At 63.1% G+C, this 45,209-nt stretch carries 49 protein-coding genes and 1 pseudogene; 26 read left to right on the top strand and 24 right to left on the bottom strand.

Features of this window, described 5'->3' with window-relative positions:
• Positions 1-7: 7 nt before the first annotated feature.
• On the bottom strand, positions 8-460 hold the full coding sequence (locus FE811_RS12295; protein WP_255469727.1) for a hypothetical protein: 453 nt from the start codon (positions 458-460) through the stop codon (positions 8-10).
• 114 nt (positions 461-574) lie between these two features.
• On the opposite strand from FE811_RS12295, the gene mntR reads away from it, so the two are divergent.
• Complete coding sequence (gene mntR / locus FE811_RS12290; RefSeq protein WP_126976356.1) at positions 575-1,030, top strand: manganese-binding transcriptional regulator MntR; 456 nt, start codon at positions 575-577, stop codon at positions 1,028-1,030.
• 6 nt (positions 1,031-1,036) lie between these two features.
• Here mntR and FE811_RS12285 read toward each other — a convergent pair whose 3' ends face one another.
• The 5 genes and pseudogenes from FE811_RS12285 to FE811_RS12265 all read right to left on the bottom strand — a co-directional run bounded on the left by FE811_RS12285 (position 1,037) and on the right by FE811_RS12265 (position 5,540).
• The gene (locus FE811_RS12285) at positions 1,037-1,696 is read right to left on the bottom strand and encodes a thioredoxin domain-containing protein (protein WP_126976257.1); all 660 of its coding nucleotides are present in this window, start codon (positions 1,694-1,696) and stop codon (positions 1,037-1,039) included.
• Positions 1,693-2,107: pseudogene (locus FE811_RS12280) on the bottom strand (disulfide bond formation protein B). The gene FE811_RS12285 and the pseudogene FE811_RS12280 overlap by 4 nt, the downstream one beginning before the upstream one ends.
• Before the next feature lie 10 nt (positions 2,108-2,117).
• Positions 2,118-2,591: a signal peptidase II gene (gene lspA, locus FE811_RS12275; RefSeq protein ID WP_255469726.1), complete on the bottom strand. Its 474-nt coding sequence runs from the start codon at positions 2,589-2,591 to the stop codon at positions 2,118-2,120.
• A gap of 8 nt (positions 2,592-2,599) precedes the next feature.
• Entirely contained in the window at positions 2,600-3,223 is a 624-nt protein-coding gene (locus tag FE811_RS12270; RefSeq protein ID WP_126976259.1) for an isoprenylcysteine carboxylmethyltransferase family protein, read from the bottom strand.
• Between the two features lie 4 nt (positions 3,224-3,227).
• On the bottom strand, positions 3,228-5,540 hold the full coding sequence (locus FE811_RS12265) for a heavy metal translocating P-type ATPase (protein WP_370362677.1): 2,313 nt from the start codon (positions 5,538-5,540) through the stop codon (positions 3,228-3,230).
• Between the two features lie 89 nt (positions 5,541-5,629).
• Between FE811_RS12265 and FE811_RS12260 the strand changes: the two genes are divergently transcribed.
• From FE811_RS12260 to FE811_RS12245, 4 genes are all read left to right on the top strand, one after another.
• Entirely contained in the window at positions 5,630-6,070 is a 441-nt protein-coding gene (locus tag FE811_RS12260; RefSeq protein WP_126976261.1) for a helix-turn-helix domain-containing protein, read from the top strand.
• 556 nt (positions 6,071-6,626) lie between these two features.
• Positions 6,627-7,022: a FixH family protein gene (locus tag FE811_RS12255; protein ID WP_126976262.1), complete on the top strand. Its 396-nt coding sequence runs from the start codon at positions 6,627-6,629 to the stop codon at positions 7,020-7,022.
• Positions 7,019-8,482 (top strand): efflux RND transporter periplasmic adaptor subunit, encoded by a 1,464-nt coding sequence (locus FE811_RS12250; protein ID WP_108437568.1) that lies wholly within the window; start codon positions 7,019-7,021, stop codon positions 8,480-8,482. Before FE811_RS12255 ends, FE811_RS12250 begins: the two co-directional genes overlap by 4 nt.
• On the top strand, positions 8,479-11,649 hold the full coding sequence (locus tag FE811_RS12245) for an efflux RND transporter permease subunit (protein ID WP_126976263.1): 3,171 nt from the start codon (positions 8,479-8,481) through the stop codon (positions 11,647-11,649). The genes FE811_RS12250 and FE811_RS12245 overlap by 4 nt, the downstream gene beginning before the upstream one ends.
• 74 nt (positions 11,650-11,723) lie before the next feature.
• On the opposite strand, the gene FE811_RS12240 is transcribed toward FE811_RS12245, so the two are convergent.
• From FE811_RS12240 to FE811_RS12230, 3 genes are all read right to left on the bottom strand, one after another.
• Positions 11,724-12,569: a hypothetical protein gene (locus FE811_RS12240; protein WP_126976264.1), complete on the bottom strand. Its 846-nt coding sequence runs from the start codon at positions 12,567-12,569 to the stop codon at positions 11,724-11,726.
• 216 nt (positions 12,570-12,785) lie between these two features.
• Entirely contained in the window at positions 12,786-13,427 is a 642-nt protein-coding gene (locus FE811_RS12235) for a hypothetical protein (RefSeq protein WP_164517409.1), read from the bottom strand.
• A gap of 59 nt (positions 13,428-13,486) precedes the next feature.
• Positions 13,487-13,789 (bottom strand): hypothetical protein, encoded by a 303-nt coding sequence (locus FE811_RS12230; RefSeq protein WP_125327829.1) that lies wholly within the window; start codon positions 13,787-13,789, stop codon positions 13,487-13,489.
• 167 nt (positions 13,790-13,956) lie between these two features.
• Between FE811_RS12230 and FE811_RS12225 the strand changes: the two genes are divergently transcribed.
• The 14 genes from FE811_RS12225 to FE811_RS12160 all read left to right on the top strand — a co-directional run bounded on the left by FE811_RS12225 (position 13,957) and on the right by FE811_RS12160 (position 25,372).
• Complete coding sequence (locus FE811_RS12225) at positions 13,957-14,277, top strand: hypothetical protein (RefSeq protein ID WP_125327830.1); 321 nt, start codon at positions 13,957-13,959, stop codon at positions 14,275-14,277.
• On the top strand, positions 14,249-14,959 hold the full coding sequence (locus FE811_RS12220; RefSeq protein ID WP_125327831.1) for a lytic transglycosylase domain-containing protein: 711 nt from the start codon (positions 14,249-14,251) through the stop codon (positions 14,957-14,959). The genes FE811_RS12225 and FE811_RS12220 overlap by 29 nt, the downstream gene beginning before the upstream one ends.
• Positions 14,960-14,964: 5 nt before the next feature.
• Positions 14,965-15,279: a TrbC/VirB2 family protein gene (locus tag FE811_RS12215; protein ID WP_125327832.1), complete on the top strand. Its 315-nt coding sequence runs from the start codon at positions 14,965-14,967 to the stop codon at positions 15,277-15,279.
• Positions 15,280-15,345: 66 nt separating this feature from the next.
• Entirely contained in the window at positions 15,346-15,621 is a 276-nt protein-coding gene (locus tag FE811_RS12210) for a type IV secretion system protein VirB3 (protein ID WP_125327833.1), read from the top strand.
• Entirely contained in the window at positions 15,611-17,989 is a 2,379-nt protein-coding gene (locus tag FE811_RS12205) for a type IV secretion system protein B4 (RefSeq protein WP_126976266.1), read from the top strand. Before FE811_RS12210 ends, FE811_RS12205 begins: the two co-directional genes overlap by 11 nt.
• Positions 17,986-18,192, top strand: a complete 207-nt coding sequence (locus tag FE811_RS12200; RefSeq protein ID WP_126976267.1) for a hypothetical protein — start codon at positions 17,986-17,988, stop codon at positions 18,190-18,192. Before FE811_RS12205 ends, FE811_RS12200 begins: the two co-directional genes overlap by 4 nt.
• Positions 18,193-18,200: 8 nt before the next feature.
• On the top strand, positions 18,201-19,304 hold the full coding sequence (locus FE811_RS12195) for a lytic transglycosylase domain-containing protein (protein WP_125327836.1): 1,104 nt from the start codon (positions 18,201-18,203) through the stop codon (positions 19,302-19,304).
• Positions 19,301-20,110, top strand: a complete 810-nt coding sequence (locus FE811_RS12190) for a type IV secretion system protein (RefSeq protein WP_164738207.1) — start codon at positions 19,301-19,303, stop codon at positions 20,108-20,110. The genes FE811_RS12195 and FE811_RS12190 overlap by 4 nt, the downstream gene beginning before the upstream one ends.
• Entirely contained in the window at positions 20,107-20,613 is a 507-nt protein-coding gene (locus FE811_RS12185) for a hypothetical protein (protein ID WP_126976269.1), read from the top strand. Before FE811_RS12190 ends, FE811_RS12185 begins: the two co-directional genes overlap by 4 nt.
• A 3-nt stretch (positions 20,614-20,616) precedes the next feature.
• A complete protein-coding gene (locus tag FE811_RS12180) occupies positions 20,617-21,636 on the top strand; it encodes a type IV secretion system protein (RefSeq protein ID WP_126976270.1) in 1,020 nt (339 codons plus the stop codon).
• Between the two features lie 32 nt (positions 21,637-21,668).
• Positions 21,669-22,328, top strand: a complete 660-nt coding sequence (locus FE811_RS12175; protein ID WP_164738208.1) for a virB8 family protein — start codon at positions 21,669-21,671, stop codon at positions 22,326-22,328.
• The gene (locus FE811_RS12170) at positions 22,325-23,074 is read left to right on the top strand and encodes a TrbG/VirB9 family P-type conjugative transfer protein (RefSeq protein ID WP_126976272.1); all 750 of its coding nucleotides are present in this window, start codon (positions 22,325-22,327) and stop codon (positions 23,072-23,074) included. The genes FE811_RS12175 and FE811_RS12170 overlap by 4 nt, the downstream gene beginning before the upstream one ends.
• Before the next feature lies 1 nt (position 23,075).
• Entirely contained in the window at positions 23,076-24,398 is a 1,323-nt protein-coding gene (locus FE811_RS12165) for a TrbI/VirB10 family protein (RefSeq protein WP_126976273.1), read from the top strand.
• Entirely contained in the window at positions 24,398-25,372 is a 975-nt protein-coding gene (locus tag FE811_RS12160; RefSeq protein ID WP_126976274.1) for an ATPase, T2SS/T4P/T4SS family, read from the top strand. Before FE811_RS12165 ends, FE811_RS12160 begins: the two co-directional genes overlap by 1 nt.
• Positions 25,373-25,653: 281 nt before the next feature.
• Here FE811_RS12160 and merA read toward each other — a convergent pair whose 3' ends face one another.
• Genes merA through FE811_RS12135 form a run of 5 tightly spaced genes read right to left on the bottom strand, consistent with a single transcriptional unit; the run spans position 25,654 to position 28,293 of the window.
• Positions 25,654-27,084: a mercury(II) reductase gene (merA, locus tag FE811_RS12155; RefSeq protein WP_140847798.1), complete on the bottom strand. Its 1,431-nt coding sequence runs from the start codon at positions 27,082-27,084 to the stop codon at positions 25,654-25,656.
• Between the two features lie 12 nt (positions 27,085-27,096).
• Positions 27,097-27,324, bottom strand: a complete 228-nt coding sequence (gene merF, locus FE811_RS12150) for a mercury resistance system transport protein MerF (RefSeq protein ID WP_140847796.1) — start codon at positions 27,322-27,324, stop codon at positions 27,097-27,099.
• The gene (locus tag FE811_RS12145) at positions 27,321-27,569 is read right to left on the bottom strand and encodes a hypothetical protein (protein WP_126976277.1); all 249 of its coding nucleotides are present in this window, start codon (positions 27,567-27,569) and stop codon (positions 27,321-27,323) included. Before FE811_RS12145 ends, merF begins: the two co-directional genes overlap by 4 nt.
• Positions 27,570-27,574: 5 nt before the next feature.
• Positions 27,575-27,892 carry a heavy-metal-associated domain-containing protein gene (locus FE811_RS12140; protein ID WP_126976278.1) on the bottom strand — a complete coding sequence of 106 codons (318 nt, stop codon included), beginning with the start codon at positions 27,890-27,892 and terminating at the stop codon, positions 27,575-27,577.
• Positions 27,893-27,909: 17 nt separating this feature from the next.
• Positions 27,910-28,293 carry a mercuric transporter MerT family protein gene (locus tag FE811_RS12135; RefSeq protein ID WP_140847793.1) on the bottom strand — a complete coding sequence of 128 codons (384 nt, stop codon included), beginning with the start codon at positions 28,291-28,293 and terminating at the stop codon, positions 27,910-27,912.
• Positions 28,294-28,365: 72 nt separating this feature from the next.
• Between FE811_RS12135 and FE811_RS12130 the strand changes: the two genes are divergently transcribed.
• The gene (locus FE811_RS12130; protein WP_126976280.1) at positions 28,366-28,806 is read left to right on the top strand and encodes a helix-turn-helix domain-containing protein; all 441 of its coding nucleotides are present in this window, start codon (positions 28,366-28,368) and stop codon (positions 28,804-28,806) included.
• Between the two features lie 316 nt (positions 28,807-29,122).
• Here the strand turns inward: FE811_RS12130 and FE811_RS12125 are convergent, their stop codons facing one another.
• Genes FE811_RS12125 through FE811_RS12115 form a run of 3 tightly spaced genes read right to left on the bottom strand, consistent with a single transcriptional unit; the run spans position 29,123 to position 33,325 of the window.
• Positions 29,123-30,967 carry a type IV secretory system conjugative DNA transfer family protein gene (locus FE811_RS12125; RefSeq protein ID WP_140847790.1) on the bottom strand — a complete coding sequence of 615 codons (1,845 nt, stop codon included), beginning with the start codon at positions 30,965-30,967 and terminating at the stop codon, positions 29,123-29,125.
• A 10-nt stretch (positions 30,968-30,977) separates the two neighbouring features.
• Positions 30,978-32,855: a relaxase/mobilization nuclease domain-containing protein gene (locus tag FE811_RS12120; RefSeq protein WP_140847788.1), complete on the bottom strand. Its 1,878-nt coding sequence runs from the start codon at positions 32,853-32,855 to the stop codon at positions 30,978-30,980.
• On the bottom strand, positions 32,852-33,325 hold the full coding sequence (locus tag FE811_RS12115) for a hypothetical protein (protein ID WP_164738210.1): 474 nt from the start codon (positions 33,323-33,325) through the stop codon (positions 32,852-32,854). The genes FE811_RS12120 and FE811_RS12115 overlap by 4 nt, the downstream gene beginning before the upstream one ends.
• Before the next feature lie 1,057 nt (positions 33,326-34,382).
• On the opposite strand from FE811_RS12115, the gene FE811_RS12110 reads away from it, so the two are divergent.
• Entirely contained in the window at positions 34,383-35,147 is a 765-nt protein-coding gene (locus tag FE811_RS12110) for a ParA family protein (protein WP_161763816.1), read from the top strand.
• Positions 35,144-35,818, top strand: coding sequence for a hypothetical protein (locus tag FE811_RS12105; RefSeq protein WP_126976285.1), 675 nt, complete (start codon positions 35,144-35,146; stop codon positions 35,816-35,818). Before FE811_RS12110 ends, FE811_RS12105 begins: the two co-directional genes overlap by 4 nt.
• Before the next feature lie 39 nt (positions 35,819-35,857).
• On the opposite strand, the gene FE811_RS12100 is transcribed toward FE811_RS12105, so the two are convergent.
• Positions 35,858-36,283: a hypothetical protein gene (locus FE811_RS12100; protein WP_112312862.1), complete on the bottom strand. Its 426-nt coding sequence runs from the start codon at positions 36,281-36,283 to the stop codon at positions 35,858-35,860.
• 124 nt (positions 36,284-36,407) lie between these two features.
• On the opposite strand from FE811_RS12100, the gene FE811_RS12095 reads away from it, so the two are divergent.
• Positions 36,408-36,617: a hypothetical protein gene (locus tag FE811_RS12095; RefSeq protein WP_126976287.1), complete on the top strand. Its 210-nt coding sequence runs from the start codon at positions 36,408-36,410 to the stop codon at positions 36,615-36,617.
• Positions 36,618-36,659: 42 nt separating this feature from the next.
• On the top strand, positions 36,660-36,974 hold the full coding sequence (locus tag FE811_RS12090; RefSeq protein ID WP_112312860.1) for a WGR domain-containing protein: 315 nt from the start codon (positions 36,660-36,662) through the stop codon (positions 36,972-36,974).
• A 6-nt stretch (positions 36,975-36,980) separates the two neighbouring features.
• Here the strand turns inward: FE811_RS12090 and FE811_RS12085 are convergent, their stop codons facing one another.
• Positions 36,981-37,343, bottom strand: coding sequence for a polymer-forming cytoskeletal protein (locus FE811_RS12085; protein ID WP_112312858.1), 363 nt, complete (start codon positions 37,341-37,343; stop codon positions 36,981-36,983).
• A 271-nt stretch (positions 37,344-37,614) separates the two neighbouring features.
• Between FE811_RS12085 and FE811_RS12080 the strand changes: the two genes are divergently transcribed.
• Both FE811_RS12080 and FE811_RS12075 read left to right on the top strand, forming a co-directional pair.
• Complete coding sequence (locus tag FE811_RS12080) at positions 37,615-37,908, top strand: hypothetical protein (protein ID WP_255469725.1); 294 nt, start codon at positions 37,615-37,617, stop codon at positions 37,906-37,908.
• Entirely contained in the window at positions 37,908-38,240 is a 333-nt protein-coding gene (locus FE811_RS12075) for a type II toxin-antitoxin system RelE/ParE family toxin (protein ID WP_140847785.1), read from the top strand. Before FE811_RS12080 ends, FE811_RS12075 begins: the two co-directional genes overlap by 1 nt.
• 217 nt (positions 38,241-38,457) lie before the next feature.
• Here the strand turns inward: FE811_RS12075 and FE811_RS12070 are convergent, their stop codons facing one another.
• The 5 genes from FE811_RS12070 to FE811_RS12050 form a co-directional block, all read right to left on the bottom strand.
• Positions 38,458-40,476, bottom strand: coding sequence for an AAA family ATPase (locus FE811_RS12070; RefSeq protein ID WP_140847782.1), 2,019 nt, complete (start codon positions 40,474-40,476; stop codon positions 38,458-38,460).
• Positions 40,477-40,526: 50 nt separating this feature from the next.
• Positions 40,527-40,694: a PaeR7I family type II restriction endonuclease gene (locus FE811_RS28725; protein WP_370362676.1), complete on the bottom strand. Its 168-nt coding sequence runs from the start codon at positions 40,692-40,694 to the stop codon at positions 40,527-40,529.
• Between the two features lie 373 nt (positions 40,695-41,067).
• Positions 41,068-42,000, bottom strand: coding sequence for a DUF2493 domain-containing protein (locus tag FE811_RS12060; protein WP_140847779.1), 933 nt, complete (start codon positions 41,998-42,000; stop codon positions 41,068-41,070).
• 364 nt (positions 42,001-42,364) lie between these two features.
• Positions 42,365-43,396, bottom strand: coding sequence for a toprim domain-containing protein (locus FE811_RS12055; protein ID WP_140847776.1), 1,032 nt, complete (start codon positions 43,394-43,396; stop codon positions 42,365-42,367).
• 3 nt (positions 43,397-43,399) lie between these two features.
• Positions 43,400-45,209: strawberry notch C-terminal domain-containing protein (locus tag FE811_RS12050; protein ID WP_181180860.1), on the bottom strand; the 1,810-nt coding region annotated here is incomplete at its 5' end.

Genomic DNA, 45,209 nt, shown 5'->3' with positions numbered 1-45,209 from the left:
CCGGGTTTTACTCCGCCGTTGACAGCCGCTCACCTTCCTTGGCTCGCAGGGCCGGGCCAGGGACGCGGCCGTTGAACGTCCATGCCGGAAAGAGAACACCGGGGGCGATCTCGATCTCCCGGTCGATGGCAGTGACTTCGAATGTGCGCAGGGTTCGGCCATCGGGCAGAAGCTCGGTTGTTCCAGTATCCCAGTCCGTCAACATTGTCGAAGGATCGAAACCGTTCGCGTCGTGGTCGACGCGCCCGACCGTTGTCATGTTGCCATGCGCCATGCCGGACATCGGTGCTGCGTAGGGATCGGCCGACATCGCAGACATGTCGTGTCCAGCCATCGGGTCAGGTGCTGTTTGCGACCGTGCCGTGCCGACGGCAACGGCTGCGCCACCGGCGGCGGCCAAGCCCCCAACGAGCAAGGCGCGCCGTGACGGATCAACCGATGTGTTCTCGTCGGCAGGCATGGATGGGACTTCCCGAACTGGGCACCAAAGTCTTGGCGCGAAATGTTAGACAAGGCTAACAATCTGCCCGCAGGGTTTACCTGTCAACCCAGATCGTGCGAGACTGTGACCACGATGCACGATGATCCTCATGAAGTTCTCCATGCTGCCAGTGACGACCGCTCTCCCGACTTGCGCGCGGAGGCATTTCAGGGCGTGCGCGCAGCGCGGCGAAACGAGCTGGCAGAAGATTACGTGGAGCTGATTGCCGAACTGATCCACAGCCACGGCGAGGCGAGGCCGGTCGACATCGCTACCCGAATGGGTGTCACGGCGCCGACGGTGGCCAAGACGCTGGACCGTCTCGCCCGCGACGGCCTGATCACCCGGGCCAAGTATCGTTCAATCTTCCTGACGGAACAGGGCAGGGCGCTGGCCAAGGAATGTAGGCACCGGCACGAGATCGTGCTGCGGTTCCTGCTTAGCCTCGGGCTTGACGCCGAGACGGCGGAACGCGATGCCGAAGGCATCGAGCACCATGTCAGCGAACGGACACTGGCTCTGTTTTCGGCTTTCGCCAACCGGTCCTGACGGTCGTCAGCTATTCTCGACTGCGAACCGCACATCGGCCATCAAGCTATCGGCACTGAAATTCTCCAGCCGTTTGCCATTAAGGAAGAAGGTTGGCGTTTGGCGGATAGCCAAGGCTTCCACGTCGGCCGCATCCTGATTCAGGATACCAGTGATCCCCGGGAAGAACTGGTCCGTCTCGGCCTTTTCGGGATCAAGGCCCGCAGCCCCGGCAATCTCCCATGCCACATCCATCTCAGGCGAGCCATGAACAGCCCAGCCAGGCTGCTGCTCAAGAAGTGCATCGAGGACAGGCTCGAACTTGTCTTGCATCCGCGCAGCCTCGAGGATGCGCACAGCCTCGTCCGAGCCTTCGTGGAAAACGGTGTAGCGCAGCACGACGCGGACCTGCGTCGGAAACTGCCGCCGGATTTCCTGCACCACGGGGTGGTATGCACGGCAGGCCTCGCAAGAAGGGTCAAAGAACTCGACAAGAGTGAATGGTGCGTCGGCGGGGCCGAAGCTGGGGGAGTAGTCACGGACCAAGAGGGCCTGATCCTCGGTTGGCGTGGCGGCGGCCACCGCTTCTGCCTCGGCGTCGCGGCGCTGTTTCAGCACGAAGGCGCCACCCGCGAAGGCAGCAACACCAAGTGCGGAGGCTCCAAGGATAAGGGTGCGGCGGTTCATGGGCGGTGTCCTTTCGGCAGGATGAGACAGGCAAGGATCGCCGCGAAGGCGACCGCAGAAAGATAGGGGATCGGCAGGCCAAGGATCATCTGCGCCTCGCCGGTGCAGGATGGGCCATTTTCAGTGCAGGGCACGATCGGCGCGGGCAGGATCCCTGCGTACAGGCCCGAATGCCATGCCGCAAGTGCGAGCCCGGCGAGGGTCAACGGCAAGCCGTAGGTGCGCGCCATCGCGTCCCCCCGGCCAGAGCGACAGGCCAAGGATCGGCACCAAGGGGAACATGGCGATACGCTGATACCAGCAGAGCGTGCAGGGCATCTGACCCAGCACCTCTCCGATGAAGAGCGCACCAAGCGTGGCCGCCAGAGCGATCAGGAAGGCCGCAGTCAAGGAAAGGTCGTCGCGCGACATGGATTGCGGATCAGCTTTGGTCAAGAACCGGCTCCTTGCGGCGGCGAAGGGGAAGCGAGGCGAAAAGGATCAGGACCGCGCCCAAGGTGATGCAGATATCCGCAACGTTGAACGTGGGCCAGTGCCAGTCACGCCAATAGAAATCAAGGAAATCAGTCACGGCACCCTGCCGAAGCCGGTCGATGATGTTGCCAAGCGCCCCGCCCACGACCAATGCAAAGCCTGCCCTTTCCAAAGCATTTTGCGCCCGGAATGCCATGACGGCGAAGGCGAAGGTCAGCGCGCCCGTCAGCGCCGCCATCAGGAGGGGCTTACCTGCCATGAACCCGCCCATCATGCCAAAGCTCGCGCCCGTATTGAACCCGAGGGAAAGGTTGAAGCCCGGCAAGACCGGGACCGCAGTCCCCTGCGACAGCAGCGACAGCGCTGCGGTCTTGGTCAACTGGTCTCCCACCACTGCGGCAGCAATCAGAGAAATCAGCATCACCCTTGTCATTCTGCTGCCTTGCTCTTCCTGCCGATCCAGCGTGGGACCGACGCGGCGTAACGATCATAGTCCGGCCCGATTGCCATGCGCAGGGCGGCCTCTTCGGACCGCACTTGTGTGCTGGCCGACCAGAGAAACAGGACCGGGGCGAGTACTGTAGGGAGAGAGGGAACCGCCATCGCAACACCTGCCAGCAGTGCCGCTTGTCCCACAAAGGTCGGGTTGCGGCTGAACCGGTAAAGCCCGCCGGAGACCAGATCGCCGGTTTCGCCGCCGACCACGCCGACGCGCCAGGATGATCCCATCGACATCTGAGCGGCAAAGGCCACCATCGCGCCAAGCCCTGCGACAAAGACCCCGACCAAGCCTAGAAGGACAGCACGCCCCTCGGTCCAGAGCGGGTCAACCTTGTGGAGCGCGGGAACGGCGAGCCAGAGGAGCGGCCCGAAGAAGGCGAATGCAAAGGCCGCGCGGAAACCGATTGCCGCCAGCCGGTCGCGCCCGGTGGCACGGGCAAACAGCCAGACCGGACGCCCCGCCGCTTGTGCGGCCAGGGCGCTGCCCCAGAAGAACAGCGCCAGATAACCGAAAAGAAGGGCCAGCGCGGCCCAGCCAAAACCGGAGATCATCTGCTCAGCCCTCGCGTTCCGGGTTAAACCGCAGCAGACGCAGGGCGTTTAGCGTCACAAGCACGGTTGCACCCGTGTCGGCGAGGATCGCGATCCAGAGGCCGGTCAGACCAAAGACCGAGGTCACGAGGAAGACGGCTTTCAGCCCGAGCGCTATGGTCACATTCTGGCGGATGTTGGCCATTGCTGCGCGCGACAGACGGATCGTGGCGGGAATGTCGGTCACCCGGTCACGAAGAATGGCCGCATCGGCCGTTTCCAGCGCCACATCAGTGCCCGATCCCATCGCCACGCCAACGCTTGCCTGTTTGAGCGCGGGGGCGTCGTTGATGCCGTCGCCGATCATCATCACGCCACCTTTACTTCCGATCTCGCGGATGTAGGCAAGCTTGTCCTCCGGCATCATGTCTGCCTCGAACTTCAGGCCGAGGCCTCCGCCGATGGCAGCGGCCGTGCGCGGGTTGTCGCCGGTCAGGATGACCGCAGTCACCCCCATGGCCGTCAACTGGCGCACCGCGTCTTTCGCATCCGCACGCGGCTCGTCCCGCATGGCGATCAGTCCGAGCGGGGCCTTTTCGCGAAACACGGCGACCGCGGTCTTGCCGTCCTCCTCAAAAATCGTCGCCTGCCGAAGGCCAAGGCCATCCAGCCCGCCATGCTCCATCGCGTAGCGGGGCGAGGCCACATAGGCCGCAGCGCCGCCCACGGTTGCAACAACGCCCTTGCCCATCAGCGCCTTTGCGTCTTGCGAGGGCAGCGCAGAAACGCCAGCGTCCTTGGCCTTGTTCAGGATCGCAATCGCCAGCGGGTGGCTCGAGCCGGTCTCGACGCCTGCCGCCACGGCCAGAAGTTCAGCTTCGGTGGTCGTCCCGAACGGCACCAGATCCGTCACCTGCGGGCGACCATGCGTCAGCGTCCCGGTCTTGTCGAAGGTCACAACATCCACCTTCGCCGCCGCTTCGATCACGGCACCGCCCTTCATCAACAGCCCACGCCGCGCCCCGGTGGACATGGCCGAAGCGATGGAGGCGGGGACCGAGATGACCAGCGCACAAGGGCAGCCGATCAGCAGGAGGGCAAGGCCGCGGTAAACCCAAGTGTCCCAGGGCTGGCCGAAGACCAGCGGTGGCACCACGATGACCAGCGCCGCGACGGCGACGATGGCAGGCATGTACCAGCGGCTGAACCGGTCGATGAAGCGTTCGGTCGGGGCACGCGCCTCTTCGGCCTCTTCAACCAGACGGATGATGCGGGCGATGGTGTTGTCCTCGCGACCTTTGGTCACTTTGACCCGCAGGGCCGCCTCGGTGTTGATTGCGCCTGCAAAAACCGCGTCCCCGGGGCCGCGCGTCTTGGGCACGCTTTCCCCGGTGACCGGGCTTTCGTCCACGCCCGAAGTGCCATCCACGATCTCGCCATCGGCCGGAATCCGGTCACCGGGGCGGACAAGGACTGTCTGGCCCACAGACAGGCTTGCGGCTGGAACCTCGCGCGTGCTGTCACCTGTAACGAGTTGCGCCGTCTTCGGCACAAGATTGGCCAGCGCCCGGATCCCGTCTCGCGCCTTGCCGGCGGCCACGCCTTCCAACACCTCGCCCACGGCGAACAGAAACACCACCAGTGCCGCCTCTTCCGCTGCGTTGATGAACAGCGCGCCGACGGCGGCAATCGTCATCAGGCTTTCGATGGTGAAGGGCTGTCCCATCCGCAGCGCCGCAAAGGCGCGCTGCGCTACCGGGGCCACGCCGATCAAGCAAGCGGCAACGAAGGCCCACTTACCGATCTCGGGGGCAAGATACTCGATGACCCAGGCGGCACCCAGCAGCAGGGCGGTAAAGATGACCAGCTTGCCCTTGGCGGTCTGATACCAGCGCTTGCCCCGGTCGGCGGGGTCGTCATGAACGTGGCCGGGGCTGCCGTGACCGCTATCGTCGCGCTTGGTGCTGGCCGCCTTAGGGCCTTGGTCGTGACCAGAATGATCGTGGCCAGCGGGAGCGTGGGCGGAGTGATCATGATCTTGATGCATGTCGCTCTGCTCAGGTGCGGATTGAGCCCCCGGCAAAACGAAGTCCTTCTTCGCACCGGCGGCGCGCGGCGCAATCTCATAGCCAAGCGCACGGACGGTCTTCTCGATCTTGTCCCGCCCGGTTTGTCCCTCATCCAGCGTCAAGCGCAGGCGTTCCGACATGATGCCAACCTCGACGCCGCTTACCCCCGGCAGGCGCGTCACCGCATCCTTGATCTTGGTCGCGCAGGACCCGCAGTCCATGCCCGTCACCGTCCAGTCACAGGATGTTTCGCGTGCAGCTTCCGACATCGTCATTCCTCCTGCCGCTGAGCGGGCAGTTGCTTTCATCGAATCAGCAACCTAATGTCTCTAGCAACTATAGCTTCAAGGGGAATCTGATGCTGACTATCGGAAAGTTGGGCGAGGCCGCCGGGGTGAAGGTACCGACGATCCGCTATTACGAGCAGATCGGCCTGCTTCCCGAAGCCGAGCGCAGCGCGGGCAACCAGAGACTCTACAGCCGCAAAGCGATGGAGCGTCTGGCCTTCATCCGGCACGCCCGCGATCTGGGCTTCACGCTCGAAGCGATCCGCGACCTGCTGAGCCTGTCGGACCGACCGGATCAGTCCTGCGCTGCTGCCGATGCCATCGCGAAGGCTCAGCTGGCAGAGGTTGAAAGCCGCCTTGCGCGATTGACAGCGCTGAAGGCCGAACTTGAACGAATGGTCGTGCAATGTGCAGGCGGCAAGATCGCCGATTGCCGCGTTATCGAAGTTCTGGGCGACCATTCGCTTTGCGCGACCGATCATCGGCATCCGGAGATAGAGGCGACGCAATAACCGCACCCGCAACACTCGCCATTTAAGCCAGCACCGCCTTTTCCGAAAACGCCGCCCCGGGCCGCTCGAGCATCAACGGTACTCCGTTCAACCGGATGTGCGTTGCCGAATTTTTCTTCTCATGTCATGCATTCTGGATGTCGTGGATGGTCCGACCCTTTTTAGCAGTGCTTTTGGCTGTGTCCCTGTTCGCGGCCACAGTCAGTGAGGTATCGGCCGGACTTGCAGCGGAGATCGCGGCAGCAGCCGATCCGTGCTGCGAAGGCGATTGCCCTGATGACCAGGCATGCAGCGTCGCCTGCGAAATGATGGCGCGTGGCGGGATGACATTGCTCGCCCTGGTACAAGTCCCCGGGCTTTCTGTTACCGAGGAGGCATCTGCTGCAGTCCTGATGCTTCCTGACCTGCATCCACCATCCGGGCTTCCGCCGGATGGCTTGAGACGACCTCCCCGCATTTGACCCCGCCGCGTGCGTCAGCGCGCGGATGATGCCGTTTGCACCTGCGCCAATTGGCTTCGCGGGTGCGCTGTCGCTGCAATCAAAGGGTCTTCCTCATGACAAACATGTTCCGCCGCATTTGCGGCTCCGTTCTGGCACTTCTCATCGGCGTATCTGCCCTCTGGGCAGGTGCAGACGACTACCGTTTCGAGATCGTCTCGACCGACCATCGTGTCGGTTCTGGGGTAACGATTGAACTTCGTCTGACCGATCTTCGCACCGGCCAGCCGGTCGAGGGCGCGGTCATTTATGCCACGCGCATGGACATGGCCCCCGACGGGATGGAGGCGATGACCTCCGCTGTCACCGCATTGCCGGCCGAAGGCCCGGGCACTTACCTGTTCAGCACGGATCTCACCATGGCGGGGGGATGGCGGTTTTCGGTGGCGGCCAAGGTGCAGGGTGAACCGGAAACCGTGAAGGCAGAACTGGAATTGCGAGCCGAGCCATGAGCGCGGTTGGCAAGCTGACTGCCGCAGTCCTTGTTGCAGGCAGTGCCGGATGGATCGGGCTGACCGCAGGCGAAAAGGGAATCACCGTGGCCAGCCTGATAGGCATGGCTGAGATGCAGCTTGCCGTCTTGATGGGCAATGACGCAGTCGCCATGCCGGGTGCTGACGCCCCTGAAGCAGAGCCGACCGGCCCGGTGATCTACTGGAGGCACCCGGATGGGTTGCCCGAATGGTCGGTATCCGAGCGGCAAACGGCAGATGGGCGCGCCTTCCTGCCTGTTCTCGCCAGCGAGGATCTCTCGCTGGGCCCTGCGCCCGAGCCCAGTTCAGAAATGGCAATGGCTGAAACAGGTGAGCGGACCATCCTCTACTACCGCAACCCGATGGGCCTGCCAGACACCTCGCCAGTGCCGAAGCAGGACTCAATGGGGATGGATTACATCCCCGTCTATGACGGTGAAAACAGTGATGACGGCTCGGTCACTGTCAGCCCTGGCAAGTTGCAGCGCACCGGGGTGCGGACGGCCGAAGCAGTGTTGGCACCTCTGGCGGCCACATTACGGGCGCCGGGCATCGTGGAACTGGACGAACGCCGGATCAGCGTAATTTCGTTGCGCGCCGACGCCTTCATAGAAACCGTTGCCGATGTGACCACGGGCAGCACGATCGCCGAAGGCGCACCGCTCGTGACGCTTTATTCACCCGAGATCGCTGCCGCTCTTGCACAGTTCCTGACCGACGTGCGGTCGGAAGGGCGGTTGAGGGAGGGCGCGCGGCAACGATTGGAAAACCTCGGCGTGCCGGGAGAGGTGATCGACCGCATCGCGACCGAGGGCCAGACGACAGTGAGTATTCCGATCATGGCCCCGCGCAGCGGCGTGGTGCTGGAGCGGATGGCGGTCGAAGGCATGATGTCGGAAGCGGGCGATACCCTGTTCCGCATCGCTGACACCTCGACCGTCTGGGTCATCGCCGAAGTGCCTGAAGCGGCGCTGATGGAGATTGCAGTAGGAACAGAGGTTCGGGTGAGCTTTCGTGGCCTCACGGATGGCCCGATTCCGGGCCGTATCGACACCATTTACCCCGAGATCGATATGATGACCCGCACTGGAAAGCTGCGGATTGAATTGCCGAACCCGGACGGGCGCCTACGCGCCAACATGTTCGCCGAGGTCGAAATCATGCTCGGCGGTGCACCCGTGGTGCAGGTACCAGAGGGTGCTGTGATCGACACCGGCGACAGGCAGGTGGTGATCCTTGATCTGGGTGAAGGGCGGTTCCGGCCCGAACCTGTGACCGTGGGGCGCAAGGGCGACGGCATGATCGAGATCGTCAGCGGCGTGGGCGCGGGCGACATAGTGGTCAGCTCTGCCACCTTCTTGATCGACGCCGAAAGCAACCTCAATGCGGCTTTGGCTGCCCTTGCAGCGCCCGGATCCACCCCGGAGGCCAACCCATGATCGCCCGCATTATCGAATGGTCGGCCCGCAACGTGCTGCTTGTGCTCTTTGCCACCGTCTTTACCGTGGCTGCGGGCCTTTGGTCCCTGCGCACACTGCCGATCGACGCCATCCCCGATCTGTCGGATGTGCAGGTGATCGTGCTGACCGAATATCCTGGGCAAGCGCCGCAGGTGGTCGAAGATCAGGTGACCTATCCCCTCACTTCGGCCATGCTGACCGTGCCACAGTCACGCGTGGTGCGCGGGTTCTCGTTCTTCGGCATCTCTTTCGTCTACATCATCTTCGAAGATGGCGTGGACCCCTACTGGGCCCGCTCGCGCGTGCTGGAATACCTCAACGCCGCCGCAGCACGTTTGCCGGATGGAGTGACGCCCGCGCTTGGGCCAGATGCGACGGGCGTGGGCTGGGTCTATCAATACGCGCTGAAGGGCGAGAACCTGAGCCTGGCCGAGCTGCGGTCCTTGCAAGATTGGGTAATGCGTTTTGCCATCAGCGGTGCCGACGGCGTGTCGGAAGTCGCCAGCGTCGGCGGGTTTGTGAAACAATACTCGATCACCGTCGATCCGGTGCGGATGCGGGCGCTTGGCATCACCCTGTCCGAGATCGGTGAGGCAGTTGCGGCCAGCAACATGGACACCGGCGGGCGCACGGTCGAGCTGTCGGAATTCGAGTTCATGGTGCGCGGGCGCGGCTATCTGGACGGCATAGCCGATCTGGAAATGGTCCCGATCCGTGCTGAGGGGGGCGTGCCGGTTCTGCTGCGCGACGTAGCGCGGGTCGAGATCGTGCCCGATGAGCGTCGGGGCATCGCAGAGCTTGATGGCGAGGGAGAGGTCGCCAGCGGCATCGTGCTACAACGAGTGGGGGCCAATGCACTCGACGTGATCGATAACGCCAAGGTCGAGATCGAGACCATCGCGCGAAGCCTGCCCGAGGGGGTGGAGATCGTCACCGTCTATGACCGGTCCAACTTGATCCTGTCAGCCATTGAAACCTTGCGGACGACACTTCTTGAGGAAAGCATCGTCGTGGCGCTGGTCACATTTGTCTTCCTGCTGCATGTCCGCTCGTCGCTGGTCGCCATCATCATGCTGCCGGTGGGCCTCTTGATGGCCTTCACCGCCATGCGCGCGCTTGGCATCGGGGCCAATATCATGAGCCTTGGCGGCATCGCTATCGCCATTGGCGCGATGATCGACGCCGCCATCGTGATGATTGAAAACGCCCACAAGCATCTGGAACGGGCGGAACCCGGCAAGCCACGGGTGGAAGTGCTGATCGAAGCCGCGTCCGAGGTTGGCCCGGCGCTGTTCTTCAGCCTGCTGATTATCACCGTCTCCTTCCTGCCGATCTTCGCGCTGGAAGGGCAAGAGGGCCGCCTATTCGGCCCCTTGGCTGCAACCAAAACTTTCGCCATGGCGGCCGCAGCGCTCTTGTCAGTGACGCTGGTGCCCGCGCTGATGGTGATCTTCGTGCGCGGGCGGATCGTGCCGGAACACCGCAACCCGGTGAACCGCGCCCTGATCGCGATCTACCGACCCGTCATCCAATGGGTGCTGCGGGCGCGGGTGTTCACAATCACGCTCGCGCTGGTGGCACTGGTCGCCACAATCTGGCCCGCGCGGCAGTTGGGGTCCGAATTCATGCCCGCTCTGGACGAGGGCACGATGATGTACATGCCCACCACCCTGCCGGGCTTGTCCGTCACCAAAGCAGCGGAGTTGATTCAGATGCAGGACCGCATCATCCGCAGCTTCCCGGAAGTCGAGACCGTCTTCGGCAAGGCGGGACGTGCGCTGACGGCAACCGACCCGGCCCCTACCGAGATGTTCGAGACGATCATTCAGCTGAAGCCGAAGGATGAGTGGCGCGAGGGCGTCACGATGGAAAGTCTGCGGCTGGAAATGGACGCCGCCCTGCAATTCCCCGGCGTCTCGAACGCCTGGACCCAGCCGATCCGCGCCCGCATCGATATGCTGGCCACCGGCATCCGCACTCCTGTGGGGGTGAAAGTCTTCGGCACTGACCTTACAGAAATGGAGGCAGTCGCGCGGCAGGTCGAGGCGGTGCTGCGGAATGTTCCCGGCACCACCAGCGCCTATGCCGAACGGGTGATCGGCGGCTATTACCTCGACATCGTGCCCGACCGGGAACGGCTGGCGCGTTACGGCCTGTCGATCCAGGACGTGCAGGAGGTTATCGCCATGGCGCTTGGGGCCGAGGCGATCACTCAGACCGTCGAGGGACGCGAGCGCTACAACGTGGCACTGCGCTATCCCGCAGCGCTGCGCCAGGATCCCGAGGCCATCGCGCAAGAGGTTCAGGTCGCGCTTCCGGGTGGTGGCACTGTGCCCCTGGGCGAGGTCGCCGCTGTCGAGCGTACACGGGGTGCGACGTCGATCCGCACTGAGAACGGTCAGCTTGCCGTCTACATCTTCGTGGACATCGCGGGCCGCGATCTGGGCGGCTATGTCGCCGAGGCACAAGCGGCAGTGGCTGGCGAAGTGATCCTGCCGCCCGGCTATTCGCTGGGCTGGAGCGGTCAGTTCGAATACCTCGAACGTGCCAAGGCTCGGCTGGCAATCGTCGTGCCGATCACACTGGCGGTGATCTTCCTGTTGCTGTTTCTCAACTTCCGCCGCCTGACCGAAACCCTGATCGTGATGCTGTCCCTGCCCTTCGCGCTGGTTGGCGGCGTCTGGCTGATGTGGTGGATGGGCTTTAACACGTCGGTGGCTGTCGCGGTCGGGTTCATCGCGTTGGCCGGTGTCGCCGCAGAAACCGGGGTAATCATGCTGATCTACCTCGACCATGCATTGGCGGAACGCAGGGCCGAGGTCGCCCGCGCAGGACGCCCATTCACCCGCGCCGATCTGGATGCCGCGATCATGGTCGGCGCTGTCGAACGGGTGCGGCCCAAGATGATGACGGTGGTGGCGATCATGGCGGGCCTGATGCCGATCCTTTGGGCGCATGGCACCGGGTCTGAGGTTATGAGCCGTATCGCCGTGCCGATGATCGGTGGGATGGTGTCGTCCACCATCCTGACGTTGGTCGTGATTCCGGCTGTCTACGCACTGATCAAGGGGCGCGGGCTGGCGAAGGCAGGAGACCTTGCCAACGGTGGTGCCGTCGTGAAGCCAATGGGTCAATCCCTGGTTTGAAAGTGGTCGGAGAAACCCCGGCAGAAATGATTGGAGCAAGCATGTCCGAGGTCTCTCTTCCGCATCAAGCCATCTCATCGCGAGATTTCTCCTGCCAAAACGGCGCGTCCGTGCACGGCAAGGATTGCAGTGAACCTTGGACAGCCGAACTGTCGGACGACATCTAGGACACGAGCATCGTAGGCGGCTTGGCCAATCAGGCTGCACAAATCCGATGCGTGAAACTGTCGGTTGGCACTAGGAGCAGCCCGAATCTGCTGATGGAGCTCGAGCGTTTTCGGATCTTCTTTGGCCAGCAGCTCCGGCTCCGATGAAAACGTTGGAGCCCGGCTTGACGAACTGGTCCGCCAGCGCCGCATGAAGCCGAGCAAGTAGCCAGCCGGGACATGGGCATTGCCGCGCGACTGGTTGAAAGTCAGGAAACGTTCCCAGATGATCTGCGTATCGACGTTCCAGCAGGCAAGCGACACCTTCGCTGACTTGATCAATTCTGCCCAAGGCGTGTGGTAGACGCTGGCTACTGCGCCGATCTCGATCTTTCCTGCAAAGATAGTTTTGTTCTTAGAGTCTCCAGATAGTGATGTGTCGCCTGCAGATGACACGACATCTGGCGCTGTTCCAGTTGCGATATGCCCCCCGAACCGGAACAGCCAGGGCGCAAACTTGCCATTGGGCTTCCACCGGGCCAGCGCCAAGCCGGACGCCGCGAGCTCGACCAGGAGCGCCGTCAGATGCTGCCGGGAAACCCCCATCTTTTCGGCGAGGTGCGCCAGCGTGAACGCGGCCGTTCCGCGTTCAAGCCCGTTGTAGCCATCCTTCCAGGCGATGCCGTCGAGGATGATCGTCGCGAGCTTATGGGCCGCAGTGGAGAGTGGTGTTTCGGTGATGCGGCGCAGGATGGCGCCGGTCGTGAGTTCCATGATGTGTCGTTCCGTCTTGGGGCGACACCAGACCGTGAGCCGTGCAAAATTTCGTTCCGGCAAAGGCATTTGCCGGTTGAACGGACCCAAAGCTCGCGCTAGATTTCCATCACCACGAGGAAATCAGTGCGGCGTCGGGCCTATGGTCTGGCGTCGTTTCTGTTTCTGGGGATCCGGTCACTCGATCGTTTCGTGGGAGGGCGGTCGTTCATGTTCTCAGTAATGAACCTCTTCGTGTCCGTAGCTCCCTTCATAGTCGCGCCATTCGACGAAAACAGACCGGTGCCAATAGCTGCGACAGTCTGCCGGCACGGTGAGGTCTGAGGCGGTCGGCACCGCAGAAATGCTGCTCCGACGACGGCTGTAGTCGCCCTGAGCGCCATAGGTGCCCATGTACACGGCGCCCCAGCTGTTGCAGTCGCCGTCAGAGTTGCGTCTCTGCTGGTAGGTGATCTCGAACACGCGGATCGAGCGGACAAAGTCAAACGCCGGATCGGAGATATCGACATCTGCCCGATCCTGGACGAGCTGAGGTGCCCACGGCGTTTTCGGGACAGAGATGAGCGGGGCAGTCTCTCCGCGAACGGCGATGTCGAACAGGCGCTCGATCGGTTTGGCCTCGCCGCGGAAACTCGCCCGCATCGGGCAGTTCCAGATTTGCAGCGGTGGCTCGACCGGCCATGGCGTGATCCGGGCAATGAAGACGGTGCGGGCATGGGCGCATTCGGTCGAGGCTGGCCAGCCGCCTGCGAGGCAGAGAAGGATCGCGCAATCGACGGGGTAGGCTTGTGCCGGAGCCGCAACAGAAAGTGACATGGCGGTCGCTGCCAGGGCGGCCGCAGCTCGTAGTCTTGTCATGGGAGTTTCCTTGTGAAGATGCCGGGAGGGGAAGGGTAGGGGGACCTGATCTCACGCGGTCATCCGTCCGGGTCCTCGCCAAGAGCCTGGTAGTCGTGGATCGCGCGGTTGATCTCTTCGGACACCTGGGCTCGCGCGGCATCCAGACAGCGCAGATAGGTCTGCGCCTCATCGAAATAGGCCGTGAACTCCTGCCCGATCTCCACGCGATATTCCGCGCGCGTGGCAGCATCGGTCACCGGTGCAGGCGGGACCGGCGGCAAGCAGTCCAACGCCGTCGCACCTTGAGCGACGCCGCAGACAGGCATCGTGAACAGGGCGGCGGCGGCGAGGCAAGCGTGTCTGGAGCGGAGAAGGGGCATGCACGGTCCGCGGTTTCAAAACATGTGCATGAATTGCAAAACACCGCTATTGACGCAATAGGATTCTACCGCTAGGTGAGCGCCATGTTGTGCGACGACATGTTTCTCATCAGCGCAACATGCACTATGTTCTGCCGAAAGCGTGTTGCTTCGGAAGGTGCCAACCCATGAGGAACTTGACCCCGGTGATCTTGCAGGCCGGACTTAAGGAGGCCCTGACCGAAGGCGGCATCGTCGAAGCCCTCTGTGTCGAGGACGCAAAGAAGGTTCTCAATGTCTGGCAAGGCACCTGGCGCATCCAGTTGCGCCTTGGCGACCAGACGGCCCTTCTGGTGATCTCGCGCGGGCTCGAACCACGGGAGTTCAAGACCGTCACCGGTCTGATCTCTTTCGCGGTCGAGTTGGGTCTGACCACGGTCCCCGTTCCTTTGAAGAAGGGCGAGAAGGCGACCTGGACCCATGACGCAGCGGTGGAGCCCATTCCCTGATCTGACCCTCGGCGCAGGGCTGGCGCTTTGGCTCATTGCCGCACAAGGTGCCCTGGCCGAGGTCATTGATCTGGGGACAGGGGCAGAGGACTTGCGGGTTCGGGCCAGCGTTCTCGATCTTGGCAAAAAGCTTCCCAAACGCGGCGATCCGAACAACGCCGAGTTCACAGATGATGCTAAGACCGATGCAGCTGATGATGGTCTCGTTGTGCTCGCGTCCTATGGCACAACCCCGAAGGGCAGGGGTCCGCGTGGCACAGCCGAAATCGAGGATCTCGTACTCGACGTCGGCGACGACTACCTCCGCCATCCTGCGCTGAATGCGGCGGGGCTCTCCGGGACGGAATGGCTCGCACTCTTTCGGGCCAACATCGCCGTGGAATCTGCCTTCAATCCAGATGCGCGGTCGTCTGTCGGTGCCATCGGCTTGGGTCAGCTGATGCCAGGAACCGCCGATCTCCTCGGGGTCGATCCCCATGATCCGGAAGACAATCTGCACGGCTCAGCCCGCTATCTCCTCGCCCAGCTTGAAGACTTCGGCGCTGCAGATCTTGCTCTGGCCGCCTACAATGCCGGACCCGAAGCGGTCCGCGACTATGGCGGCATTCCCCCTTATGCCGAGACCGAGGGCCATGTGGCCAAGGTTTTGCGGCTGACCAACGCAACCCTCAGTTCGGAGTAACCCCCATGTTCCGCAATCTTTTTGGCGTGCGATTGCCGCGCCTGGCTTTGCACACCCTTTTGCTGGCGCTGCCCTTCGCGGCAATCCTCGCGGAGCCCGCTCTCGCGCAGAACCTCGACCCCTTGGAGAACATGCTGCAGGTCGTGGTGGACGGGCTGACCGGCCCGATCGGACGGCTGATCGCCATCCTCGCTGTCGTGGCGGCGGGCTACATGATGTTCACCGGCCGCCTGAACTGGCCCCTCTTCCTTGCGATCTTCTTCGGTGTGGTCCTCGTCTTCTCGGCCGCGACCATCATCGACGGCTTTGCGGCCCCCTAAGGCGGGATCGGCGACAGGCCGGGTGGCATCGCCCACTCGGCTTGGCCGCTCCCTCGGATGTTCCCCATGCATGACGCGCCCCTGTTTCTCGGCCTCACCCGGCCGCCGAAGATCTTCGGCCTTCCCATCGGCTACTTCGTGAGCCTGATGCTGGGCTCGGTCATCCCCTTCGTTGGGGCGAACGACTGGCGGTTTCTGCTGATCGGCGTCATCGGATATCCGGTCTTGTGGTTCGTCGCGGATCGCAACCCGAACCTCTTCGAGACCGTTGCGGTGGTCTTTTCCCGCACCCCGCGCACACGGGGCAAGTCGGCCTTTGGCGGAGATCGCCATGTCAGCTGACCTCAAATCCCTCTTCCCGGCCACCCCGGCGCTTCGATCTGTCTTGCGGCCTGAGGATCTCGCAGCCGAGACCTTCGCCCGGCACTTGCCCTGGCTGTCCGCACCTGCGGACAATCTGATCCTGACCCGGCAGGGTGACCTGATCGCCTCTGCCGTGGTCGAGGGGCAGGACAGTTTCACGACGGAAGAAGGGGACCTCTCACTCGCGACCACTTCGCTTGCGCGGCTGATCGGCCAGTTGGGCGAAGGCTTCGGGTTCCATGTCTCCAAGCTGACCCTGCCGGACGCACCCCAGCTGAAGCCCTTCGATGGTGAGGGCATCGGGGCCGAATTCGCGGCAATGGTCGATGCCCGATGGCAGGGACATCTTCGCGCCCGCACCCTGAAGCGGCGAGTGCTGGTGGTCTCGCTCATCCTTCGCCCCACAGTACTAAAACGTGTCCCTTTGATCGGCGCACTCTTCAAGGCAGCCTTCACAGGCGACCTCGGCCAGAGGATCGAGCGCCTGAATGAAGCGATGGGTCTTTTGGCCGGGGCCTGCCAGGGTCTGGGCTTCCGGCGGCTGACCGTTTCCTCCGGGGAATGGCTGGGTCTCCTTGGCGTCCTTCTTGGGCAGCCGATGGCCAAGGTGCTTCCGATGCGCGGCCAATTTCTTGCCGAGGCTGTCGCGTCATCGCAGATGATCTTTGCTGGCAAACGGGTGGAAATCGAAACCAGCGAAGGGATGCGTTTCGGGACGATTTTCGGCGTGAAATCCTATCCGGCCCGCACCTGGGCGCGGATGCTCGACGCGCTGGAACTGCCCTACGACATCGTCATCACCAACAGCTTCACCCCCGCGCGCAACAACGAAATCGAAGAGCGCATCAAGCGCACGGCACGCCAGATGCGTGCCTCTGAGGATGCCGCTGAAACCCTGCGTCAGGAACTGTATGAGGCCGCCGACAATGTCGCCTCGGGCCGACAAGTCTTCGGCAAACATCACCTGACGGTCATGGTCACGGCCGAGACCCCGGAACAGCTGGAGGAAGCCGCCTCCGAAGTCTGGCGCGCCGGACAGGATTGCGGGGCGACCCTCGTTCGTGAGAGTTTCGCCGCCCGCGCGGCCTGGTTCGCCCAGGCCCCGGGCAACTGGGCCTACCGCCCGCGCACCGCACTTCTGTCAGCCCAGAACTTCGCCCACCTCGCAGCGCTGCACCGGGTGACGGAAGGTCGCTCCAAGGCACAGTCGCCCTGGGGCGAGACGATCACGGCGCTGCCGACGGTGACCTCGAGCCTCTACCGCTTCAATTTCCACGATAAGGGCGAGCGCGGTGCCGAGCCGAGCGCCGGCCACACGCTGGTCTTGGGCCGCACCGGATCGGGCAAGACCCTTGGCACGGCCTTTCTGATGGCGCAGGCGCGGCGAGTGCATGCCCGCATCCTCGTCATCGACAAGGACCGGGGCCTCGAGATGGCCGTGCGCGCCTTGGGTGGCAGCTATTCTGCGATCCGGATCGGCGAGGCGACAGGCTTCAATCCGTTTCAGACCGAGGTCGACGAGCGCGGGGCGGCCTGGCTCACCGACTGGCTTGGTGACATCCTTGCAGGGTCGCGCCCCTTCGAGACCGCTCAAACCGTCAGCCTGAACGCCGCCGTCCGTCAGATCGTTTCGGCCGATCCGCGGCTCAGGACTTTCGACGGCCTCGCAACCCTCGTCGCCTCGACAGACGACGAGGGCGATCTGGTGGGAAGGGTCCGGGAATGGGGGCAGGGGGGTCGGCATGGCTGGCTCTTCGGGCCCGGGGCCACATCCCAGATCAGCCTGTCCGAAGATGTGGTCGGCATCGACATGTCGGAGATCCTCGATCTCGGGACCGAGCGCTCAGCGCTTCTGGCCTACCTCTTCCGGCGCATCGAACGGGTGATCGAGGATCGCCGTCCGACCCTCATCGTCATCGATGAAGCCTGGAAGATGCTCGACGATCCGATCTTCGAGAAGCGCCTGCACGATTGGCTCGTCACGATGCGGAAGAAGAATGCCGTGGTGATGATGCTGACCCAGACTCCGACCCATCTGACACGGGTCAAGGTCGGACAAATCATCGCGGAAAGCGTGGTGACGCAACTGCTCTACCCGAACCCGCGCGCAAACCCCGAGGATTACCGGATCCTGCGGCTGAACGAGAAAGAGGCCGAGTTCCTCTGCACGCCCACGGGCGGCCTGCGCCTCGCCCTCCTGCGCTCGGCCGGAGACTCGGTCTTCGTGAACATGGATCTCGCGGCCCTCGGACCCGCGCTCGCCGTGCTTGGCGGCGGCCGATCCGGTGAAGACCGCGCGCCCTATAGCTGGCGCGACAACCCCGACTTCTGGAAGGACATGACGTGACCAGACGCAACCGCTTGATCCCCGCTTCCCTTGTCGGGCTCACCCTCCTCTCCGCCTGCGCCGGTGTCGAGACGGGGGCCGTCTCCCCCTGCCACGGTCAGTTCCGGGCCGAGGGCAAATACTTCGCAGCGCACGAGCAAAGTGACGGCACGACGGTCGTCGTCTCGACGATGAACGCACCCGACACGACTTGCGCGAACTGAGACACCGCATGAGTCGCGCACCGCTCCTTCTCGGGCTTCTTCTCGGCACTGCGGTGCCTATGGGCCTCCTGGCCCAGGGCGTGCCGATCATCGATGGCTCGCGCTTGTCGAACTTCATCTCGCGTCTTGTCGAACAGGCTGAGGATGCGGTGAAGCAGGGGGAGAAACTCGCCACGCGCACGGAACTCAGCGAGATCGAAGACGACCAGCTGGCCGCCTATGAGCGTTTCCTCGCGGATACGACCGGCGTGACCGACCTCAGCGGCTTCGAGATGGGGACGGGAACCTTCCCTCCTGCCGACGAGGTATATCCCCTTGAGGAGACAAGCCCGGAAAGCCAGCGGCTCTTCGGGGAAGGTGAGACGGTTGAGGCGATGATCATCGCGACGGCGGCGCGCTATGAGACGCATCCCGGCGTCGTGAAGGTTGGGCTCACTCCGACGACCTGGCGCATTCTTTTCCAGTCGCTGGTGAAGCAGGAAAGCGGGTTTTCCAACGCGGCGATCAGCCCGGTCGGGGCCATGGGATTCTGCCAGTTGATGCCGGGCACTGCCGCCGATCTCGGCGTTGATCCGACCGACCCGCTGCAGAACCTCGATGGTGGCGCCCGCTATCTCGCGACCCAGCTCAACAGCTTCGGCCGGATCGACTTCGCGCTTGCGGCCTACAACGCAGGGCCCGGCAACGTCCAGAAATACGGTGGCATCCCTCCTTTCGAGGAAACCCAGAACTACGTCCGCCGGATCTCGGGCTACTATGACGCCTATCTTTCGGTGATCACCGGCGCGGACGTGACGGGCACGTTGGCGGGGGTGGAGGGTGCGAGTGCCGAATGGGGCAACATGTCCTCAGCCTTCATCGGCTATTCCGGCCAGCAGTCGGGGCAGATCGAGGCGGCCATGGCGCGGATCAAGGGGTTCCTTGAAGAGGCCAAGCCCCAGACCCCGAAAGAAGCGGTCGATCAGAACACCTACATGCTCGCCGAACGCGCGCGCCTTACGGCCCTGACGCTGCGGCTGCGCGCGGGTGCCGTCAAAGTCGAGGCGGCCCGTGGGCTCTCGGACGCCGCGCAATCCCTGCAATACACCACCTTCTGGGAGTACACTCCGTGAGACCTGCCGTCCTTCGAACGAGGGCGCGCCTCGCGCTCGCCGTCTGTGCATCGATCCTGGCATCACCTCTTCTGGCCCAAGGCGTGCCCGTCATCGACGGCACCAACCTTGCCAAGAACATCGAGCAGCTGCAGGCGGCACTTCGCGATGCCGAAAACCAGATCGCGCAGATCGAAGAATTGAAGAAGCAGGTCGAGACCGGTCTCGAGCAGCTGACCAACCTCGAAGGCATCCTCGGATCAATCTCGGGCCTGAACGAGATCGCAAGCCTCTACAATTCGGTGGAGGACCTGCGCTCGCGCGCGGCCAAAATCACTGACCTTTCCGGCTTCCAGGATGCGCTCACCATCGGGGATTTCGACGGGCTTTTTGAAAGCCTTCTCGATGGCGATGTGACCATGGGCGACAAGATGGCCGCCGAGTATATGCGCGACACGCTGGAAAGGGCCGGCCTGACCTCGGAAACCCTGGCCGGGTTGTCGTCATCGGAGAACCCGCAGGACAAGCTCATCGCGACGACCGCTGCTACGAGCGCCACGGCCATGGGCGTGGCGCAGCTTTCCTACGAGGAAGCTGCCCAAAGCCTCGCGCGGATCGACGGGCTCGTTGACGAGATCGCGAACCAGGAAACTCTCAAGGAAAGCATAGATCTCAACACCCGTATGGCCGCCGAGACCAACTACATGCTCGGCCAGATGTGGCGCCTGAACGCGGCTGCCGGGCTCGCTGCCGGGCAGACGGGTGTGAACTGGGCCGCAGAACAGGCCAAGGAAAAGAGCTTCTTCGACTATTCGGGGGCCGAATGATGCGGCGGGCGTCTCACCAGATCGCGGCGGTTGCTGTCCTCGTCTGCCTTGCCAACTTCGCCGCAGCGGAGGACCTCGCCTCATTGAGCGATGTCCAGCTGGCCGAAAGAACCCGGGAAGCGGTGGTGGCGCAGGATGCAGACGCCGCTCTGGACCTCCTGACCGAAATGCAGCGGCGCGGGACCGGGATCTTTGCCGCCGCAGACAGGCCTGCCTGCGAAGAGGTGATCGATCTGCCCGATGGGATCACCGATTGGAAGTTCCGCGCAGTGGCTCGGCAAGCCTATTTCCGCGTGGCCATGTCGCGGCGGCTTGAAGAAGGCTCCTGCGCTTGCCTCTTCGAGGGCTTCACCTTCGACGCCTTCGTCGCGGCCGAGTTGGGAAAGTCAGCATCGGAACTGACCGATGCTGACCGTCCAACGCTGGAAAGCATACGAGATCAAGATCGGCGCGCGACCGAAGCGCGATTTCGAGACCTCGAACAAAGCTGCCGGGCCAAGTGATCCATGGCAATCATTGCCGACATCCTGACCCAGGTCGATGCCGCCGCAACAGCGGTTGGCGCTACGGCATTTGATGCCGTGGCCGCCGAGATCGTGCCGGTCTTCCGGGTCGGGTCTGTTCTGGTGGTGGCGCTGGTCGGGATCAACCTGATGGCACAAGCCGTGCCAATGACACTTCGCAACGGGCTCGGTCTGATGGTGCGGATCGCAGTCGCGTCGGCCTTCTTGTCGTCCTGGACGAACTTCAATTCGGTCTACGGTGTCCTGACCAATGCCCCGAGTGAGATCGGGGCTGTCGTGATGAACGCGTTTGGAGATGGATCGGGCAATCTCTACGAGGGTTTGGATGCCCTCTACCTTCAAGCCCTCGATGTAGGTCAGGCGATCAGCCAGAATGGCAGCTACATCACTGGTGCCCTTGCGGGCCTCCTGATGTTCTTGGTCGCGGCCCTGATGGCGACGGTGTCGATCATCGTGATCTCGGCCGCGAAGATCATGATCGGCGTTCTCGTCATCTTCGCACCCGTCGCAATCGGCTGCACACTTTTCAAGGTCACCGCCCCGCTCTTTGACCGGTGGGTGAACCTTGCCCTCGGCTTTGCTCTTTATCCGATGCTGACGTCCGGCATGGCGGCCTTCACGATCTACATCGCGGAGGACCTCACCCCGGCCTCGCTCGCCTCGGTCGAAACCATCGGCGATGTCCTGAGCTTCGTGGTCGTCATGATGCTCGGAACTGGCCTCATGGCCATGGTGCCGACGATCGCGCAGTCGCTCGCGTCGACCGCGACCGGTCTTGGCAGCGTCGCAGCCTCGACCTTCCGTACCGCCGACAGCGTCAAGGGTTACGGACGCACCGGCATCGCGTCCGGGATCGGCGCAGGGCGGGGAGCGGCTGGATTGGATGCCGGCGGCCGCCGACCATCGGATGCACGTCTGAACGGCAATACCGCCGGACAGATCGGCAGGTCCGCCGTGCAGACGGCGATGCGGCTCGCCAGCCGGACATCGGACAAAAGCTGATGCCCCAGAATTCGAGAAGTGGAGGACCGCCCATGGAGGCGCATGGATTTGATGTCGATCTCGTGCTGGAGCCCCGCCTCTCGGCCCGGCGCGCCTGGATTGTCGCGAGTGCCGCGGGCGGGCTGAGCCTGATCCTTGCAACCGCACTGGTCCTCGTCCTGCCTTTGCGGGAAACCCAGGTCTTCACCGTCCTCGTCGATCGGCAGACGGGTGACGCCGAAAACATCCTGCAGGTCGCCCCGACCGGGATCGAGGACCAGGAAGCGCTGAAGCAAAGCCTCCTCGTGGCTTACGTCTCAGATCGCGAAGGCTATTTCCTCGCGGGCATTCAAGCCCGGCTTGAAAGTGTCCAGCGGCGCTCGACGGGGCGTGCCGAGGAAAGTCTGCGGCTTCTCTGGTCGAAGGGCGGCGGCAACACGGCCTATCCGCCCGATGTCTACGGCCCCGGTGCGGAAGTCACGGTGACCGTGCGCCGGATCACCTTCCTTTCGCCGAACGTCGCCCAGATCCGCTTCCTGAAAACCCTGCGCAAGACGAAACAGGAGCCGGTGACCCAGCCCTTCGTCGCGACGGTCGAGTTCGCCTTCGAGCCCAAGACCGAGCGCTCCCTCGCCCATGTCTGGGAAAACCCGCTCGGCTTCACCGTCTCGGCCTACCGCGTTGACGCCGAAACCCTGGAGACCAATCCATGACCCGTTCTCTTCTCCTCCCGGGACTTGCCTTCGCCTGCGCCCTCGGCTTTGGAGCCGTTGCCAGCGCCGAAGTCGCCCCCGCGTCGATGGGCGCGGATGCCCGTGTCCGGTCGGTCCTTTACAACCCCGTCGACGTCATCCGGCTCGACACGCATCTGCGCGTGAACACCGCCATCGAACTCGGTGCCGGCGAGCGGATCGATTCCGTCCTTCTCGGCGACAGCGAAGCCTTCGAGGTCGAGGTGCTCTCCAACCGGACCACGGTCTCCGTGAAACCCCTGATCGCCGGGGCGGAGACCAACATGACGATCTACACCGGGCGGCGCACGATCTCACTTTCGATCAGCGAGGGTCGGTCCCGCAATCCGACCTATCGGCTGGTCCTGCGCTATCCCGAGACCGGCACGGGCAGGACGGCCCGCAGTACCGTGGCCGCAGGGTCGCGCGACATCGGCTATGCCTGGTCGGGCGACGAGACCTTGAAACCCGTCCATATCTGGAATGATGGGCAAGCGACCTACTTTGCCTTCGCACCGGGTGTCCGACCCTCGATCTTCGGCGTCGATGCGACGGGCCGCGAAGTGACGCTGAACTCCGGCACGCGCGGCAGCATCGTCCGCGTCTCGGGCCTGCGCTCCGCCTATTCGATCCGGATCGGGACGCAGGTTCTGTGCATCGAGCGGGTAGATGGCGGCGTGACCACCGATCCGGCCCTGCTCGCCAAGCTTCAGGGTTGGGAGTTCTGACATGGCTGATCCTGAGATGACCGATCCGCAGAAGGGCGCCGAGCCAGAATACAAGGTCGAGCGACCCAAGCCGAAAATGACCCGGCAGCAGCGACTTGGCATGGGCGCACTCTTGGCCGGAGCCAGCCTTGCCGCGCTCTGGACGGTCTGGCCTTCCAGCCGCACAATCCCCGATGTGGAAACCTCCGCCGTAGAGGAATTCCAGGATCAGGCTGGTGGCTCGCCCTTCGGAGCGATTGAGCCCAAACCGGAAGCGAAACCCGCCGGAGATGGCTTTTCCGACATCGAAGGCGAACTGGCCTCACAGCGGGAAGACCTCGAAGCGCGGAACGCCACACTCCAGTCTGAGGTCGAACGGTTGCAGCGCGAGTTGGGTGATCTTGCCGACAGGGCCGATGCCGAGAAGGGCCAGACAGCCAAGGAACTGGCGCTTGCGCTCGAAGAGGCACAGTCCCAGAACCTTGCTCTCATGGAGGATATGCGGCGGCAGTTCGATCAGGAGATCGCCGTCCTGAAGGCAAGCGCCGACACCGCGGGTGCCGCCGATGCCGCGCGAGAAGCCGAACTGGCCGCCAAACGTGCCGAGCGCGAGGCGCAGCTTGCGGCGCGTGTGGCCTCGCCTTCGGTCGTGTTCGATGATGGTCAAAAGGGTGGGGCAGGGGATGTCGGTATGGGGATGCCCGAGGCCCCTGCCGAGGGCCGAGATGCGACAGGTCGGGATTTTGTGCAGTCGGGACGGGAAGCCACCGCCACCGAAGTGAGCCAGGTGATCGCCAATCCTTCGAACACCGTCCTTCAGGGTACGATGATCGAAGCGACCCTGGAGAATGCGGTCGACTCGAGCTTGCCTGGCCAGATCACAGCGATCGTGACCCGACCGGTTTGGTCCTTCGATCAGGCCCAGATCCTGATCCCCGCCGGCGCGCGCCTCTTCGGCGATTATTCTTCGGACGTGGCCATCGGCCAAGGTCGCATTCTTGTCGCCTGGACGCGGCTCGTCACCCCGGATGGGCAATCCGTGCAGATGGAGGCCTTCGGTGGCGACGCCCAAGGTCGTTCCGGCATCACCGGCAAGGTCAACACGCGCTTCGGCGCACGGTTCGGGTCGGCTGCGCTGATCTCTCTTCTCGGGGCCGCCCCAGCCGTTGCCGCCGCGAAATACACTGACGAGATCAGTTCCGACACGGCCGAGAGCATGGGCGAGGACCTGAGCGCTGCCACGGGCTCAGCGGTCGAGGCCTATACGAGCCTGCCGCAGATCATCACCGTCGCCCCCGGAGCCGCAATCACGGTCATGGTCGATCGCGACTTGGAAATCTGGTGATGGATGATCGGCCGAGCTTCCTCGGGTCCTACCTGACGCCAATTGCGCCGCTGTTCTTACGGGACGATCTGGTCGAGGTGGCGATCAACCCGGATGGAAAAGTCTGGATCGAGCGAAAGGGTGCAACCCACATGGAGCGGGTCTCGCATCTGTCCATCGATCGGGTCCTGTCTAACAACCTTGGGCAGGCAATAGCTTCTGCCGTTGGTGTGCAGTTCTCCGACAAGAAGCCGACCGTTTCGGGAAAGATCGTCTTGGGCGATATGGCGATCCGGGCGCAGGTTGTGGCGCCGCCCATAGTGGAAGGCGGGATGGCTATCACGTTCCGGCCATTCAAGGTTTCGGCCGATCAGCTGATCGAGCCGCGCCTCCTACACGGTGGTCTTGTCGATCTCGACGCCAAGCGTCGGGCAAGGGCAGGGGAGGCAATGAAGCTTGCTGAGGCGGGGCAGGTCGTCGAGGCCATGCGGCTTTGCGTCGAGGAGCGCATGAACATCCTGATCTCTGGCGGCACCTCGACCGGCAAGACGACATTTGCTCGGTCTTTGTTGTCGATGGTGGACCCGGGCGAGAGGATCCTGACCATCGAGGATGCCTATGAGCTGTTCCCCCGTCAGGAGAACGCGGTATCGCTTAAGGCTGATCGCAGTGCCCAAGGCGAACGGACGCCTGCGCGGCTACTGGAAGCCTCGCTTCGGATGCGTCCAGACCGGATCATTCTTGGTGAGTTGCGGGGTGAGGAAAGCCGGACCTTCCTGGAAGCGATCAACACCGGGCACGGTGGTTCGTTCACAACCATCCATGCCGACACCGCCCGGAAAGCCATAGATCGGTTGGCGATCATGGTCATGGCCGCCGGGCTGGGCATGGGGTTCGAGGAGGTGAAGCGGTACTGCGAGGGAAGTGTGGATCTGGTGGTGCAACTTTCGCGGCAGGCTGGGCGGCGTGGGGTGGCGGAGATACTGTGCCTGTGAGGGTCGCGAAGGGCGGTAAGCGGCCTGATGCAGGTGAGGCGTTTCAGTTGCAACATGCAACAATAGCAGATGCCCACGAGGCAGAGGCGATCTGCGACCGCTTCAATCAAGCCGCTGGGCGCAGCACGTTAAAACCGCGTCAAAAGCAGCAGCATGAGTTCGACGAAGAGCGCAAGCGGCGGCGTCAGCTTGAATTGGAAAGGCAGCGCGAACTGGGCCGGGATCTGGGCTGGGAGCTGTCGGCTGCAATGTCCGCCACCTCACGGGCGGCGGGCACGGCTTCATCCCGCACAGCACGAAAGCATCGCCACGTCCTTATCGAAGGTCTGAGCCGCGAGCCTCAGGCCTTCGACCGTGGTCAGATAAGGGAAAATGGTCTCCCCGAGTGCCTTGGTGGTCATCCCGAACTTCAGGGCCATGGCCAGCGTCTGGGCGCTGTCGGAACCTTCAGGCGCGGCGATCACACCGCCCAAAAGTCTATCGGTCTTTGCATCCGCCACCAGTTTGATGACACCGCGCGTGTCACGGGCCGCGAGCGCTCGAGGCACGTTGTCGAGCGTCAGAACGCTGGTTTTCACGTCATAGCCGGCTGCAACGGCCTGTTCCACAGTCAACCCTACGCCCGCCACCTGCGGATCAGTGAACACCACCCAAGGCATCGCTCTATTGTCATAGCACTCTGCACCGCCCATGGCATTCCTTGCGGCCAGCTTTGCTCCATAGGCGGCCATATAGACAAACTGGTCACGGTTGGTCACATCCCCTGCGGCATAAATGCCGGGGCGGGTGGTCTGCATGTCGTCGCCCACCACGATTGCCCCTCGCCGGTCGGTCTCGATCCCCATTTCGGAAAGCCCCAGGCCTTCGGTATTGGGGCTGCGTCCGGTGGTCAGCACCAGATGATCTGCTGTCAGTTCCAGTCGCTTGCCGCGTTCTTCGATGCACAGCACGGCGCGCTTGCCATCCCGATTGCAAGTATCATAGGTCACGCCGCAGTGCATTGTGATGCCTTCGCCCCGGAACACCTCTGTCAGAGCTTCCGACACTTCGGGTTCGGCCTGCGGCAGAAGGCGCGAGCGGCAGACCATGGTAACCTTGACGCCCATCCGCGCCATCATCTGTGCCAGTTCCGCACCGATATAGCCACCGCCAAGGAAGACTAGGCTTTCCGGCAGCGTTTCCAGCGCAAGAAGGGACGTGCTGTCCAGCGTGGGCACTTGCCTGATTCCCGGAATGGGCGGCAGGGCGGGGCGGCCACCCGTGGCTATGATGACTTTGGGCGCACGGATCAGGCGCGCGCCGACCTGCACGCCACCGGGGACAAGCCGGGCCGCCCCTTCGTCAATGTAGGTAATCCCCTCATAGCCGGGCAGCAGATCGGCATATTTCTTTTGACGCAGACTAGAAACCAAGGCGTCCTTCCCGGCCATCAGCGCCGCCCAATCATCGACCTGTGCAGCCCCGGATAGTCCCGGAAACCGTTTCGCCGCCTTCGCGCCGTGGATCGCTTCCGCCGCACGGATCAAGGCCTTTGACGGCACGCAGCCCACGTTCACACAGGTGCCGCCGATCAGCCCGTGTCCGATCAGCGCTACACGCTCGCCCGCCCCGGCCGCCGTGATCGAGGCGGAAAACCCCGCCGATCCCGCCCCGATTACAGCCATGTCGAAAGAATTTTGGTCTGGACGGGGAATGGTGCAGCAATCGTTCATGATTGTATTCCTTTAGGAGTTTCTGGGGTTCCGCTGGCGTCGCCAGAGGGCATAAATCGTAAGGCCGATGAAGACGGCGAGGGCAGGCAAGAGCACGACATCAAGCCAACCCAGCAGGGCTGACAGGCCGACAAAACCGAGGAGCACGGCCAGAACCGGCGTGAAGCAGCACAGCGCGGCGATGACGGTGCCGACAATGCCGGTGATCAGTAGACGGCGTTCGGATGGATCGCCGCTCATGGCCCGTGCTGCCTTTCCGAAACGCCCGGCTCGCAGCTTCCCAACTGCGCGCGCCGACGGCTGCGCCAAGTCAGTGCCGCAACGGCTGCCATCATGACTGCTACCAGGCCGCCAGCGCCGCTGATCCATCCGCCAACCGCACCGATGATCGCGGCCAGGGCGATGCCACCACCACCGCAACAGACAACCACCAGCGGGGCGGCGATCAGCGTCGCCAACACCCCGCCCTGAATGTCGTCGCGCATTGGCTTTAGCCCTTCACATTGGCCGGATAGCCCGCCTGTGCCGAGGCTTCCGCAATCGTTGCCGCATTGGTCAGGGCCGGATCGAAGATCACCATCGCGCTGCGGCTGTCAAAGTCCACCTCGACCGATTGCACCCCTTCGACCCCGCTCATCGCGGCCTTGACCGTCACCGGGCAGAGTCCGCAAGTCATGTCCGGCACATCGAAAGTGACCTCGGTCAGTGTGGATGCGGTCGCCGGAGCCGATTGGGCGAAGACGAATGACGCTGTGGCGGGCAGGCCGAGCATCGCCGCGCCGAGAGCCAGAATTGCAAAACGTTTCATAAGGTTTCCTTTTGGTTTCAGTAAAGCAGAGGTGCCCACCAGTTGAGCGTCACGGACAGCAGGACCAGCACTGTTGCCGCCCAAAGCACCGTTTTGGTGAGGCGCGACGATTGCGGGCGGGCGCAGTACGACCCCTCCACGCATACGGGTTTTGTCCAAAAATAAACGTGCCAGAACCCCAGCCCGATAAAGACAATGGCGATGCCCGAGGTCAGCGGCTTGTAGGGTTCAAGGGCTGTCAGATTTCCGATCCATGCACCGGATATTCCCAGCGTCACCAGCACCAGCGGCACGATGCAGCAGGCCGAGGCCAGAAACGCCCCCGCCAGCCCAAGTGTGGCAAACAGGCCCTTGTGATCGGCGCTTCGCGGCGCGGTTTCGGCATCGTGAATGTCACTCATCGCAGGGTTCCTTGTCATCCCGTTGCAACCTGCCTACGGTCTGTAGTGACTACAGGTGCAAGGGAAATCACCATGACTGTCGTTCACGAAGCTGCGACCCGCAAAGAAAGCCTCAAGGCAGGGGTATTGCGCCGGGCCGATCTGGCCCGCGCGACCGGCTGCAATCTGGAGACGATCCGCTATTACGAGACGGCGGGCATCCTGCCACCACCCGCCCGGACGGATGCAGGTCATCGGACCTATGAGGCCACGGATGTGCAGCGCCTGCGCTTCGTCATGCGCGCCCGCGAGCTGGGGTTTTCGCTAGACGACATTCGCGGATTGCTTGGCCTTGGCGATGGCGCGCTGCAGTCCTGCGCCGAGGTCAAAGAAAAAACCGAGGCACATCTGACGGATGTCAGGGCAAAGATCGCCGACCTGCAAAGGATCGAAGCTCTCCTGTCCCGCACCGCCGCGCTTTGCAGCGGCGGGGATCGTCCCGAATGCCCGGTGCTGGATATTCTCCGACATTAGCGGCCGTTTCGGTTGGGGACAGAGATGCCGAAGCTTTGTTCAAAGATCCCTTCGCGAAGATCACTTTGCAACGGCAGGTCTGCATAGACGTGCCGCTGCGGATCTTCTTGGTCCGGCTAGGTGATGCCCGCGCCATGTGGCGAAGAACTCCCGCTCACCACACCGTCGCTTTTGGTTCGACTAGGAATTGCTGCGGCAGGAAAGAATGACTGGTTAGGGGAATTCCGATAGAAGCACGTAAACAGGGTCGGCGGACCGAAATAGGCCGAAGTTTGCCTGTAGGAGCATGAGGTGAGGTTCAGCGACCAAGCATCGGTTAGACCCGAGTCGGCACTTTCCGTGTGTGCTTGGCGCTCTCCGCAATTGCCCGAAACACCCGCGCCGCCTCCCCGAAGACCTCGGCATCTGCCTGTCCGGCGGACGCAGCCAACCCCGACAGTTTTCCAACGGCGATTTGCCTGCCAACCGCTCCGCTTCCCGGTATACTCGGCAATCCCTTACCTTTCCGCGCTCGATCAATCGGGGCAAAGTGCCGATCCTCGAAGTACCGGATGTGCCGCGCCCGGATCGGATACTGTCCCTCGGGCAGCACCAGCACCTCATCCAGCGGAAACCGCAGCACCTCGTTCGCCGAGATCAACGGTCGCTCTTCTGAGCGCCTGCTGACATTCGCGCTGTCTTCAAGTGCACGCACCCGCGACTGGCTTTCGGTCACGGCCGTGATGGTGGATCTCCCCAACGCGTTCGACAGCACCTCGGCGGTCCGATCATCCTGGGGCGTCATGTATATCTGCACACCAGCCCCGCCCTGCAGGGACCTCCGCCCGGTTTCGCCATAGATGTCATCCAGACCGGGAATGGTCTGGGAGATGATAAAGAAACGGCCGCCGAAGCTGCGGATGGTCTTGATCGAGGAGAGGACAAGGGGCTGACGGCCGAGTTGGTCGAATTCGTCCATGAGGAACATTACCGCATGGGGCTCGTCCGGTCCCGGCTCGCGTCGCTGGAGGGAGGCGATGGCATCGGCAAAGAGCAAACGAACGAGGGGGGCCAAGGTTTTCAGGTGCTCGGGCTGGACGACGATGTAGAGGCTTTGGGGATCGCGGCGGAAGGTCGAGAAGTCGAAGTCGCTGGCGGAAGTCACCCGGTCCACCGCAGGGTCGTTCCAAAGTTCGAGACCGGATCCCTGGATGACGGACACATAGGCCCCGAGGGTTTTTTCCGGGACGTCGGCCATCTCGAGGAAGGTGCGGGAGACGATTGAGATGTTCGTGGTCTCGGCAATGGCCGTGTAGCTTTTCTTCTTGTCACCGCCCCCGGCCATGATCTCACCGGCAAAGCCCAGGGTCGGGCGGCGCTGTTCGATGGCATAGAGGCACGATGCGATGAACAGCCGTTTGCCGGCATTGAAGAAGCTCTGCGCACTTTCGCCTTCCGGGATGAGGAAAAGGTCAGCCATCGAGTTCAGCGCGGTGTACTGACGCTCGGCGGAGGGCAGAGCGGCGATCCGGGCAAGCGGATTGAACCGGTGCGATCCTCGGTCCTCGTCGAAGGGCGAGAAGTACCAGATGCCGTTCTTCAGGCCATGCTTGCGGTGGATCGAAGTCTTCGCGAAGTTCTCGCCCTTCACGTCGAGGATGATCGCCGAGCCTGAAAAGTGCAGGAGGTTCGGGATGACGAAGCCGACGCCTTTCCCGCGGCCCGTGGGCGCGATCATCATCGCGTGCGGGAAGCGGTCCGGCGGCGCCATCACAAAGGGCGCATCGGAATTCGGGAGGCCGAGCTTGCCGAAGAGGAAGCCGTTCTGATCGTGGGTTCCGACCATGCGGTTGCGCTTCAACTCGCGGCGTGACTGGAAATGCGCATCGTCATACTGGTTCAGCCGCCCGCGATGCACTCCGGCAAGTCCGACAAGCGTCAAGGCGACGGTCACGGCACCCGTGATGATCAGCGCGCCCTGCAGGACCGAAGGCCGCGCGGCGAGGTCGGCCCAGGCATAACGCAGGAACCAGGGGCCCATCGGGCTCAGGGTGTCGAGGCTCTCGCGAAAGGCGGTGATCACGTAGATCGTCGCCAGCATGCCGCCGATGTAGAGACCGATCAGCAGGCCAAGGAGCAGCGCCAGCGGATACCGCCAGGCGGTGTCGAGGTTCGAAAGCATGGGTCTGTCCTCAGAGTTCGTGGCCGGTGTCGCGTTCGGCGGTGCGGTCACGCTGCCCCAATTCGGCGGCGCGTTGCTGCGCCCGTGCCAGATCTGCCCATGGTCCGACCTCGCTGGATGCGCCAAGGTCACCTTCGTTCTTCAACTCATGTGCCACCGCAGCCCTGAGCGCCGGATCTCGGACCTGTTCGTTGAGCGGAGCGAGGTCCCCTGACCGAACGCGGTCCAGGTCCTCAGGCTTCAGGGTGTCATGCATCCGGTCGACTATGGCCTCGAGTGCGGGTACCTCTGACAGGCGTAAATGCCGATCGGCGGTAAGGAGCTGATCTTTTGCCAGAGCTTCGGTAAGGGCAGGGGTCAGATCGAGGCCCATGAGCGCGCCATCGATCTCCTGACCGATTGCACGCTCCGTCTCCATCCAGAACACCTTCTGCATCGTGTTCGGCTGGGCGTCGATCCAGCTTGCCCTCTGCCCTTCGCTGCGTTCCGCCAACGTGAACCGCGCAACCATTTCCTCGATGGACGTGCCTGCTATACGAAGTTCATCTTCCCGGATCGAGAAGAGCGCCGTCAGCCGTTCGCCGATCTCGTCGCGAACATGGGCAAGGGTCGCGCGTAGACCTTCATCGAGAGAAACGCCCTTGGTCTGGCCCTGCTCCAGCCGCGCAAGCGAGGCGAGGGTCGGGATGTAGTAGGGGTCGGTGCTCCGGTCGGCGACTTGCGCATGCTCCGCAAGGAGGATGCTGTCGGGCGCAAGTTTCAGGGAGGCGCGTGCCTGTTCGGCAAAGCTCCGTTCAAGATTGACCCGCTCGGCCGAGGGTTCCATGGCACGGATTGCCTCCCAAGCCTCCGTGGCCGAAGCGATCATCTCGCTGCGCGCAGCCTCAACCCGTGCGGCGGGATCGCCTTCGGCATGAAGCGAGTGATCGGGCATCAGGGGAACTCCTTGTCTGAGAGCGGCGGCAGAGGCGCCAAGCGCCCGGGCCAGCCGGGTAAGGTAGGAAGAGGTGGCCGTCTCGATGCCGGCTGCAGCGGCAAGACCGGCGAGGTCGCCAAGGGTCTTGTATTCACGGGCGAAGCCCTGCATCGCGGCGAGCCGTCGGCTCCGCTCCCCGTCAGACAGCGGCGGCGGGGGAGGTGGCGTGGCCTTCCCGCCCTCTCGCGATGCACGCAGCTCGGATTGGCGCGGCGGGTTCTCGACAATGCCGCGGGAAAGGCGCGACGAGGCGAGGATGTTCAGCCCATGCGACTGACTGATCTCGGCGTGAAGCTCGCGCATCACATCGAAGTTCAGCGCGGCATGACGACAGATCGATAGGAATCGGCCTTCCTCGATGCCATGCTTATCGACCACGAAATGCGCATGCAGATGGTCAGTGTCCTTGTGCAGGGCAGCAACGTATCGCCAGACATCCCCATACTCACCGGACCCGAACACAGCTTGCCCCCATTCCCGGGCGATGACCTCAGCACGTTCGGCGTCCACCCCCCGCGGAAAACTCAGGACGATGTGATCGGCATGCCCCCGACGCGGCGCACCTGTCCAGGTCGAAGACCAGATATCGGCCGTCCGCTCCGTTCGGGCAGGATCGAAATCACGCTCATAGCCCGCCAGGTTGCACCAAGTGCTCTGCACCCCCTCTTCCCGGGCCACATAGTCGAGAAGGCGCTTCAGCTCCTGTGGGGTGCGGGCGCTGCCGCCGGCGATGCGTTTGACGACCGACTGCCAGCCACGGGGCCCACCAGCGTTTCGCAGAAGCGCCCGGGTCTGGCGTTCCTTGCGCGTGCCGAGACGGGACGATGAGCCGTCGCCACCACCCCGCCCACGACGACGGTCGTCGAGAACATGACCGAGAACCAGATCCTCGACGGAAGGCGACCGGGTCATTTCGGCGCCTCGGCAGAAGTATCAGTGGCAAGAACGAAAGGAGAGGTTTGATCACCAAGTCCCTGCTTGGCCCTCAGCGCCGAGAGGAGGTGGACCACCTCTTCGACAAGGTCATCGACCCGCGCTCCGACCTTGCGCACCAGGGCGGCATCACGGGCATTCCAGGTCAGACGACCGACCGCCCCCAGTCGGGCGATCTGGTTGAGGTTGTTGCCGACAGCGGACAATTCCCGCCTGGCTGCAGCGATGGCATCAAGCTCGTCTGCCTGGATGGCCAGACGATCGCTTGCCTGTCTGACCAGATGCCTGACTGCCTCGGAAACCGTCAGACCGTTTGCTTCGGCAACCGCCTGAAAGGCTGCATGCTCGTCTTCCGTGATGCGGATGTTCAACTTTACCGAAAGCCGCCGCACCTCCTTCCGATCAAGGCTGCCCTTGATCCGTGACAGCGCCTGGCGGGAACGGCCCATCGACCTCGCCACGGCCGCGACGCTCTCGCCAGCGAGGAGCCGCGCCGTGATGGCTGCAGTCTCAGTTGAGGTCAGGCGTGAGCGTGGCATTGCATCATTAAATGTGTTTTGCAGTCATTGCGCATCATGTACCACACACCACCGTTCCTGCCAACCGTCCTCACCGGCCGGTTTCCGCTCCTCTGAAGAGGAGCCCGCGTGCGGAAACCGGACAGCCGGTGAGGACTCAATATGGCGTCAGGGGTCGGCGGCTTGCCCGCCGACTGCGTCCCTGCGCCCCGGCCGTCAGGCCTCCGTGCAACGCGAGACCAAAGTGGTCGAGCGCCTTGAAACCTTGGGCTTTGCAGAAGTGTGCGGTCCCTCCATGAGGGCTGTTGGGACGGGCACGACAGTCTGAAGGAAGGGCTGCCCGGGAAGAGAAGGGGGGCCGGGGAAGGGGCCTCAAGATGCTTCAAGGCCTGCCCATTGCGGAAGATGGCCGACGATGAATGGCTTTGGGCATGAAGCCACAGGCTGGATCGGCGTAGCGTCAACCCGTCACTAGGCGAACTGGCAAGCAGGCCGACAGGCAAGCAGGCAGATTGTCCGGCATGCATCCGGTTGGCGGGTCATATTCGGGATCGTCCCTAGACAGAGGCCTGATGTCACCCTGCCTTCGGATCAGCCGTGCGGACAGGTTCCAACGCAGGCATGCGGCCTGTCACCTATGCAGGCATGCAGACATGCAAACCGTCATACGGGCCGGAAGGCAGATAGCCTCGATTGCGGCTAGGCCGAAGGAGTGCTCGGACGCCGCGCCGCAGCATCACGGCTGCGGGAATCCTTAGGAAACATGAAGGCTTCGGCGGTGTGTTACAACTTCCAGCACATGCCATTTGACGTTTCTGCAACCTTATGCCTAAACGGCGCACCGCACGTCGGTCGGATTAGTGACGCCTTTACAACGGCTTCGCTGGATCTTGGCTTGCCCGCGGTGCACTGCCTTCCGCAGCGTCATGAAAGAACGCCGGGCGTCGGTGCAAGGTGTATCGAGTACCGTTTGTGGAGGCGTCATTTCATGCAAGTCATTACCATCGTGCAGACCAAGGGCGGCTCGGGCAAGACCACGACCGCCATGCTTCTCGCATCTGCAGCACTGAACCTCGGGCGCAGCGTCACCCTGATCGACGGTGATGTGAACGCTCAACTCGGCCGTTGGCGCGACAGTTTCGAACTGGCCACGTGGGAGAGTGCGCAAAAGCCCGACTGGCCGGAGAGCCTGGCGATCCTCTCGCCACCGGAAAGTGTTGAAGGGCTTCTGTCGCTCCTCGAGGCCGAGGAAGCGCGCGGCGTCGATCTCGTCGTGATCGACACCCGGCCTGGCACCCACACCGACACCGAGGACTTCTGCCTGATCTCCGATCTGGTGCTGATCCCAGCCCGCCCCGTCTACGCCGAATGGGAAATGACCCATCGCGCCGTCCTCTGGATGGACGACCTCCGCGCCTCGATTGCCGAGGGCGAGCGGTTCCCGGCGGTCCGGGTCCTCGTCATGGACGCGGGGCCGAAGATCATCGACGCCGCAACCCGGGAAGGGGGGATGGCTCAACTGCCAAAGCGCGACCAAGACGTGCTGCAAGAGATCCTGCGTCTCGACCATCTCGACGTGATCGTTCCGCATTCGAGAATCCTCGAACAACTGGGCTATCACGGCCCCCTTGGACCGGCGGCCCGCGCCAACGCCAAAGCACCCGGCGGTCGGCTGGTGGCGGATGCCATCACACGCCAGCTTGTAGTTGCGGAACTTGTCCTGACCGGGATCGACGAGGTGATCCCTGCATGAGCCGTTTCCGCCTTCCTGCACGTGTCGCACCCTCCCCGGCAGCGGAAGAACCAGGTCTGCAGAACTCCGCCGCACGGTTGCGGTCATCGCGCGAGGTGCAGTCGCGCATTCTTGCCGAACGGCGTGCGCCGGAGCAGGGAGGAAATGTCGAGTGCGGCAAGGCCCAGCTTCCCGACATGACGACGGAGCACTTGGCCGACCCGGAGTTTGCCGGGAAGAGGGAAGGGGAGAGTGGTCGGCCGCAGTCCCCCGCTTCGCCGCCCGAATGTGCTGCCAGTGGGTTGGCGAGGCCCCGGAAAGAGAAGCTGGTGGTCCTCTTTCGGCTGCCGCTGGCAATCGAGAAGCAGCTTGAGCAGATCCCTGGCGCGGGCGACGTGACCCCAGCCTACATGCTGCGCGCCTTTGCCAAGGAAGCCCGGGCCGAACTGCGGCGGCTCTTGGCGGAAGATGATCTTGCGCCGCATGTCGATGAGGCGAGGCGCATCTTTGCCATGGCAGCATCGGACATGGCGGTCGGCGAACCGATGACCGTCTACGCCCAAAGCTCCGCTATCCGGGCTATGCATGCGGCACTTGATGACCCTTGGCTGATCGAGGCCCGGGCGACGATCGTTGGTGCCTTCCTCGCCGCGATTGCGTCGCTGCTGATCGAGGCGCGACGCGTCAGATAGACCCGGACAATGCAACAGAATTCGATGAACTGCCTCCGGTTACTCGCAGGCAAGATCGGGCAGCGGCGCTGTCTCGAAGGTCAGACTGTCGGCGCTTGTAACGAGCGCGAACTCGCCGCCCGAGCGGAAGGTAGCCACCATTTTCGACCAGTCCGCTGCGTCAACCGATGCCTGTGCGGCGATGCCGTTGTTGACCGGCAGGCGGGCCTGTTCGCCCGACTTTGCGAGAACGACGACCATGTCCGGTGCGGCGTCTTTGACAAAGCGAACCACGAACGCGCCGTTGGGCGTTGGCCCAAAGACGCGATCCGGATCGCAGACAAGCCGCACCTCACCCGCTTCGCTGGTGAGCGCGTAGGTCGGCAGGCCACGTTCGACACCTATCGTCCAGGCGTCGAGCGCGTGGACGGGAACAGACATCGCCGCAAGCGCGGAAACAGCCAGAACGGGGGACAGAACATGCATCGACAGGAAAGCCTTTCGTGGTTCGCGTGGCGACAGCAAAGCACCACTTCTGATGTCGTTAGATATGTTCTGACAGAGTTCATGTCCATGACCGCTAGCCGTCAACGGATGACAGGAGGCCGGTATGGAAGAGGTCGCTAGAAGCAGCTCCAAAAGCCCGACCATCGATCGTCGCCTGTGGCGGATCGACCGCGGAGACCGGGAACTCGTTGCAGAACGGCACCGCACCGTGAATGGCCGGTTCAGGACCGTGTGGCTGGTCCCGGAAGAAAGCCTGCGTGGCGTCCTCTGGGTCGAGGTTGTCGAGGGAACACCGGGCGATCCGTCACCATGACCCATCAGCTTTCTGAATCGGACCGCCCGGATCGATTCAGAAATGCAATTAGACTTGGAGAGCAATAAGGCGGAGTCTGTGCAGAGGAGGACCGCCTTGGCTCTGGCACATCTGCACCGCATCGACCCTGAGCACAAGATGGCGCGATTCTACTGCATCGATGTTGCGGCGACGCTGTTCGGAGACGTCTCCGTCTTGCGGACCTGGGGCCGGATCGGAACGCACGGACGGACAAGACTCGAGACTTGCGCCACCGTGGAAGAAGCGGAGAGGGCGGCATCTCAAACTCTTCGACAGAAGATGCGGCGGGGCTATCTGCCTGCTGGCCAAATGCTGCCGCCAGACCTTGTGGTGTGAGATCTGTCAGGCCTTACGCTGAAGCCTGCCCTCCAGCTCGGCACCGGCCTCGATGGCGATCTGCTCATGGGTGACGTCGGCCTGCACGACCGCACTCGGTGCGAGCTGAACGTTTCGCGCTGAGACCCTGCCGGAAACCACCCCGAGCACGACGAGGTCGTGGGCGACCACGGAACCTTCAACACGACCTGAACCAGCCACGGTGATCTCCGGCGCCCGCAGTGAGCCAACGACATTGCCTTGGACCTCGATCGGTCCATTGGAGGTGGCATCACCTTCGACGACAAGGTCCTGCGCGAAGACGCTGCGGCGAGCGTTTGCGACGGCCGGGTCCGGCCAACGGTCGAGGTCGCCATTTGGGGTATTCATCTTGGTGCCGCCTTAGCTCAACGTCGTGCTGCATGACTGGACCAGAAGCGAAACGAAAGGGCAACACGCGGCGCCGTGATCGGCGAAGAAGCGCGGCAGCACTCGGCATTGCACAACTCGTCCGGCAAGGATCGTCTGCCGGTCGTCCCTCGTGAGCTATAGATTCTGCGTCTATCGCTCAGCCATGACATCCAGACCCTTGCCCGCTTCCAATTGTTGAAAACATTCAGCGGGAAGGCTATGGTGCTCCAATGGACTACCGACGGAGACGATGATGGGCGTACACAAACAGAGTGTCAGCTTCACGGATGCAGCTTTCAACTTCGCCCGAGAGCTGGTCGAGAGCGGCGAGTATCCGAACATAAGCGCTGCGGTCTCTGGCGAGATGGCACGCGCGCGGGCAGCGCGGGAGCGGGAGCGTCTTCTCTTTGAAGCCGAAGTCCAGCGGCGCCTCGCGCTTCCCCCTGATACCTGGGAACCCGTTCGAACGGGCGAAAGCATCACGTCAGGCGCGCGCGCGCATCTTGCTCGACTTGCAAAGGCTGCCGGTGGCACCACTGCCTGATGCGCATCGTTCGACATCCCTTGGTAGACCAAGACCTTGCCGCGTTGGTGGATCACATCGTCGACGTCACCGGCGGAGACTTCGACGCCGCCGGCAGGCGCCTTGATGAGGTCGACGACCTGATTGCCGACATCTCTGCCAACCCGATGTCAGGCGTTCGCTTGGCGCCACCGCTGGACGGATGGCTGGTCCGTCATGGTGGACGCGGCCATCGTCTAACCGTCGTGTTCCGCGCCGATCTCAACAAGAACTGCGTCTTCGTCGCACTCATTGCCTTCGGTGGGCAGGACTGGATGACCGAAGGCGAAGCGAGGAAGTCCTTCAGCGGATGACTGAGGTGCGCCGTGGCGAGAAGGGCGTGTGCGACAGTTCTACTTTGCGGCTACAAAGCTATGACGCATAATTTTGATTATGTAATTTCCATCGACGCGATGGGCGGGAAGCGGACCTGCGGCAGTGCGGCTTGGCTGATGCACAATCCACGTGAAGCGGCCGTTCGAACTCTTTGACGCATTGTTCAAAAGTGTTTCAAACACTTGCTCATTGCAGCTACTTCAATGCGGAGTTGATCGCTTGGATCAGCTTTACCCACTGTTTGCGCTCATCCGACGTCAAATCTTTGGCGGAATGGTCGCGTGACCAGCGAACGAAAGCTTTTGCGAGACGGTATTTCGAAAAATCCTTAATTTCGCTATTGAAGATGTTGACGAGTGGGCGGTCTTTCTGCTTCGCCGCAACGGCGGTGACATCCCAGCCGCAGTCCGACTTGGCGACGAAGATCAGCGTTTCACGGAGCATGTCTTCGATTTCGGCAGCGTTGACGGGACTGCCGAGGAAGTCCTTCGTCCGCAATATGCCCTTGTTGCCGAGCGTGTGGACAAGAGTGTCCTGCTTCGCTGCTTGGTCGCCTGCACTGTCGGAATCCAAGAGCGCCGCCACCTTTAATCCTTGGGCGTGAAGGATCGTAGCGAAATACACGACCTTGCTTGCGGTGTTGGACGGAACAAGGGCAATCTTCTCGTTAAGATTCACGTCGCCCGAGTCCCGCAGAAGTGCAGCAACGGCATCGACATACCAGTAATCCGTAAGTCCTTCGAGGACGAGATTCTGCTTCTGCGTGAAGAGGCTCTGGGCGAGGTCGTAGCCGAGGGCTTCCTGCAGCGGCAGTAGAGCCGCAGGATCGTTCGCGGTGACGGACGTGTGGACCTTGGTTCCCGTTTCCCTGTTCGCCATCTCGACGACGCGGACGAGATCAAGCTCGTCTGGGCCGACAAGGAACGGTGAATGGGTCGAATAGATCGTCTGGTTGTCGGCAGCGAGCCGCGAGATTGTTTTCCGGAATTCGCGCTGTTTCAGTGCGTGTAGGCTCATCCCTGGCTCATCGAGCAGGAGCACGGCGTTCTTATGGTCGCCCTCCGCTTCGGCGAAGAAGACCACGAAGAAGGACACAAGCCACTGAAACCCTTCGGAGCGCTGGTCAAGTTCAACTTCTACGCCGAGGTCGTCTTCAACCGTCACTTTGAGATATTGGCCGTCCGCGCGCAGCCGCAGCTTGGCGGCTTCACCCTTGCTTTCATCGGGATTCCAGACCGACCTGATTTCGCGCGTGAGGCTAACTTCAGCGGCGTTGAGCTGATATTGCCGCTTATCGAGCTTCTCCCGATAGGTTTCCATCGCATCAGGATTGTTGGCATCGGGATCGGGCGCGGTGCCCATTTCGGAAAGTTCGGCGGCAGTGAACCCGAGAAGGTTCAGGAGGCAAACATTTCCGTAGTCAAACCGCTCTTCGTCCAAAGTGCCGTTCGCGATCCTCGCCGCCAGTTGCTTGAGGTGGATCAGCGGACGGACGCGGAAATAGTTGCTGAACAGGACGAAAACCGGGACGCGCTCCCGAAGCGCCCTAACCGCGGCGTTACGGGCGTCCCCGATACTAATTGCGGCCTTGAGGCTGTCGTAGCGCGCTTCTTCTTTCTCATTGTCTTCATCAATGAGAGGCAGCGCCGCTTCAAGCCAGTCCGACAACGCCTTGGCTTTGTCTCCTTCGATTATGTTCCAAGCGTGCCAGCCCGCCGTCGTGGCCTTGAGCTTGTCGGACGGCTTGCTTTCTGCAGCGCCCTCGGCAGGCGAGTACCGACCGTCAACGTGAGCCGCCAGACGAAGCAAGTCCTTCTCGATGTCAGAGTATTTCGTCTTTGCAGGAACGCCGACCAATCGATGGCCTGTCGAATTGTCGAGGTTCCGCCACAGGACATAGCTCGCCGACTTCATACCCTCGGGGAGAAGCGCGCGATCGTCATCGTCCAACTCGAACTCGGCTTCGACAACCTTCGTTTCGGCGGGATCAACTTCGCCCGTTGTGATCTTGCTGTAGCGGGAGCGCGGATAGTCCCGCAGCGCACTGAGTGGCTTTACACCGCTGGGCGGGTTTAGGTGCTGGATCGCTTGCAAAAGCGCAGTTTTACCCGCTTCGTTGGGGCCTACCAGGATAGTTTTGTTCTTGTCGATTTCGAACTCTTCGCCGTCGATGATCGAGCGGTAATTTTTGACGTGGATTTTCTTAATTCGCATGCTTTCCTCCTACCTCGCCGCAACCGCCGCAATATGCCCCGCTAATGGGGTCACGAAGGTCTTGAGTGATTTAAGCTCGCTGAGATGTCTGTACGCGCCGTCCTGGCTGCTTCACGCGGTGACGCGAGAAAGGTGGCGCTTGAATAAAGTCCTTCCTGCACTCGGCGCTTGCACAGAATGTCGTAGCGCTGCGCGTAGATTGCGCCGCGCTCCTCTATCCCGCCTTCGATCCAATTTTTCCACGGCTTCGTTCACGGACAGATGCCGGGAAATGCAGTCTGGAGGGCGAGCATTGCGGTCAAGGGCGATTCCTCGTCGAATATTCAAGGAACATGCTGCCTTTATAGCACACATTGTGCAAGGCGTTCCAGAGTGCGCAAGATGTGGCCATATCTTATCGTGAGGGCATCCCGCTGGATGCTTGATGACCCGCGCTGCACCTACCTCATGCTCCGCTTTGTCCGGCGCAGCTACACCACAAATTACAATCTCGCTGCGCCACGTCCAAACGACAGCATTGGCGAATGCTGCAGGGCAGCGCGATTGGGGACCGCTCGGCAGCTCCGGGCCGTAAGCGGATACTGAGGGGGCTCACGCCCCCTTCTCGAACTTCAGCACGGGGATGCCGAGCTTCTTGGCCTTGTCGGCGAGGTTCTCCTGGATGCCATTGCCCGGGAAGACAAGGACGCCCACGGGCAGCACGTCCAGCATGGCGTCGTTGCGCTTGAAGGGGGCTGCCTTGGCGTGCTTGGTCCAGTCAGGCTTGAAAGCGACCTGCGTCACGCCCCGGGACTCGGCCCATTTGGCGGCGATGAGCTCTGCACCCTTGGGGCTTCCCCCGTGCAGGAGGACCATGTCGGGATACTTGGTCCGGACCTGATCGAGCTTGCCCCAGATCAGGCGGTGATCGTTGAAGTCGGCCCCGCCGGTGAGGGCGACCTTGGGACCTGCGGGCAGCATCACCTCGGTTTCCGCGCGGCGCTTGGCGGCCAGGAAGTCGCGGCTGTCGATCAGCGCGGCGGTCATGTGCTGGCGGTTCGCCATCGAGCCGGCACGGGGCCGCCAGGTCGATCCCGTGTGATGGACGAACTCCGTGGCAGCGTGATCGCGCATCATGTCCATGCAGTTGCGCCGTTCGATCAGCGTCAGGCCTTCGGCCGTCAGGCGCTCGAGCTCGGTGGATTTCACCTCGGAGCCGTCCTGCTCGCGCTGGAGGCGGCGCTGCGCCTGCTCGTTCTCATCGAGCGACCGCTCGATCCGGGCCGTGGCGCGGTGAAAGAGGTTGACCTGGCCCCAGAGCACCTCTTCGAGGTCGGGTTCCATACGGGTGTCTTCCAGGGTCGCGACGAGGGCATCGAAGATGTCGGCGACGGCGACCGCGAGGCGCTGCCCATCGGGCATCGGGCGGGGATCGGGCTCGTCAAAGGGGCGGTAGCCGTAGAGCTGCAGCTCATCGAGCGCATGGGCGGTCGGGGATGCGGTGTGGGCGGGTTCATACGCGTCGTCGTGGGTGTGGATCGTCATCTTCTTCTTGCCTCCGAGCCTGTCTGGTCCGCGCGTCATCCCGCGCGGCCTTCATGGGCTGCGAAAGCCGTGGGAGGGGACGCCCCTTCACCCCCTTTCGGGGCCGGAACGCATGTGGAGGAGGACGGGGGGCGGCTGATTTGTCTCGCGATGCAAAGGCGGCTCTGCCGCTGGCGGAAATCAGTCGCTCCCCGTCCTTGAAGGGGCGGCACCTTTGACGGCCGCCTGCCCATCTCTTGAAGGCCGCTCGGGGGACGGGTGGATGAGCTGCCCCGAGAAGAGGCAGGAGATGACGGGTCAAATCTGCGATGGTTCCGGTCCGCCCCTGTCCCGCTGTCCTGAACAGCCCCTTGCGCGGAGACGCTCAGCCTGTCAGGCGATGCCAATCCTCGGGCCCGATCTGCCCTGCCAGATGCTGGCGCAGCGCCTTCTTGCCGTTCGCTCGGAGATCATCGTTGAAATCCCCGAGCCGCGGCTCCACCACCCGAACGGCAATCCCGACCTCGGTTGCTCTGGCGCTCAACCTCTCTGCCGCGCGTTGCCCGGCGAGATCGCGGTCGATGGCAATGTAGAGGCGCTGCAAGCTCTCCGGCAGGAGGACGGCTCCCAGGTGACCTGATGAGAGCGCCGCCCAGACGGGAAGGCCGGGCACTGCCTCGACCAAGGACAGCATGGTCTCGATGCCTTCGCCGACAACGAGGATGTCGTCATGCGGGGTCAGCCTGACGGCATTGCCGAGGAGGTGACCCATGGCACGCCGCTGCGTCTCGACAGCCGCCTTTCCCTGACCGTCACGCGCCAACCACGTGCGATGCACGCCCTGCAGGGCCCCTGCCTCATCGGTGACCGCGGCGATCAACGCCAGTCTGGGGACGCTCCGGGTCTGACCCTCATCCCGATGCCAGCACTTCGGGTGGAAGCGCAGCGCACGCATCGTACCGCCTTGCGAGAGGCCCCGAGAACGGAGGTAGGTGTCGGCAAGCGTGCCGGCGACCGGCACCGCGGCTGCAAACAATCGCGCCGCCGCCGCTGGTGTGCCCCCGGGGGCTTTGGCCTTATTCGGCATTTGCGCATCCGGGAGGACCGGCTGCGGACGGCCAAGATGCGCACGGGCTTCAGCCAGAAGGTCGGGAAAGCGGGAGATCCCGGTCCTCTCGCGGATGATGTCGAGAAGATCGCCATGCTCGCCCGTGGCGCCGTCCGTGAACTTTCCCGCCGCACCAGGCCCTGACGCGGGACCGGTCAGCCGCACGAAGAGCGACCGGCCGGGATTGTTCTGCAGATCGCCCACGATCCAGTAGGACCCTTCCCGCCGCCCAGCGGGAAGGTAGGCGCGACACACGCCTTCGGCATTTTCTGCCAGAGCGCGGATCACATCGTCGGTCTCGGAATACATGGTTTAACAACCTCCGCGTGCATGTAGTCCCGTCACAGGACAACGTGCAAGCAGACGATCCAGCACGGCGATGCCGGTAGGATCGGTCGGACAGAAGAGCCGCAGCTTCCATCTGATGATCTCCGAGAAGAAGCCGTCAGCCTTCAGCCGGTCCTTCGCCGCTTCGGTGAAGCTGGAGAGTTCGATCCGGTTCACGCCCATGACGCGGGAGCGGTGCAATTCCATCCCTTCGGCCAGCCGCACCACGGTCTTGCCCTCGAGAACAAGGGCATGAACCTGCGCCGCCGTCAGCTTCGGCGCGTCGGTGGCCAGCGTGGTCGCGACCCAGGCGGGCGAGACCCGGCGGCCGATGATGCGCTGACCGTCATCGGTCTGCAGGCGGTAGACGCGGGTTTCGTCTTGGGGGAGCTGCTTCCAGATCGGCAGCAGCAGGCCCGCCACGATGTGCAGCGTGGATTCCGAGAACTCGGGCACTTCTGCCAGTTCCTCGGTCCAAGCGGCAGCGAAGGCCGCGTGGTCGGCTTCCAGCCAGTGAGTGTCGTCCATGATCTTGGCCGGAACCGTGCTGGCCTCCGTTGGCCGGATCAGCCGCAAGCGGGGCTCGATGGTGCCGTCATCCAACATCAGGCTGGTGGCAGGCACCTGCACCGCCGCCCGGCCCGAACGGCTGTTGACCAGCAGGCGTGCCTTCGGGTCATCGAGCCAGTCGAGCGCATCCGCAAGGGAAGTCGGCGTGTTGCGCCGCTTTTCCGCGATGGTGAGGAGCTGGGTTTCCGCGCCGGAGCCGGGATGTGTGTAGATCACCCGCGCATCCGTGACGCGGAAGCTCTCGGCGCGCAGCGTCTCGAGCCCGACGTCGTAGACCCCGGCGGCGATGGCGCCCTCGATCCGCTGGTCGAGCAATTGCTCGAAGGCCGAAAAGAGCACGGCCTGCATGTCGATCGTCAGCGCGAGCAGGCGATTGAGGAAGGTCGTGATCGGCGGCAGGTCGTCCTTCAGACCATTGTCATCGGTCAGGCTGAGACCGGTGGCATCCTCGAAGGCCCCGAGAGAACAGCCAGCCACATCGCCGCGATAGATGCGGCGGTAAAGCTGGCGCAGAGCGTCGCGGGCATAGGAGGACTCGAGATTGTCCTCGGGCCGGAACAGCCCCTGCCCGCCGGTCTGGCGTTGGCCACGCGTGATCGCCCCAAGTGTGTCGAGACGGCGGGCGATGGTCGACAGGAACCGCTTCTCTGCCTTCACATCCGTGGCCACCGGCCGGAAGAGCGGCGGCTGCGCCTGATTGGTGCGGTTGGTGCGGCCAAGACCCTGGATGGCGGCATCGGCCTTCCAGCCTGGTTCCAAGAGGTAGTGGACCCGCAGGCGCTGGTTCTTCGCTCCTAGATCGGCGTGATAGCTGCGCCCCGTGCCTCCGGCATCCGAGAAGATCAGGATACGCTTCTGATCATCCATGAAGCCGGCGGTCTCGGACAGGTTGGCCGAGCCAGCCCGAGATTCCACGACAAGCCGCGCGGTATGCCCTTCGCCTTTGCGCACGATGCGGCGCGAGCGGCCCGTGACCTCGGCCACGAGATCGGTGCCGAAGCGCTGGACGATCTGATCGAGCGCCCCGGGCACGGGCGGCAGCGAGGCCAGCTTCTCAATCAGCGCATCGCGCCTGCGGGCGGCCTCGCGACATTCGACCGGCTGGCCATCGCGCACCACAGGCCGCGACGACAGGTTGCCCTCGCTGTCGGTGAAGGGCTCGTAGAGCTGCACCGGGAAGGAATGGGCGAGGTAGTCGAGGACATAATATGCCGCGTCCGCGTTA

Source organism: Paracoccus sp. FO-3 (genome assembly GCF_006386455.1).
GTDB lineage: Bacteria > Pseudomonadota > Alphaproteobacteria > Rhodobacterales > Rhodobacteraceae > Paracoccus > Paracoccus versutus.
This window is presented reverse-complemented; position numbering and strand designations above follow the sequence as displayed.

Coding starts and splice junctions, on each gene's coding strand:
- FE811_RS12140 (WP_126976278.1), bottom strand. CDS start 27,892: ATGAAACGTTTTGCAATTCTGGCTCTCGGCGCGGCGATGCTCGGCCTG.
- FE811_RS12090 (WP_112312860.1), top strand. CDS start 36,660: ATGCAATTAGACTTGGAGAGCAATAAGGCGGAGTCTGTGCAGAGGAGG.
- FE811_RS12250 (WP_108437568.1), top strand. CDS start 7,019: ATGAGCGCGGTTGGCAAGCTGACTGCCGCAGTCCTTGTTGCAGGCAGT.
- FE811_RS12185 (WP_126976269.1), top strand. CDS start 20,107: ATGATGCGGCGGGCGTCTCACCAGATCGCGGCGGTTGCTGTCCTCGTC.
- FE811_RS12160 (WP_126976274.1), top strand. CDS start 24,398: ATGGATGATCGGCCGAGCTTCCTCGGGTCCTACCTGACGCCAATTGCG.
- FE811_RS12175 (WP_164738208.1), top strand. CDS start 21,669: ATGGAGGCGCATGGATTTGATGTCGATCTCGTGCTGGAGCCCCGCCTC.
- FE811_RS12100 (WP_112312862.1), bottom strand. CDS start 36,283: ATGCATGTTCTGTCCCCCGTTCTGGCTGTTTCCGCGCTTGCGGCGATG.
- FE811_RS12055 (WP_140847776.1), bottom strand. CDS start 43,396: ATGTATTCCGAGACCGACGATGTGATCCGCGCTCTGGCAGAAAATGCC.
- FE811_RS12070 (WP_140847782.1), bottom strand. CDS start 40,476: ATGCGAATTAAGAAAATCCACGTCAAAAATTACCGCTCGATCATCGAC.
- FE811_RS12230 (WP_125327829.1), bottom strand. CDS start 13,789: ATGCCCCTTCTCCGCTCCAGACACGCTTGCCTCGCCGCCGCCGCCCTG.
- FE811_RS12075 (WP_140847785.1), top strand. CDS start 37,908: ATGCGCATCGTTCGACATCCCTTGGTAGACCAAGACCTTGCCGCGTTG.
- FE811_RS12245 (WP_126976263.1), top strand. CDS start 8,479: ATGATCGCCCGCATTATCGAATGGTCGGCCCGCAACGTGCTGCTTGTG.
- FE811_RS12120 (WP_140847788.1), bottom strand. CDS start 32,855: ATGACCCGGTCGCCTTCCGTCGAGGATCTGGTTCTCGGTCATGTTCTC.
- FE811_RS12170 (WP_126976272.1), top strand. CDS start 22,325: ATGACCCGTTCTCTTCTCCTCCCGGGACTTGCCTTCGCCTGCGCCCTC.
- FE811_RS12215 (WP_125327832.1), top strand. CDS start 14,965: ATGTTCCGCAATCTTTTTGGCGTGCGATTGCCGCGCCTGGCTTTGCAC.
- FE811_RS12210 (WP_125327833.1), top strand. CDS start 15,346: ATGCATGACGCGCCCCTGTTTCTCGGCCTCACCCGGCCGCCGAAGATC.
- FE811_RS12260 (WP_126976261.1), top strand. CDS start 5,630: ATGCTGACTATCGGAAAGTTGGGCGAGGCCGCCGGGGTGAAGGTACCG.
- FE811_RS12095 (WP_126976287.1), top strand. CDS start 36,408: ATGGAAGAGGTCGCTAGAAGCAGCTCCAAAAGCCCGACCATCGATCGT.
- FE811_RS12225 (WP_125327830.1), top strand. CDS start 13,957: ATGAGGAACTTGACCCCGGTGATCTTGCAGGCCGGACTTAAGGAGGCC.
- FE811_RS12130 (WP_126976280.1), top strand. CDS start 28,366: ATGACTGTCGTTCACGAAGCTGCGACCCGCAAAGAAAGCCTCAAGGCA.
- FE811_RS12240 (WP_126976264.1), bottom strand. CDS start 12,569: ATGGAACTCACGACCGGCGCCATCCTGCGCCGCATCACCGAAACACCA.
- FE811_RS12270 (WP_126976259.1), bottom strand. CDS start 3,223: ATGATCTCCGGTTTTGGCTGGGCCGCGCTGGCCCTTCTTTTCGGTTAT.
- FE811_RS12080 (WP_255469725.1), top strand. CDS start 37,615: ATGATGGGCGTACACAAACAGAGTGTCAGCTTCACGGATGCAGCTTTC.
- FE811_RS12265 (WP_370362677.1), bottom strand. CDS start 5,540: ATGTCGGAAGCTGCACGCGAAACATCCTGTGACTGGACGGTGACGGGC.
- FE811_RS12195 (WP_125327836.1), top strand. CDS start 18,201: ATGAGTCGCGCACCGCTCCTTCTCGGGCTTCTTCTCGGCACTGCGGTG.
- FE811_RS12085 (WP_112312858.1), bottom strand. CDS start 37,343: ATGAATACCCCAAATGGCGACCTCGACCGTTGGCCGGACCCGGCCGTC.
- FE811_RS12295 (WP_255469727.1), bottom strand. CDS start 460: ATGCCTGCCGACGAGAACACATCGGTTGATCCGTCACGGCGCGCCTTG.
- FE811_RS12220 (WP_125327831.1), top strand. CDS start 14,249: ATGACGCAGCGGTGGAGCCCATTCCCTGATCTGACCCTCGGCGCAGGG.
- FE811_RS12235 (WP_164517409.1), bottom strand. CDS start 13,427: ATGACAAGACTACGAGCTGCGGCCGCCCTGGCAGCGACCGCCATGTCA.
- FE811_RS12060 (WP_140847779.1), bottom strand. CDS start 42,000: ATGACGATCCACACCCACGACGACGCGTATGAACCCGCCCACACCGCA.
- FE811_RS12285 (WP_126976257.1), bottom strand. CDS start 1,696: ATGAACCGCCGCACCCTTATCCTTGGAGCCTCCGCACTTGGTGTTGCT.
- merA (WP_140847798.1), bottom strand. CDS start 27,084: ATGAACGATTGCTGCACCATTCCCCGTCCAGACCAAAATTCTTTCGAC.
- FE811_RS12115 (WP_164738210.1), bottom strand. CDS start 33,325: ATGGGCCGTTCCCGCCAGGCGCTGTCACGGATCAAGGGCAGCCTTGAT.
- FE811_RS12165 (WP_126976273.1), top strand. CDS start 23,076: ATGGCTGATCCTGAGATGACCGATCCGCAGAAGGGCGCCGAGCCAGAA.
- lspA (WP_255469726.1), bottom strand. CDS start 2,591: ATGCTGATTTCTCTGATTGCTGCCGCAGTGGTGGGAGACCAGTTGACC.
- FE811_RS12125 (WP_140847790.1), bottom strand. CDS start 30,967: ATGCTTTCGAACCTCGACACCGCCTGGCGGTATCCGCTGGCGCTGCTC.
- FE811_RS12105 (WP_126976285.1), top strand. CDS start 35,144: ATGAGCCGTTTCCGCCTTCCTGCACGTGTCGCACCCTCCCCGGCAGCG.
- FE811_RS12255 (WP_126976262.1), top strand. CDS start 6,627: ATGACAAACATGTTCCGCCGCATTTGCGGCTCCGTTCTGGCACTTCTC.
- FE811_RS12135 (WP_140847793.1), bottom strand. CDS start 28,293: ATGAGTGACATTCACGATGCCGAAACCGCGCCGCGAAGCGCCGATCAC.
- FE811_RS12180 (WP_126976270.1), top strand. CDS start 20,617: ATGGCAATCATTGCCGACATCCTGACCCAGGTCGATGCCGCCGCAACA.
- FE811_RS12145 (WP_126976277.1), bottom strand. CDS start 27,569: ATGCGCGACGACATTCAGGGCGGGGTGTTGGCGACGCTGATCGCCGCC.
- FE811_RS12205 (WP_126976266.1), top strand. CDS start 15,611: ATGTCAGCTGACCTCAAATCCCTCTTCCCGGCCACCCCGGCGCTTCGA.
- mntR (WP_126976356.1), top strand. CDS start 575: ATGCACGATGATCCTCATGAAGTTCTCCATGCTGCCAGTGACGACCGC.
- FE811_RS12110 (WP_161763816.1), top strand. CDS start 34,383: ATGCAAGTCATTACCATCGTGCAGACCAAGGGCGGCTCGGGCAAGACC.
- merF (WP_140847796.1), bottom strand. CDS start 27,324: ATGAGCGGCGATCCATCCGAACGCCGTCTACTGATCACCGGCATTGTC.